Source organism: Stenotrophomonas sp. YJH_SMC_33 (assembly GCF_059372295.1).
On record NZ_JCAFVJ010000004.1, the window covers coordinates 109,643 to 165,651 of the forward strand.

The 56,009-nt window shown below is 66.4% G+C and carries 53 protein-coding genes (2 of these 53 running past the window's edge); 14 read left to right on the forward strand and 39 right to left on the reverse strand.

The window, feature by feature from the left end; translation table 11 throughout:
• Positions 1-618 carry the 5' portion of a DNA ligase D gene (gene ligD / locus AC5P9W_RS08830; protein ID WP_456115617.1) on the reverse strand. It extends 1,932 nt beyond the left edge of the window, so only the first 618 of its 2,550 coding nucleotides appear in the window; the start codon lies at positions 616-618; its stop codon lies beyond the left edge, outside the window.
• Between the two features lie 13 nt (positions 619-631).
• Positions 632-808, reverse strand: a complete 177-nt coding sequence (locus AC5P9W_RS08835) for a DUF3606 domain-containing protein (protein WP_456115616.1) — start codon at positions 806-808, stop codon at positions 632-634.
• A gap of 247 nt (positions 809-1,055) precedes the next feature.
• Between AC5P9W_RS08835 and AC5P9W_RS08840 the strand changes: the two genes are divergently transcribed.
• On the forward strand, positions 1,056-1,553 hold the full coding sequence (locus AC5P9W_RS08840; RefSeq protein ID WP_456115615.1) for a YciE/YciF ferroxidase family protein: 498 nt from the start codon (positions 1,056-1,058) through the stop codon (positions 1,551-1,553).
• A 39-nt stretch (positions 1,554-1,592) separates the two neighbouring features.
• Here AC5P9W_RS08840 and AC5P9W_RS08845 read toward each other — a convergent pair whose 3' ends face one another.
• Genes AC5P9W_RS08845 through AC5P9W_RS08855 form a run of 3 tightly spaced genes read right to left on the reverse strand, consistent with a single transcriptional unit; the run spans position 1,593 to position 3,551 of the window.
• Positions 1,593-2,327, reverse strand: coding sequence for a DNA-formamidopyrimidine glycosylase family protein (locus tag AC5P9W_RS08845; protein WP_456115614.1), 735 nt, complete (start codon positions 2,325-2,327; stop codon positions 1,593-1,595).
• Positions 2,320-3,087: a DUF72 domain-containing protein gene (locus AC5P9W_RS08850; RefSeq protein ID WP_456115613.1), complete on the reverse strand. Its 768-nt coding sequence runs from the start codon at positions 3,085-3,087 to the stop codon at positions 2,320-2,322. The genes AC5P9W_RS08845 and AC5P9W_RS08850 overlap by 8 nt, the downstream gene beginning before the upstream one ends.
• On the reverse strand, positions 3,084-3,551 hold the full coding sequence (locus AC5P9W_RS08855) for a BLUF domain-containing protein (RefSeq protein ID WP_227852901.1): 468 nt from the start codon (positions 3,549-3,551) through the stop codon (positions 3,084-3,086). The genes AC5P9W_RS08850 and AC5P9W_RS08855 overlap by 4 nt, the downstream gene beginning before the upstream one ends.
• A 303-nt stretch (positions 3,552-3,854) precedes the next feature.
• Here AC5P9W_RS08855 and AC5P9W_RS08860 point away from each other — a divergent pair, with 303 nt between their 5' ends.
• On the forward strand, positions 3,855-4,178 hold the full coding sequence (locus AC5P9W_RS08860; protein WP_058982980.1) for a KGG domain-containing protein: 324 nt from the start codon (positions 3,855-3,857) through the stop codon (positions 4,176-4,178).
• A 121-nt stretch (positions 4,179-4,299) separates the two neighbouring features.
• Here the strand turns inward: AC5P9W_RS08860 and AC5P9W_RS08865 are convergent, their stop codons facing one another.
• The 3 genes from AC5P9W_RS08865 to AC5P9W_RS08875 all read right to left on the reverse strand — a co-directional run bounded on the left by AC5P9W_RS08865 (position 4,300) and on the right by AC5P9W_RS08875 (position 6,342).
• Positions 4,300-5,208 carry a manganese catalase family protein gene (locus tag AC5P9W_RS08865; RefSeq protein ID WP_111101958.1) on the reverse strand — a complete coding sequence of 303 codons (909 nt, stop codon included), beginning with the start codon at positions 5,206-5,208 and terminating at the stop codon, positions 4,300-4,302.
• Positions 5,209-5,247: 39 nt separating this feature from the next.
• Positions 5,248-5,769: a ferritin-like domain-containing protein gene (locus tag AC5P9W_RS08870; protein WP_111098445.1), complete on the reverse strand. Its 522-nt coding sequence runs from the start codon at positions 5,767-5,769 to the stop codon at positions 5,248-5,250.
• A gap of 156 nt (positions 5,770-5,925) precedes the next feature.
• Positions 5,926-6,342, reverse strand: coding sequence for a hypothetical protein (locus tag AC5P9W_RS08875; protein WP_227844341.1), 417 nt, complete (start codon positions 6,340-6,342; stop codon positions 5,926-5,928).
• A 132-nt stretch (positions 6,343-6,474) separates the two neighbouring features.
• Between AC5P9W_RS08875 and AC5P9W_RS08880 the strand changes: the two genes are divergently transcribed.
• A complete protein-coding gene (locus AC5P9W_RS08880; protein WP_111101957.1) occupies positions 6,475-6,867 on the forward strand; it encodes a response regulator in 393 nt (130 codons plus the stop codon).
• Positions 6,868-6,880: 13 nt separating this feature from the next.
• On the opposite strand, the gene AC5P9W_RS08885 is transcribed toward AC5P9W_RS08880, so the two are convergent.
• The 3 genes from AC5P9W_RS08885 to AC5P9W_RS08895 form a co-directional block, all read right to left on the reverse strand.
• Entirely contained in the window at positions 6,881-7,279 is a 399-nt protein-coding gene (locus AC5P9W_RS08885; protein ID WP_111098447.1) for a BLUF domain-containing protein, read from the reverse strand.
• A 282-nt stretch (positions 7,280-7,561) separates the two neighbouring features.
• Complete coding sequence (locus AC5P9W_RS08890) at positions 7,562-8,059, reverse strand: hypothetical protein (RefSeq protein ID WP_111101956.1); 498 nt, start codon at positions 8,057-8,059, stop codon at positions 7,562-7,564.
• A 10-nt stretch (positions 8,060-8,069) separates the two neighbouring features.
• Positions 8,070-9,233, reverse strand: coding sequence for a zinc-dependent alcohol dehydrogenase (locus AC5P9W_RS08895; RefSeq protein ID WP_111101955.1), 1,164 nt, complete (start codon positions 9,231-9,233; stop codon positions 8,070-8,072).
• Positions 9,234-9,382: 149 nt separating this feature from the next.
• Here AC5P9W_RS08895 and AC5P9W_RS08900 point away from each other — a divergent pair, with 149 nt between their 5' ends.
• The 3 genes from AC5P9W_RS08900 to AC5P9W_RS08910 all read left to right on the forward strand — a co-directional run bounded on the left by AC5P9W_RS08900 (position 9,383) and on the right by AC5P9W_RS08910 (position 10,863).
• Positions 9,383-9,571, forward strand: coding sequence for a hypothetical protein (locus AC5P9W_RS08900; RefSeq protein ID WP_019337695.1), 189 nt, complete (start codon positions 9,383-9,385; stop codon positions 9,569-9,571).
• Positions 9,572-9,669: 98 nt separating this feature from the next.
• Positions 9,670-10,308 carry a DUF6766 family protein gene (locus AC5P9W_RS08905; RefSeq protein ID WP_021202411.1) on the forward strand — a complete coding sequence of 213 codons (639 nt, stop codon included), beginning with the start codon at positions 9,670-9,672 and terminating at the stop codon, positions 10,306-10,308.
• A 3-nt stretch (positions 10,309-10,311) separates the two neighbouring features.
• Positions 10,312-10,863 (forward strand): cysteine hydrolase family protein, encoded by a 552-nt coding sequence (locus tag AC5P9W_RS08910; protein ID WP_021202410.1) that lies wholly within the window; start codon positions 10,312-10,314, stop codon positions 10,861-10,863.
• Between the two features lie 25 nt (positions 10,864-10,888).
• Here AC5P9W_RS08910 and AC5P9W_RS08915 read toward each other — a convergent pair whose 3' ends face one another.
• The 9 genes from AC5P9W_RS08915 to AC5P9W_RS08955 all read right to left on the reverse strand — a co-directional run bounded on the left by AC5P9W_RS08915 (position 10,889) and on the right by AC5P9W_RS08955 (position 24,073).
• Entirely contained in the window at positions 10,889-11,122 is a 234-nt protein-coding gene (locus AC5P9W_RS08915) for a metallothionein (protein WP_155029555.1), read from the reverse strand.
• A gap of 260 nt (positions 11,123-11,382) precedes the next feature.
• A complete protein-coding gene (locus tag AC5P9W_RS08920; RefSeq protein ID WP_111101980.1) occupies positions 11,383-11,832 on the reverse strand; it encodes a BLUF domain-containing protein in 450 nt (149 codons plus the stop codon).
• A 210-nt stretch (positions 11,833-12,042) separates the two neighbouring features.
• Positions 12,043-12,888 (reverse strand): aldose epimerase family protein, encoded by an 846-nt coding sequence (locus tag AC5P9W_RS08925; protein ID WP_495219077.1) that lies wholly within the window; start codon positions 12,886-12,888, stop codon positions 12,043-12,045.
• Positions 12,878-13,915, reverse strand: coding sequence for a glycoside hydrolase family 43 protein (locus AC5P9W_RS08930; protein ID WP_021202407.1), 1,038 nt, complete (start codon positions 13,913-13,915; stop codon positions 12,878-12,880). The genes AC5P9W_RS08925 and AC5P9W_RS08930 overlap by 11 nt, the downstream gene beginning before the upstream one ends.
• Positions 13,916-13,931: 16 nt before the next feature.
• Positions 13,932-15,416: an MFS transporter gene (locus AC5P9W_RS08935; RefSeq protein WP_456115489.1), complete on the reverse strand. Its 1,485-nt coding sequence runs from the start codon at positions 15,414-15,416 to the stop codon at positions 13,932-13,934.
• 59 nt (positions 15,417-15,475) lie between these two features.
• Positions 15,476-18,169 (reverse strand): glycoside hydrolase family 3 protein, encoded by a 2,694-nt coding sequence (locus tag AC5P9W_RS08940; RefSeq protein ID WP_456115488.1) that lies wholly within the window; start codon positions 18,167-18,169, stop codon positions 15,476-15,478.
• Positions 18,166-19,860 carry a glycoside hydrolase family 43 protein gene (locus AC5P9W_RS08945; protein ID WP_456115487.1) on the reverse strand — a complete coding sequence of 565 codons (1,695 nt, stop codon included), beginning with the start codon at positions 19,858-19,860 and terminating at the stop codon, positions 18,166-18,168. The genes AC5P9W_RS08940 and AC5P9W_RS08945 overlap by 4 nt, the downstream gene beginning before the upstream one ends.
• A gap of 53 nt (positions 19,861-19,913) precedes the next feature.
• Positions 19,914-21,866 (reverse strand): sialate O-acetylesterase, encoded by a 1,953-nt coding sequence (locus AC5P9W_RS08950; protein ID WP_456115493.1) that lies wholly within the window; start codon positions 21,864-21,866, stop codon positions 19,914-19,916.
• Positions 21,867-21,898: 32 nt separating this feature from the next.
• Positions 21,899-24,073, reverse strand: coding sequence for an alpha-glucuronidase family glycosyl hydrolase (locus tag AC5P9W_RS08955; protein WP_277817662.1), 2,175 nt, complete (start codon positions 24,071-24,073; stop codon positions 21,899-21,901).
• Positions 24,074-24,165: 92 nt separating this feature from the next.
• On the opposite strand from AC5P9W_RS08955, the gene AC5P9W_RS08960 reads away from it, so the two are divergent.
• Positions 24,166-25,224 carry a LacI family DNA-binding transcriptional regulator gene (locus tag AC5P9W_RS08960; RefSeq protein WP_021202401.1) on the forward strand — a complete coding sequence of 353 codons (1,059 nt, stop codon included), beginning with the start codon at positions 24,166-24,168 and terminating at the stop codon, positions 25,222-25,224.
• Positions 25,225-25,232: 8 nt separating this feature from the next.
• Here AC5P9W_RS08960 and AC5P9W_RS08965 read toward each other — a convergent pair whose 3' ends face one another.
• The 8 genes from AC5P9W_RS08965 to AC5P9W_RS09000 all read right to left on the reverse strand — a co-directional run bounded on the left by AC5P9W_RS08965 (position 25,233) and on the right by AC5P9W_RS09000 (position 38,852).
• Positions 25,233-27,791 carry a glycoside hydrolase family 3 protein gene (locus tag AC5P9W_RS08965; RefSeq protein WP_495219081.1) on the reverse strand — a complete coding sequence of 853 codons (2,559 nt, stop codon included), beginning with the start codon at positions 27,789-27,791 and terminating at the stop codon, positions 25,233-25,235.
• Positions 27,788-29,197: a sugar porter family MFS transporter gene (locus AC5P9W_RS08970; RefSeq protein WP_134734831.1), complete on the reverse strand. Its 1,410-nt coding sequence runs from the start codon at positions 29,195-29,197 to the stop codon at positions 27,788-27,790. The genes AC5P9W_RS08965 and AC5P9W_RS08970 overlap by 4 nt, the downstream gene beginning before the upstream one ends.
• Before the next feature lie 31 nt (positions 29,198-29,228).
• Entirely contained in the window at positions 29,229-30,563 is a 1,335-nt protein-coding gene (xylA, locus tag AC5P9W_RS08975; protein WP_495219083.1) for a xylose isomerase, read from the reverse strand.
• Positions 30,564-30,606: 43 nt separating this feature from the next.
• Positions 30,607-32,100 (reverse strand): xylulokinase, encoded by a 1,494-nt coding sequence (gene xylB / locus AC5P9W_RS08980; protein WP_495219085.1) that lies wholly within the window; start codon positions 32,098-32,100, stop codon positions 30,607-30,609.
• A 165-nt stretch (positions 32,101-32,265) separates the two neighbouring features.
• Positions 32,266-33,795 carry a tryptophan halogenase family protein gene (locus AC5P9W_RS08985; RefSeq protein ID WP_111098458.1) on the reverse strand — a complete coding sequence of 510 codons (1,530 nt, stop codon included), beginning with the start codon at positions 33,793-33,795 and terminating at the stop codon, positions 32,266-32,268.
• A gap of 14 nt (positions 33,796-33,809) precedes the next feature.
• Positions 33,810-34,832 (reverse strand): cupin-like domain-containing protein, encoded by a 1,023-nt coding sequence (locus tag AC5P9W_RS08990; RefSeq protein ID WP_111101946.1) that lies wholly within the window; start codon positions 34,830-34,832, stop codon positions 33,810-33,812.
• A gap of 3 nt (positions 34,833-34,835) precedes the next feature.
• A complete protein-coding gene (locus AC5P9W_RS08995; protein WP_188249891.1) occupies positions 34,836-35,594 on the reverse strand; it encodes a SapC family protein in 759 nt (252 codons plus the stop codon).
• 129 nt (positions 35,595-35,723) lie between these two features.
• Positions 35,724-38,852: a TonB-dependent receptor gene (locus tag AC5P9W_RS09000; RefSeq protein WP_031269491.1), complete on the reverse strand. Its 3,129-nt coding sequence runs from the start codon at positions 38,850-38,852 to the stop codon at positions 35,724-35,726.
• A gap of 421 nt (positions 38,853-39,273) precedes the next feature.
• Between AC5P9W_RS09000 and AC5P9W_RS09005 the strand changes: the two genes are divergently transcribed.
• A complete protein-coding gene (locus AC5P9W_RS09005) occupies positions 39,274-39,834 on the forward strand; it encodes a fasciclin domain-containing protein (protein ID WP_111101944.1) in 561 nt (186 codons plus the stop codon).
• A 96-nt stretch (positions 39,835-39,930) separates the two neighbouring features.
• Here the strand turns inward: AC5P9W_RS09005 and AC5P9W_RS09010 are convergent, their stop codons facing one another.
• Positions 39,931-40,143: a hypothetical protein gene (locus tag AC5P9W_RS09010; protein WP_010485683.1), complete on the reverse strand. Its 213-nt coding sequence runs from the start codon at positions 40,141-40,143 to the stop codon at positions 39,931-39,933.
• Positions 40,144-40,249: 106 nt separating this feature from the next.
• Positions 40,250-41,431 carry a serine hydrolase domain-containing protein gene (locus AC5P9W_RS09015; RefSeq protein WP_188249963.1) on the reverse strand — a complete coding sequence of 394 codons (1,182 nt, stop codon included), beginning with the start codon at positions 41,429-41,431 and terminating at the stop codon, positions 40,250-40,252.
• Between the two features lie 294 nt (positions 41,432-41,725).
• Here AC5P9W_RS09015 and AC5P9W_RS09020 point away from each other — a divergent pair, with 294 nt between their 5' ends.
• Positions 41,726-42,973, forward strand: a complete 1,248-nt coding sequence (locus AC5P9W_RS09020) for an arsenic transporter (protein WP_188249889.1) — start codon at positions 41,726-41,728, stop codon at positions 42,971-42,973.
• Positions 42,974-42,998: 25 nt separating this feature from the next.
• On the opposite strand, the gene AC5P9W_RS09025 is transcribed toward AC5P9W_RS09020, so the two are convergent.
• The 5 genes from AC5P9W_RS09025 to AC5P9W_RS09045 form a co-directional block, all read right to left on the reverse strand.
• Positions 42,999-44,432, reverse strand: coding sequence for an OprO/OprP family phosphate-selective porin (locus AC5P9W_RS09025; protein WP_197575026.1), 1,434 nt, complete (start codon positions 44,430-44,432; stop codon positions 42,999-43,001).
• 134 nt (positions 44,433-44,566) lie between these two features.
• The gene (locus AC5P9W_RS09030; protein ID WP_005409726.1) at positions 44,567-45,343 is read right to left on the reverse strand and encodes an ABC transporter permease; all 777 of its coding nucleotides are present in this window, start codon (positions 45,341-45,343) and stop codon (positions 44,567-44,569) included.
• On the reverse strand, positions 45,327-46,160 hold the full coding sequence (locus AC5P9W_RS09035) for an ABC transporter ATP-binding protein (RefSeq protein ID WP_014647218.1): 834 nt from the start codon (positions 46,158-46,160) through the stop codon (positions 45,327-45,329). The genes AC5P9W_RS09030 and AC5P9W_RS09035 overlap by 17 nt, the downstream gene beginning before the upstream one ends.
• A 13-nt stretch (positions 46,161-46,173) precedes the next feature.
• On the reverse strand, positions 46,174-47,232 hold the full coding sequence (locus AC5P9W_RS09040) for an ABC transporter substrate-binding protein (RefSeq protein ID WP_111098466.1): 1,059 nt from the start codon (positions 47,230-47,232) through the stop codon (positions 46,174-46,176).
• A gap of 75 nt (positions 47,233-47,307) precedes the next feature.
• Positions 47,308-48,429 carry a 4-oxalomesaconate tautomerase gene (locus tag AC5P9W_RS09045; protein ID WP_021202386.1) on the reverse strand — a complete coding sequence of 374 codons (1,122 nt, stop codon included), beginning with the start codon at positions 48,427-48,429 and terminating at the stop codon, positions 47,308-47,310.
• A 109-nt stretch (positions 48,430-48,538) separates the two neighbouring features.
• Here AC5P9W_RS09045 and AC5P9W_RS09050 point away from each other — a divergent pair, with 109 nt between their 5' ends.
• Entirely contained in the window at positions 48,539-49,441 is a 903-nt protein-coding gene (locus tag AC5P9W_RS09050; RefSeq protein ID WP_010485668.1) for a LysR family transcriptional regulator, read from the forward strand.
• Positions 49,442-49,502: 61 nt separating this feature from the next.
• Here the strand turns inward: AC5P9W_RS09050 and AC5P9W_RS09055 are convergent, their stop codons facing one another.
• Positions 49,503-49,883 carry a hypothetical protein gene (locus tag AC5P9W_RS09055; RefSeq protein ID WP_019337724.1) on the reverse strand — a complete coding sequence of 127 codons (381 nt, stop codon included), beginning with the start codon at positions 49,881-49,883 and terminating at the stop codon, positions 49,503-49,505.
• A gap of 108 nt (positions 49,884-49,991) precedes the next feature.
• A complete protein-coding gene (locus AC5P9W_RS09060; protein WP_021202385.1) occupies positions 49,992-50,519 on the reverse strand; it encodes a DUF6622 family protein in 528 nt (175 codons plus the stop codon).
• A gap of 234 nt (positions 50,520-50,753) precedes the next feature.
• Here AC5P9W_RS09060 and AC5P9W_RS09065 point away from each other — a divergent pair, with 234 nt between their 5' ends.
• Positions 50,754-51,905, forward strand: coding sequence for a serine hydrolase domain-containing protein (locus AC5P9W_RS09065; protein ID WP_495219088.1), 1,152 nt, complete (start codon positions 50,754-50,756; stop codon positions 51,903-51,905).
• A 6-nt stretch (positions 51,906-51,911) separates the two neighbouring features.
• Here the strand turns inward: AC5P9W_RS09065 and AC5P9W_RS09070 are convergent, their stop codons facing one another.
• Entirely contained in the window at positions 51,912-52,784 is an 873-nt protein-coding gene (locus AC5P9W_RS09070; protein ID WP_021202383.1) for a methylenetetrahydrofolate reductase, read from the reverse strand.
• Positions 52,784-53,698: a LysR family transcriptional regulator gene (locus AC5P9W_RS09075; protein WP_021202382.1), complete on the reverse strand. Its 915-nt coding sequence runs from the start codon at positions 53,696-53,698 to the stop codon at positions 52,784-52,786. The genes AC5P9W_RS09070 and AC5P9W_RS09075 overlap by 1 nt, the downstream gene beginning before the upstream one ends.
• A 75-nt stretch (positions 53,699-53,773) precedes the next feature.
• On the opposite strand from AC5P9W_RS09075, the gene msuE reads away from it, so the two are divergent.
• The 3 genes in view from msuE to AC5P9W_RS09090 are tightly spaced (at most 56 nt apart) and all read left to right on the forward strand, a layout consistent with a single transcriptional unit that may run on beyond the window.
• Positions 53,774-54,361: an FMN reductase gene (gene msuE / locus AC5P9W_RS09080; protein WP_021202381.1), complete on the forward strand. Its 588-nt coding sequence runs from the start codon at positions 53,774-53,776 to the stop codon at positions 54,359-54,361.
• A gap of 56 nt (positions 54,362-54,417) precedes the next feature.
• Positions 54,418-55,395, forward strand: coding sequence for a DUF1852 domain-containing protein (locus AC5P9W_RS09085; RefSeq protein ID WP_021202380.1), 978 nt, complete (start codon positions 54,418-54,420; stop codon positions 55,393-55,395).
• Between the two features lie 42 nt (positions 55,396-55,437).
• Positions 55,438-56,009 carry the 5' portion of a methionine synthase gene (locus tag AC5P9W_RS09090; RefSeq protein ID WP_495219090.1) on the forward strand. Its footprint extends 457 nt past the window's final position, so only the first 572 of its 1,029 coding nucleotides appear in the window; its start codon is at positions 55,438-55,440; its stop codon lies off the right edge, out of view.

The following is a 56,009-nucleotide window of genomic DNA, read 5'->3' on the forward strand; positions in this document are numbered from 1 at the left end:
CCAGTTCGTTCGTCGGATGCGCTTGACGGGTACCGCGGTGAGCCGCTTCTTCGCGCTCTTGCCGGCCCCGGCCCGCTTCAGATCCTCCGCTGGCGCTTCAGCGACATCCGCCAGCAGATCGTCTGCCTCGATGTCGCCGGCGAATTCGTCGTCATCCTTGAACAGCAGCCACTGCGGTTGGCGCGCCGGCTTCCCGGAGCGGACCAGATGCCATCCGCCCTTCAGTTTGGCGCCGAACAGTTCGAAGCGCAGATGGCCCTTGGCGAGCTGGGCTTCCGGGTCGCCCTGCGTCGCCCACACGCCATGGTCGAACTGGGCCACATGGCCACCGCCGTACTGGCCTTTGGGGATTTCGCCTTCGAAGGCCGCATAGTCGACAGGATGATCTTCCACCTCCACCGCCATGCGCTTGACCTTCGGGTCGTAACTGGGCCCCTTGGGCACGGCCCAACTCTTCAGCGCGTCCCCTACCTGAAGGCGGAAGTCATAGTGCCTCCGGCTGGCATGGTGCAGCTGCACCACGAAAATGGCGCGTTGCCCTTTCGGCAGCGCCTTGCCCGGCTCGGGCTCCTTGGTCTTGTCAAAACTGCGCTTGCGGCGGTACTCGACCAGAGACATGGGCAACTCCGCGCTATTTTCCCAGATGCTTGCGGACAGCAACGGCGGTGGGTCCTACCGCCGCCACAGCAGCACGAAGTTCCTCGGCGGACACGCCCAGCGTGGTGGTCCAGTACTGCAGCTCGTAATCTTCGTTGACGTTAATGCGATCCCGGTCCGGGCGACCGGTCTTCTGCTTGTCATTGCTCATGGGCGTCTCCACGCGTGGTCGGGCGTGAAGTGACCGTACCGGCCGGTACATGGGCACGAGGCGATGCCATTGTGAAGCCATGGCGAAGGCCTGGCGGCACCGGCGCCAATTCGAGTGGCGGATCCCGCATCGTGAAGAGCACGCGCACGGTTCGCGTGGACCTTCACATGCCGCCTTCACCTGGCACCTGCCTGATCGCAACCGGGAAGACCCTACGCTGATCGCTCCACTCACTGCGGAGCCCAGTATGGCTATCAAGACGGCGGAAGACCTGTTCATCCACGAACTCTCGGATATCTACAGCGCCGAGAAGCAGCTGACCAAGGCCCTCCCACGCCTGGCCCGTGCGGCCGAGAATCCGGACCTGGCCACGGCGTTTGAGACGCACCTGGAAGAGACCCAGGGCCAGATCGAACGCATCGACCAGGTTGTCGAGATCCTGGGCATTCGCCTGAAGCGCATCAAGTGCGCGGCGATGGAGGGCCTGGTGGAGGAAGGCAAGGAAGTGATCGACAGCATCGACAAGGGCCCGGTGCGGGATGCTGCGCTGATCGGCGGCGCGCAGAAGGTCGAGCATTACGAGATTGCGTCCTACGGGACCATTGCCGCGCTGGCCAAGCAGCTGGGCTACAAGGACGCCCTGCCGCTGCTGCTGGAGACGCTTGAGGAAGAGAAGGCCACCGACGAAAAGCTGACCCTGCTGGCCAAGAGCGGCGGCAACGCCAAGGCCGCGCAGGCCGCCTGATCGGCGCGCCTTGGAACCCGGCTGCCACGGACGGCGGCCTCAGTGCCCGTAGAGCACCTGATCATTGGGGCAGAAGAACGTGCGCCGCCGCGTGGTCCCCATGTAGAGCTTGCTGATTGGGCCACCGCACAGGGGACAGACCTTCTTCGTGTGCACCTGCCAATGCTTTTTCAGCTCGAAGCGCCGCTTCCATTCCAGGAAGTCGAAGCTGTAGGCGCGCGCCTGTTCGATCAGCGCGGTAAGCTTGCGTGGCGGCAGGTCGCCCAAGCGGGTGGCGGGGTGCACGCCTGTACGGAACAGCACCTCGTTCTTGATGATGTTGCCCACGCCGGCAAAGACCGTCTGGTCCAGAAGCGCATCGCAGACCATGACGTCCGGCATTGCCTTCAGCTTGCGCCGTGCCAGCTTCGGATCCCAGGCATCGTTCATCACGTCCGCGCGCCAGTCGTAGACGTCGTCCAACGGCTCGTCGATCAGCCGCGCGGAACACGCATAGAAGTTCAGCTCGCCATTGTCGAACAGCAGGGATACACGCGCCGGGGTTGGCTTCCGTTCGTCGATGCGCCAGCTGCCGAACATCATCAGATGGATGCGCAGTGTGTGGCGGCTGAATTCCAGCAGGAAGTGCTTGCCCCAACTGCGGACCGCCTTGACCCTTCGGCCCTGCAGCGGCGACAGGTCGATGCGGCTGTTTCCGGAGACGGTGCGGACCACGTGCCCTTTGAAATGGCTAGTGGCTTCGCGCAGCAGTACGATGGAAGGACCTTCAGGCATGGGCGTTCTCCTGCAGCAGCGCCTGCAGGCGCAGTGCGTTGCCGGTGGCATGGCCCAGTGCTGTATTGTCCAGTACGAACCAGGCCGGCCGTTGCGCATCAGCTTCGCGCCGCAGCCCTTGCGCCAGTTCCGCCAGGGCCTGTTCGCTGTACGCACTGCGATAGATCTGCGGCTGGCCGTGCCAGCGCCAGTAGCTCCACGCTCGATCACCGCCGGGAACCGCTGCCGCCGGCACACGTGCCGGATCTGCGGCTACCCGTGCAACACCATGCGCGCTCAGCAGCGCATCCGCGTCCGCCGTGAACCAACTCGGATGCCGCGGCTCGCACGCTACATCGGCCTGCGTGCGCGCGCGCAGGCCCCGCAGGAAGGCTTCGGCCGTGGCCGTGTCGTACACCAGGCTGGGCGGCAGCTGCAGCAGCAACGGACCGAGCTTTCCACCCAGCTCCAGCACGCCCTCAAGGAACTGTTCGAGCGGCTGTATTGCATCGCGCAGCCGACGCTCATGGCTGATCTCGCGCGGGAGTTTCACCGCAAACCGGAAGCCCTCCGGAACGCTCGCCGCCCATCGCGCGTAAGTCCTGGGCTGGTGCGGTCGATAGAAGGAAGAGTTGATCTCCACCATCGACAGGCGTGTGGCATAGCGCTGCAGTAGGCTGTCGCCCGCGCCGAACGCTTCCTGATCCGCCCGCGGCAGCGACCATCCCGCACAACCGACGCGTGGTGGGCCGGACGCAACCGGGGCGGCTGTGGCCTTCATCGTGCCAGCTGCCCGTCTGGTTCGATGATGCCACCCGCGCTTGCTTCCGTCTGCGATTGCGAAACCGACAGTAGTTGATCCAGGGCACTGGTGCCCGACTGCAGCGCCGACGCGCTGCGCACGAATCCGGTCCAGTCGGAAATGGCGATCTTTCCCAGCGCGAGCTCATCTACCCGCACGCTGCGCATCCGCCAGCGCGGAAACTGTCGGCGACCCACCCTGCCCCGGTTCAGTTCGACGATTCCGCTGTGGCTGCTTGCAGCCAGAATGCGCGTGTACACCGCCTTGACCCCTGCCTCCGGGCCTTCCAGGTACTGCAGGAAGCGCGAGCCATCGAACAGCAATGTGCCGGTGACATCGGCGGACTCGTTGAACTGCACCGCCTCCGCCACGAGTTGCTGCAGCCGATGTTCCGTCAGGTTGCGGGAGGCTTCACTTACATAGGCAATCGCTCTGAAGGGCATGGCACCACCGGTTGTTGCAGACCGCTCTACCTTAGCCACACCGATCGTACGCGCGGTGAGACCGGTGTGGAGGCTGCGTCGAACTGTGGCGTGTACCTTCCGCATCGCGTTGACGCACGGTTGGGCCGCGGAACGTGTGTCTGCCACTGTGCGCACGCGTGCAGGGATGTTCGTGGAGGCCGGATGAGGAATCAGAGCCTTCCGGATGACGCGACGTTGGCGGTCGTGCCACCGCCGTCTAGCGCCGGATCTGGAAGATGGTCGCTGCCGCCAATGAGGCGGCTGAACCCAAGGAGACTTTCCATGGCCAACCAGAACCAGAACCAGGGCACCAGCAACCGCGGTTTCGCTTCGATGGACGAGGACAAGCAGCGCGAGATCGCCGCCAAGGGTGGACGTGCCGCGCACGAGTCAGGCAACGCCCATGAATTCAGCTCGGAAGAAGCACGCGAAGCCGGCCGCAAGGGCGGCGAAGCAGTGAGCCAGGACCGCCAGCACATGGCTGACATCGGCCGCGAAGGCGGCCAGAACAGTCGCGGTGGTGGCAACCAGGGCGGCAACCAGGGCGGCGGGCAGCAACAGCAGGAACGCGGCGGCGGCAACAACCGCGGTGGCCAGCAGCGCTGATCGGCGCTGAAACCCGTTGCATCCCTTCGTGGGCGGACGTGATGTCCGCCCACTTTTGTACGCCCCACGCGGCTCAGGGGCGTTGCAACCGGAGCGCCGCGAACGGGCGCCCCGGCTTCTTTCACGGCTCGCGTGGCGGCAGGTCCAGTGCACCTGCACCCGGGCCTGCCCCCAGCTCGGCCCCGGTGGCCGGCCGCGCTTCCGGGTCGGAGAGCGTGCGCAGGGTCATGGCCTGCACCGCCGCTTGTTCGCGCGGGTCCAGGTCCACCGTGCCGCCGCCGTCGCCACCATCCACAGCGGCCTGTGCGTCGCGGTCGCTGACCCGCTCCCAGAGCTCGCCGCTGTTCCAGCTGCCCTGCAGATCGTCGGCGCCGCCACCCTGCGACATGTCCATGTACAGGTCGGTGAACGCCGGATCCCCCGGCAGCTTGCCCGGTGGGAAGTTGGGCTGGATGCTGTGCAGCGCTTTCTCGAACGACTTCATGTGCGCGATCTCGCGGGTCATCAGGAAGCGCAGCGCATCCTTGATGCCCGGGTCGTCGGTAACGTTGATCAGGCGCTCATACACCAGCTTGGCGCGCGCTTCGGCCGCGATGTTCGAGCGCAGGTCGGCGGTGGGGTCGCCGATCGAGTCGATGTAGGCGGCTGTCCACGGCACCCCGCTGGAATTGACCAGCGCGGGGCCGCCGCCGTACAGGATCTGTTCGGTGTGGCTGGTGCTGTTCTGGCCCAGCAGCCGCATGTCCTCGGCCTCGGCAAGCCCTTCGGACTGGATCGCCTTGGGCCCGCGGTTGAGCATGGCGATGATGGTGCCGATGATCTCCAGATGACTGATCTCCTCGGTGGCGATGTCCATCAACAGGTCCTTGCGCCCGGGATCGCATTCGCCAAGTCCCTGGGTGAAGTAGCGCATCGCGGCGGCCAACTCGCCCTGTGGGCCGCCGAACTGTTCAAGCATGAGGCTGGCGAGCTGCGGGTTGGATTCGCGGACGCGCACGGTATACATCAGTTTCTTGTGATGAAAGAACATGAGGGCTTCTCCGGTGGCTGGTGTGGGCTGGCTTAGGAGTCAACGCTTGGCTTGGGCGCCGGGCGTTTCGTCACGGTTGAGGAACGCTCCGACCAGCCCGTCCTGGTGGTCCTCCAGCCAGCGCGCCATGGCAACCTCTTCCTGCAGGATCTGGCCGCACACCGCCGCAATGTCGGGCGCGCCGGCGCGCTCGGCAGCGATCACCAGCGCCCTGTACGTGGCGATCTCGGTGTTCTCGAAGCCAAATGAAAGGCCCACGCTCTTGACCACCTCGTCCTCCATCAGCGTGTTGCCGGCGGCGTGGATGGCGGCGGTCATGCTCGCGAACAATCCCTTCGCGGTGGGCACGCTTCCTCCCAGCGCCTCAATGCACTGCCGCAGTGAGGCAGCCTGCCCCTGCGTCTCCTGGACGTGCTGGCTGATGCGTGCGGCAAGCTGGGGATAGTTCTCGATCCGCGAAGCCATGGCCTTCATCATGGTCTCCGCTTCCTGTTCCATGGCGTAGGCGTCCTGCAGCCACTTCAGCAGGCGCTCGCTTCGGGCGGTGTTCTGGTCTGCCATCTCGATCTCCGGTGCGGGGCGACATGCCTCCGGAGACCATCGTGGAGCGAGCGCAATCACCGCGTTGTCGGGCGATGTGAGCCGCCGCAGGTTGGCGTTGCACGCGGCGCTGATGCAGCGATAACATCCGCACCCCGGACTGGACCCGGGGCGCCCTCAGGTCGCCAGGGCGCTCGATGCGACCGCGCCCGCCCTGGGGCCCCGGGGGCGGGTGTTCGAAGCGCCCCCGCCGTCCGCCGCCATCACGGCCTGCATCACGCGGTGTTGAGCGCGGTGCCCACCCCCGTCCACGCCCACGACATAGACAAATCGGCCATCAAATTTGGCCTGTGCGCCTTCAAGGGCATCGTCGGCCTGCAATGCCCGCTTCAGCGACTTCATCCATGTCCGTTCAGGCGTACGGTCCAGTTCCACGACAATGGCGGCGCCGCCACAATCGAGCGGCATGCACTCGATACGCAGCACGCCTGGAGAGGCCGCTTCGTTTCCGGATAGAGGCATGACAGAAACTCCGATACAGGGGTCGGCGGCAGTATCCACAGCGCATGCCAAGAAGCCGTCAACGAGATCCATAAGGCCCTCCACGCCTCCTCCACGAGGTTGGTCACGCGCGCAAGGCTTCGCGCCGGACTGACAATGTGCACGCAGGATCTTGATGCAGCACAGCAGAAACTCGTGTTCCCAGGACAACACAGGCATGTACGCATGCAATCCGCAATGAGCCAGCGCAGGTGCAACCTGCTGCTGGTGGAAGACCAACTCGACCTGGCCACACTCATGGAGCACGCCCTTGAGGACGTCGGTGATCAGGTGACGCATGCCTACAGCGTGTTCGACGCTCTCGGGCTGCTGGACACCCAGCGATTCGACGGCGCCGTGCTCGATGTCGAACTTCGCGACGGTGTGGTCTTTCCCGTCGCTGATCGCCTGGCAGAACTCGGCATCCCCTACCTGTTCGTCACTGCGGTCTACGACCAGCTGGTGCCGCAGCGCCACCGGCGCGCAGCCTTCGTTGCCAAACCGTTCCATGTGAGTCAATTGCAGGACACGGTTCGGCGCGTGCTGGGCGATACCTGCGCGCAGCCGCCCCCGCATTGAATCCATGCAACCGTCACCCCAGGTGCGGGGCTACCACCAGGCCCAGCTGGCGCAGCGCGCCACCACGGGAGAGGCCATCCCAGTTGCCGTGCGCGACGCTGCGGATCTCGGAGGCCTCAACCCACAGCAACCGCATCGACCAATAGGGAAAGAACCTGCCGGAAACCCTGCCGCGGCCCAGTTCGATCAGCTCGCGATGGCTGCGGGCACTGAGAATGCGGCTGTACACCACGTTGATGCTGTCTTCCGGCCCCTCGATGTACTGCAGGAAGCGGAGCCCGTCATAAAGAAGCACACCCGTAACGCCGGCTTCAAGGTTGAAGCGGGCGGCGGCCCTGGCGAGGTCATCCACATGGTCCATGGAAAGCCCCGATGTCGCCTCACTTGCGTAGGCGACTGCACGGAGGGGCACATTCGTTCCTTCTGGCGCAGGAAATTTCCTGCACTTCAATGATCGCCGCGCTGATGTAGGCAGAGATGAGGTGTTCAATCGCCGCGCTACCAGTGCCCTCCCCCGAGCTGCACGCTGCGATAACGCGTCGGCAGGCGGGAGCTTCTGCGCTCCCGGCCGAGCGGTTCAGCGCCAACAGCGATCACGGCTGTTGATGGTAATGGGCGCAGGCGCCGGCGGCCACATCACTCGGCTGGAAGCGTGGCGTGCCTATGAATACCCTGTGCGGTGATCCTCACCCGGTCAGCGCGGGCGCCTCGCTCTCGCCCTCACGCACTGGAGAAGCTCCCACAGCCAAGGCAGCACCACCAGGCCAGACGCCGGCAGCAGGACCCACCACCAGATCCCGGGTGCTGCCGGTTCCACACTGAGCGACCATCGAGGATGGGCCTGCCAGGCCACCCAGGCCAACAGGACCCACGGCGCGGCATCCAGCACACTGTGCACATGCTGCTCCGCCGGACTGATGCGTCTGCGGCCGTCTGCGCTGACGGTGTCCAGATAGCCGGCGATTGCGTGAGCAATGACCAGAAGCGCCAGGAGCGTGACCAGCGACAACGTGTTTTCCAGCAGCAGCCACGCCAGCACGCCGCTGCCGATCAGAAGCAGCTGCACCGCATGCAACAGGCTTTCGCGCATCGCGGAGGTGTGTGGAAGGTCGGTCCGGCGGTGAAAATGGAAGTCCAGCGAACCGGCCACCAACCACAGTGCGTACACACAGCCCACGACAATCGCACTCATGGCGCCACGCTCACGGTGTCAGAACGATCTTGCGGCAGTCGTCATCCTTGGCATCAAACATCGCATAGCCCTGCGCTGCATCGGCCAGGCGCATCCGGTGCGAGATGATGTCACCCGGGTCCAGCTTTCCTTCCAAGATGGCGCCGAGCAGCTCCGGCATCAGTCCCTGCACGTGGGTCTGCCCCATCTTGAACGTCAAGCCCTTGTCGAACGCGTCACCCAGCAGGAAACCGTGGATGAAGCCGGCATAGACACCAGGGATGCTGACAACGCCGCCGCGGCGGGCCGCGGCGATGCACTGCCGGATCGCCACCCCGCTGCTGCCTTCCAGTTTCACGGCGGTCAGCGCTGACTCCAGCGCACTCCCTTCGGCCTCGAAGCCTACGGCCTCGATGCAGGCGTCTGCGCCCCGCCCGCTGGTCTGGGTCAGGATGTAATCGGCCGGGTCCTCGATCTCCCTGAAGTCGATGGGGGTCACCCCGTAGGCGCGACGCGCGTAGTCAAGGCGGTAGCGAAGATGGTCCACCATGAAGATGGTCTCGGCCCCCAGCAGCCGGCAGCAGGCTGCGCTCATCAGCCCCACCGGCCCGGCACCGAAGATGGCCACCGTCGAGCCGGGCTTGACCCCAGCGTTCAGCGCGGCCTGGTAGCCGGTGGGCAGGATGTCCGAAAGGAACAGAACCTGCTCGTCGGCCACGCCTTCCGGGATGCGCAGCGGGCCTACATTCGCCTTCGGCACGCGTACGAATTCGGCCTGCCCGCCGGCCACGCCGCCATACAGATGGCTGTAGCCGAACAATGCGGCCGGAGGCAGTATGCCCTTCTGGTTCAGTGCGGCGCCCTTGCCCGGATTGGTGGTCTCGCAGGCGGCATACTCGGCCAGCCGGCAGTGGAAGCACTCGCCACAGGCAATCACAAACGGGATCACCACGCGATCACCGGGTTTCACCTGGGTCACGCCGCTGCCGACCTCTTCCACCACGCCCATGAATTCGTGGCCCAGCACATCGCCATCGTGCAGGTCAGGAATCTTGCCCCGGTACAGGTGCAGGTCCGAACCACAGATGGCGGTGGCGGTCACCCTCAGGATCAGATCATCCTCGGCCGCCAGCACCGGGTCCGGCACGGTCTCGACGCGCACATCCCTGCGGCCGTGATAGGTCAATGCCTGCATCGCGGTTCTCCAGAAAGATCGGAACATCAGCATCGCAGGGCAGTCCCCCTGCTGCGGTGACATCCGGGTGTGCGCGGCGTTCATTCCGCGGCGTCGTGGCGTTAACCCGGCGCGGTGCAGGCTTCAGGTTCTCGCCGCAGGAGCTGCTCATGAACGACAAGTTGCCTTTCAATCCAACCACGGACGTGGACGATCAGTCGAAGGCCCACACGCCGGACAAGCGTCGCAATGACCAGGCCAGGTGGAAGGACCACGACATGCCCGACGATGGGGACGGCCCCAAGGCGGTACCTGAAGACTACGAGCGGCCGGATCCTGACCCGACAGGCAAGCGTTGAGCCCGCCTCACATCCTCGATGCGCAGTGATCACGAGCCCTGCCCTCTTGCCCGCGCATGCTTCCGCACGGTCTCTGGAACAGCTGATCGAGGTGTTGCATGTGGAAACGCAACGGTCTCTCGCTGGTGCTGCTTGCACTCACCGTCGTGTTCATCGTTGGGCAGGCAGTTGCGGGGCACCATGTCCACAACCAGGAGTTGACGCAGCACGGGCGCGCGCCGATCGATCTATGGCACTACCTGGCGACCGGCCACTTCGTCAGCGCCACATTCGAGAACTGGGAGAGCGAATTCCTGCAGATGGGCATGTATGTTCTCCTGACCGTCACCCTTCGCCAGCGTGGCTCGGCTGAATCGCGGCCGTTGGATCCTGCACAGGAGCAGAGCCGCGTCGAGCCAGGACCTACGCCCTGGCCGGTGAGGCGTGGCGGCGTCTGGAAGGTGCTGTACGGTCATTCGCTTGCAATCGCCTTCGGGCTGTTGTTCCTGTTGAGCTTCACGCTGCATGCGTTGGGAAGCTGGCGAGCCGAGCAGGCCGAGCAGCTGCTGCGGGGCCTGCCCGCACCCGGCTTCCTGCAGCACCTGGCCAGCAGCACATTCTGGTTTGAATCGATGCAGAACTGGCAGAGCGAATTTCTCGCCGTGCTGTCCCTGGTTGTACTGACGATCTTCCTGCGCCAGAAGGATTCACCGCAGTCCAAGCCGGTCGAGGCCCCGCACGCACAGACAGGTGATTGAGCCATGGGACAGGATCCATCGACGGCCTTGCTGATCATCGACATGTTCAGCCGTTTCGACTTCCCCGGCGCGCAGGATCTTGCGCCCGTTGCGGAGCGGGCGGCCAGACAGATCCGGCGTTTGAGAGACCACTTCGATGACCGCAGGTGGCCGGTCATCTATGCCAATGACAATTTCTCCGACTGGAAGCGTGACTTCCGACAACAGGTTGCGCAGTGCAGGCGGGACGGGGGCGCAGCCGGGCGGATAGCCGACCTGCTCTCGCCCCTGCCCGATCACTACTTTGTACTCAAGCCCAAGCACTCGGCGTTCCTCGCCACCCCGCTGCCGGTCCTGCTGGCCAAGTTGGGCGTGCGCCGACTTTGGCTCAGCGGGATGACAGCCGATTCGTGTGTGCTGGCAACCGCGTTGGACGCCAACGCCAGGGAGTTCGACGTCGTCCTGGCAAGGGAGGCCGTGGCGGGGATGCCGTCACAGAAACAGCGGGCAATGGCGCTGCTCGCCGATTCAGGAGCAGCGCGGGTGGCACGAATTGCTTCTCTGGTGCCGGCATGACCAGCGGGATGGAGCAGCATTCGGTTCAAGCCCGGTCTGCGACACCCTTTACACCGGCATGACCGGCGCAATGTGCGCAGCAGAAAATCCGGCCATTTCCCTCGACACCGTGTCCGATGACGGCGCAATCGCAGTGGGCGCAGCGCGGGGCGAACGCATGGATCGCGCATTCGAACGAATCGAACGTGCCGCTACGCCCGCCTTGCTGTACGGTGAAGCTCTTGTCGTAGTCGTTGCCGCAGACATCACAGGTAGCCATCGGGCACCTCCTGCTCTGGAAGGAGCCTGCAGTGTGGCCATCACGGATGTCGGCGGCAGTGAAAGCACCGTGTCACGACTGTGCAGGATCTTCACGCGGAGAGCGGCATGGCACCTGCCCTGCATCGTCCGTCCGGACCCGTCCAATGAACCGGCACGCCAGCATGATCTGCACGATGCAGTGAGCGCGGGCAGTGCGGGTTGACTGGAACTGCAGGAGATGACTGCTCGCCCGTAGCGTACGTTGGCAATCCCCTTGCGTTATGCGGCAAGGGCGTACGGCTCCACCAGTCCCACCAGCAGATCCATTGCTGATTGCCCACCGGCCGACGTATCGCCACGCTGCACGAAGCCGATCCAGTCCGCGTGGGCCAGCGACTTCAACTGCCCGGGATCTACCGGAAGCCAGCGCATCGGCCAGAACGGCAGGCGCCGGTTGCCCACCCTGCCCCGCTGCAGCTCCACCAGCCCTGCGTGGCTGGTTGCGCCCAGCACACGCGCGTACGCCACCCGCAACCCGTCCTCCGGTCCCTCCATGTACTGGAGAAACCGCCCGCCATCGAAGAGAAGCACGCCGGTAACGCCGGCGTCCCGGTTGAAACGTGCGGCGTCGTCGACCAGCTGGTCCAGCCTGTTGCCCTCCTTGCGCCCGTTGTCGCCCACAACAGTGGGGCTGGCTTCGCTGACGTATACCACTGCCCTGATAGGCATCGGTTGCTCCTGTGACGAATCCCCCCAGATTCCGATGGCCTCACCGTAGCCCATCCGAGGACCTGGGAAGTTCCCATCGTGTGTATTCCGTGATCCGATCGCCACTATCCGACCAGCGGTGCACCTTTCCTCGGCGTGTTCAGGATCCGCAGCCGGTCGTCCTCCTGTGCCGGCACCGCAGGTTCGGGGAGACGCATGCCAGTGCCAGGCTCACGCCCTGTCCGCTGCCCACGCCAGGTCGAACGTCAACGCGAGGCGCTGGCCGGGCTCCAGCCGGTGCGGCGCCAGCGTGAAGCCGTCCGGCGGACCGCTCTGGGGCTCCACACAGGTGGCGTGCGGCGTGCCGTCGTAGACCACCCAATGGTCGTGGTCCGAGCGCAGCCGCAGGCGCTGGCCTCCGCGTATCAGCGTGATGTCGCTGTCGGCGATGAAGCAGTCATCCCAGGGACCGGTAGTGGGAGCCACACAGGGCAGCGTGGCAATACCTTCCCCGTCCCGCGGGTACATCGCACGAGGCGTGAACAGCAGCCCGTCAGGCTTCCGGAACCAGGGATGCCAGCCCAGCACCGCCGGCATCGCCTGCTCGCCGGCCTGGACCGAAAGGCGCATCTGCAGGGCGTGAGCCTCCAGCTGCAGGCCCAGCATGGCGATGCCACCGAAGGGCCAGTAGCCGTCGTGCGGCAACGCCAGCGCCAACCTGGCTGCCGCCGCATCCAGCCGGTCGATCTGCCACGGTCGCGAGAAGCCCAACCCATGAATGGCATGCCCGTCGAAGTTGAGCGGCAGCCGATGCGGCCTGCCATCAAAGCGGAACGTTCCATGGCGGATGCGCCCGGCCCAGGGCACCATCGGGTAGCAGCCCCAGGCGATCGCAGCCGCCCCGCCCGCCTGCGCATCCACCAGCCACTCCACGCCCTGGTAACGCAGGTGCGCCACGCGCCCGCCCGCCCCTGCGGCGAGCGCAACCTCCAGTTCGCCGCATCTCAGCCAGTGCAGTTCACCGGCCGGCAGCGGGGCCAGCGCATCATCCACCGGCAGCATGCGCTCAGGCCCCATACGGATTGATCGTGCGGATGCTTCCGTCCGGCTCCATGTGCAGCGGTGTGCACTTGGCCGAGCGCAGGTGGGTGATGCCGCCGGACATCAGTGCATCGTGATAGAACAGGTACCACTGCCCTTCGAACTGGCAGATGGAGTGGTGGGTGGTCCAACCGACCACGGGGGTGAGGATCACGCCAGCGTAGGTGAACGGGCCATACGGGCTGTCGCCGATGGCGTAGCACAGCTGGTGGGTGTTGCCAGTGGAGTACGACAGATAGTAGCGACCCTGGTACCTGTGCAGCCACGGGCCTTCGAAGAAGCGGCGCGCATGGTCGTCCGCACGCAGCGGCTGGCCATGCTCATCCAGGATCTGCACTTCGCGGGTGGGTTCGGCCAGCTCGGTCATGCACGCGTCCAGGCGGCCCACGCGCGGCCCCAGGGCCGGCGCGCTGCCCTCGGGTTCCTCGTGGGCCTCGCTGTACTGGTTGTCACGATACTTCTGCAGCTGCCCGCCCCAGATGCCGCCGAAGTACAGGTAGTGGCTGCCATCCTCGTCTTCGAACACGGCAGGGTCGATCGAGTACGCGCCCTTGATCGGCTCCGGCTGGGGCACGAACGGGCCCTCCGGCCGCGTGCCGATCGCCGCGCCGATGCGGAACCGGCCCTCGGCGTCCTTGGCCGGGAAGTACAGGTAGTAGCGGCCATCGCGGCAGGCGGCATCGGGGGCCCACATCTGTTTCCGCGCCCAGGGCACGTCGCGCACGTGCAGCGCCATGCCGCAATCCACGGCCGTGCTGTCGGGCGTATCCATCTTCAGCACATGATAATCCTGCATGCCGAAGTGGCCACCTTCGTCGTCGAACGGCTGGCCACCGTCGATGTCGTGCGACGGATAGATGTACAGGCGCCCCTCGAACACGTGCGCCGAAGGGTCGGCGGTGTAGATGTGGGTCACCAGCGGTTGCGAAATGGCGTGTGCGGTGAGCTGCGCAAGACGGGCTTCGCTGGCCTGGCCGTCTTCGCCGGCATGGAGGTCGATCATGGTTGTCATCTTGGCCTTACGCGGAAGCGTCGGCGGAACGGCGACGCAGGTGGAGGTCCTGCTCGATGCGGGTCTCGGTGCGCTTGTCGATCCTGTAGAAGAACAGCAGCGCCACGGCGAGCAGGAAAGGAAGGGAGCAGTAGACGCTTACGGTCAAGCGGATGCCCTGCACCACGCCCTCAGGCTGCTGCGCCAGTCCTGCCTGGTAGCCGTAGTGCGCAAGGATGGCCGCGACCAGCGCGCCTCCGACGCTGAGGCCGATCTTCAGCCCGCACAACATCGCCGAGAAGATGATCGCGGTCGCCCGCCGATGGTTCTTCCACTCCGAGTAGTCCGCGACGTCGGCGATCATCGCCCACAGCAACGGGATGGTGATGCCATAGCAGAAGCCATGCAGCATGAAGGCAGCGAAGGCCACCGCCACGCCCGTGGGTGGAAACAGGTAGAAGGCAAGCAGGAACAGGGTCGAGACAAACAGGGCGCCACCGAAGACGTCGCGCTTGCCGAAGCGATCCGCCAGCCGTCGTGATGCGCCGATGCCCAGGATCATGCAGAGGATGCCGCACGCGTTGAACAGGCTGAACGCCGAGGTGGCCGCGTCCTTCGGCCAGGTGAACGCCGCGAAGCCGGCGCTGGCCAGGGCAGCATTCAAGGCGCTGATCAGGCCGTTGAAGCCTGAGCCGTCCAGGAAGCCGGCCAGCGCGGCTTCACTCATGTAGTACTGGAAGTAATAGATGTAGGTGCCGCCCTTCAGGGCCAGGTTGATGAATACCAGCACGGTCAGGGCCAGCATCACCTGCCACGGGCGGTTGTGCAGCAGGTCCGACAGGTCCTGCAGTACGCCCCCGGTCTGCTCGCGCGTCGGCACGATGCGTTCGCGAGTGGTGGCGAACGTGATCAGGAAGAACACCGTCCCGATGATGGCGAATGCGGTCATGACCTGCTCGAAGCCGCGCACCTGGTCGCCATCGCCCAGGATCAGCACCAGCGGCATCAGCAGCACCTGGATGATGAACTGCGCGACCATCACAGCCACGAAGCGGTAGGCCGAGAGGCTGTTGCGCTGGGCCATGCTGCCGGTCAGCACGCCGCTCAGCGCCGAGTACGGCAGGTTGTTCGCGGCGTAGACGCAGACCAGCAGCGCGTAGGTGGCCAGTGCATAGATCACTTTTCCGCGCTCGCCCAGGTCCGGGGTGCTGAACGCCAGCAGCGACAGCACGCCGAACGGAATGGCTGTCCACAGGATCCATGGGCGGAAGCGGCCCCAGCGTGTGGATGTGCGGTCCGCCGCGATGCCGATCAACGGCGTGAACACGAACGCACCCAGCAGGCCCACCACGAAGATGATCGTGGCCGCGGTGGCAGCCGGCAGGCGGTAGACGTCGGTGTAGAAGAACGCCAGGTAGGTGATCAGGGTCTGGAAGATCAGGTTGGCGGCGAGATCGCCCAGGCTGTAGCCGAGCTTCTCGCGTACCGATAGCGCGTGTTCAGTGCTTGCCATGCAGCGGACGTCCTTGAAAAGGAATCTGGTCGAAGCGGAATCGATGCCGGCGGGGATGATCAGTCAAGCGCGGGCACCACGGTGAACCTGCCCTGCGCACGTATATCGGCACTGGACGCCCCCACCCTGACCTCATAGGCACCGGGCTGCACCGCGTACGCCGCGCGCGCTTCGTCATAGTGGCGCAGGGCCTGCGCCGCCTCCAGGGTGAACGTCACCGTGCGGCGTTCGCCCGGGGCCAGCTGGACGCGCTGGAAGCCACGCAGTTCCTGCACGGCGTCGCCGCTGCCAGCGTGCTCGCGCCGCACGTACAGCTGCACCACTTCGTCACCGCTGCGGGTGCCCGCGTTGGTCACATCCAGCGCCACGCCCAGGCGGCCGTCGGCGCGGAGGCTGTCTGCATCGAGGCGAAGCGTTCCATAGTCGAATCGGGTATACGACAGACCGTGACCGAACGGATACAGGGGCGTGCCGCGGAAGTAGCGATAGGTGCGGCCCTCCATGGCGTAGTCGTCGAATGCCGGCATCGCTTCGCCGGCCTTGTAGAACATGACCGGCAAACGGCCGGCGGGATTGACGTCGCCAAACAGCGCCTGACCGACTGCGGTGCCGCCGCGTTGCCCGGGGTACCAGCTCATCAGGATCGCTGGCAGATGCGCCTGCGCCCAGTCCACGGCGATGGCCGAGCCACCGGTAAGCACCATCACCACCGGCTTGCCGGTGCCGTGCAGGGCCTCCAGCAGGGTGCGCTGCGGCGCGGGCAGCCGCAGGTCGGTACGGTCGCCACCGGCAAAGCCCGGGTAGTTGACCGTCATCTCTTCGCCTTCGACATCGCCGGTGAGTCCACCAACGAACACCACCACATCGGCATCGCGTGCGGCATCGAGCGCTTCATCGAACGGTGCCTTGGCGCCGGGCATGCGCCAGCCCAGGCGCACGCCGGCATCGCGCTGGTCGTCGTAGTACTCCAGCTTCAGCTCATAAGCACGCCCGGCCTGCAGGTCGAGTTCGACACCCTCGGCATGCAGGCGATCCGTGTTCACCCAGTGATCGATCACGCGCTTGCCGTCCAGATACAGGCGGTAGCCATCATCGCCGGCCACCTCCAGCCGGTAGCGACCGGACACGGGGGGCAGCAGCTGGCCGCTCCAGCGGATGCTGAAGCGGTCGTTGGGAATCCCCTGCCCCGGTGCCGCTTCGCCGCGTGCCAGCAGGTTGTCGGTCGGCGAGCCGCGGTCCCAGCGGAAGCCGATCTGCGCGTCGGTACGCACCAGGGCCGGAGTGCCGGACAGGTCGGGCGTGCGGAAGTACTCACCGCGCAGGCCGCGCTCGGGCGACTCCGCCGAGGGCCGCAGGTAGGTCGGCTCGATCAGCGGTGTGGCGCCGGGATCGTCGCGGCCCTCCACCAGGTCGACGCCGCGGGCATAACGCACTTCAACGCCCTTGGCCGCCTCGCGTACGCCCTGCAGGATCGTCACCGGCGCCGCCGGTGTGCCGAAGTAGTTGCCGAGCAGTGCCATGGTGTCGTCGGCAGTGGGTCCGACCACGGCAATGCGCTTGATGTCGCGCGACAGTGGAAGGATGCCGTCGTTCTTCAGCAGCACCAGCGATGCCTGCGCGGCCTTGAGGGCCAGCGCATCATGGGCCGGCGCCTGGTTCACCGAGGCCGGAATGCGCGCCCAGCGCACCCGCTCCGGCGGATCGAACATGCCCAGGCGCATCCGTGCGGTGAACAGGCGGGTCACCGCATCGTCGATCTCCGCCTCGCTGATCAGCCCTTGGCGCACTGCGGCAGGCAACGTTGCGTACTCCTGGCCGCATTCCAGCTCGGTGCCGTTCCTCACCGCCAGCGCCGCAGCGGCTTCGCGCGTGGTGACGATACGGTGGTGCTTCCAGATATCGACGATGGCCCAGCAGTCCGAGACCACGTAGCCCTTGAAACCCCAGTCGCGTCGAAGCACATCGTGCAGCAGGAAACGGCTGGCACTGGCGGACTCGCCGTACACGCGGTTGTAGGCGCCCATGACCGCATCCACTTCGCCCTCCTTCACCAGCGCCTCGAACGCCGGCAGGTAGGTGTCATACAGGTCGCGCCGGCTGGGCCGTGCATCGAAGTGATGGCGGTCGGCCTCCGGTCCGCTGTGCACGGCCAGATGCTTGGCGGTGGCGTCCAGCTTGCGGTAGACGGGGTCGTCGCCCTGCAGGCCGCGTACGAAGGCCACGCCCATGCGCGCGGTGAGGTAGGGATCCTCGCCGTAGGTCTCCTGTCCGCGCCCCCAGCGCGGGTCGCGGAAGATGTTGACGTTCGGCGACCAGAAGGTCAGGCCCTGGTAACGGCCATGCGCGCCTTCGCGGAGGAACTGGTGGTGCTTTGCGCGGGCCTCGTCGCTGATGGTCGTGGCCACCTGCCCCATCAACGGTACATCGAAGGTCGCGGCCAGGCCGATTGCCTGCGGAAACACCGTGGCCTGCCCTGCCCGTGCGACGCCGTGCAGTCCCTCGTTCCACCAGTCGTAGGCGGGTACCCCCAGCCGTTCGATCGCCGGCGCGGCGTTCTGCATCTGCGCGGCCTTCTCTTCCAGCGTCATCTGCGCGACGAGTGCCGCGGCCCGTTGCTCGAAGCTGGCCGAAACGTCCAGCCAGGGCCGCGGCGCAGCCGCGGACGCGGCGGCCGCCACACAGGTCAGTACGAACAGGGCGATCCCACCGCGCCAGGTATGGCGGCGGGCCTTGGACGAAATCGACAGCCTCATTTGCTTCTCCCGTTGCGCTCGTCGCGCGCGAAAGGACCCAGCAGTGCGCCCACGAAGCCGCCTGCCCGGTCCGTACTCAGGACGGTGCCGTCCACCTCGCCTGCGAGCAGTTGCCAGCCCTGCCCATCGCCAGTGTCGAACGAGAACGCATAGTTGCCCTCGTTGCCGGCAATCTTCAGGCGCAGTGCTGCAGGCACCGGTACTTCACGGCTGGCCAGCGTCCGCGTGCTGCGGCCACCGTCGCGCGCTTCGAGGAAGAGCGAGAGGCGCCCCCCGCCAAGGTCCCGAACGCCAAGGAAGTACCAGTACGCCTCGCTCTGGAACGCCGCCAGACCGGCGGCAACTCCGGAAGCTGGCGGGGTCATCGCGGTGCTCGCCTCGAAGCGCAGATGCTGCTGGCGCCGGCCGAGAAACGCCGGATTGCGCAGCGTGTCCAGATCCTCGGCGAGCGGGTGCACGGCCAGCATGCCGGGGCGCTTGTGCAGGTCTGCCCAGGCATGCCTGGGCACGCGCACGCGCAGCCACTGGCGATCGAGCGCTGGGCCATCAAAATTGTCGCGCGCTACGAAATTGCCGGTCGACGGGGCCTGGGATGCCTCGCCCTGCATCCATGACGGCGCCTTGGCCACGTAGGGAATGGCCTGGTCGGTCGGCAGGATCTGCGGCCAGCCATCCTGCCAGCGCACCGGCAACAGGTAGGTCTCGCGCCCGGTGTTGTAGTGGCGCTTCTGATAGTTGCGGCTGGCCAGGAACACCGCCCACCACGAGCCATCCGGGCCTTCGACCAGGTCGGCGTGGCCGGCATTGGTGATCGGAAGCGGACGGTCGTCCGGGAGTTCGCGCTGGGTCAGGATCGGATTGCCCGCATAGGGAACGTAGGGCCCCCACACCGCGCGGCTGCGCAGCACCACCTGCGAGTGCTGCGGCCCGGTGCCTCCTTCAGCGTCAGACAGGTAATACCATCCCTCCCGCTTGTAGATGTGCGGTCCCTCGATCCAGATCGGATTCTTCGCCGGCTCCACGCCTCCATCAACCAGTACCCGGCGGGGCCCGACCGGCTTGAACGCCGCCAGATCGATCTGCTGCATCCAGATGGCGCGGTGCCCGTCATAGCGCGGCGGACCGGGCGGTGCATCGTTGTTGATCAGGTACACCTTGCCGTCGTCATCAAAAAACAGTGATGGATCGATGCCATCGATGCCGGGCAGCCAGTGCGGATCGGACCACGGCCCGGCCGGGTCGCGCGCGGTGGCGATGAAGTTGCCACCGCTGTCGGTCGCGGTGGTGACGACGTAGAAGGTGCCGTCATGGTATTCGATGGTGGGCGCGAAGATGCCGCGCGAGACGCTCAGTCCGTCGAAATCCAGCTGCGTGGGGCGGTCAATCACATTGCCGATCTGCTTCCAGTGCACCAGGTCGCCACTTTCGAACACCGGAATGCCCGGGAAGTAGGTGAAGCTGGAATTGACCAGATAGAACCGGCCGTTCGCGCGCACGATGCTGGGATCGGCATGGAAGCCGGCCAGGACGGGATTGCGGTAGTGGCCGGCCGGCAGCGGCACTTCAAACGCCTGGTCATCGCCGCGGTACTCGAACCAGTCGAAGTACACCGGCGGCGCGTCCGGCGGCGCGCTGGACCGGGCGGCTGCGGCCGACAGCAGGAACAACGCCCCCAGCAGGCGGCGCGCCATCGACCTCAGGCCGGCCCTGTCGGGGGCCAGATGGAACTTCGTGGACAGCGTCATCATCGTCGGGCCTCGGCTTCGGCAATGGGAAGTTCGAACGGGCCGGCCGGTGCCCCGCTGCGATCGCGCAGCGTGCACACCGGGCCATCGGCCCAGCAGTAGCGGACGTGCGTTGCGTGCGTCGATCGTGGGCCGCGCAGCAGGATCCGGCGCCCATCCAGTTCGGCGTCGCCGTAGTCGCAGTGGCCGGTATCACCCCTGGTCTCGCACAGTTCAAAGCCAATCGGTCGCAGCGCACCGGTTGCGGTGAGCGCGCCTTCGACATCCTCGAACGCGATTGACACGCCCGCGGGCGTCCGCACGGCCGTGACCGCCCGCGGACCTGACGGTGCCAGATCCTGCTCGCCGTACACCACGTGGCGGGCCACGCGCGCCAGGCGGCGCCCGAGCTCCTGCTTGTTCGGCGGGTGGATGTCGTAGGCATCGCCGATGTCGATGGCAATGGCGAGTCCGCTCCGCTCATCCTCGGCGGCGACGCGTCGCTGCGCCTCGCGCACCTGCGCCCAACCGCTGTCGGCAGGCGCAACCGGCGGCTGGCCATGGTTGGCCAGCTGCACGAGCAGCAGTGGCGTGCGTGCACCGAACTGACGCCGCCAATCGTCGCGCAGCGCACGCAACCGCGCCGCGTATGCCGCGCCATCACCGGTGTTCGATTCACCCTGGTACCACAGCATGCCGCGCAGCCCGAAACCGCCGAGCGGTGCGATCATTCCGTTGTACAGCGTCGACAGCCCGGTGGCCGCCTGCCAAGGGGCAAATGGCGGCGCCTGTTGGCCCGGCGCAACCCGATACATCCACGGTCCCTGCAGTGGCACCCGCTCGCCGGTATCGAACTGCAGGCCGTGTGCCGTTGAAGGACCGGCCAGGCCGCCTTCGCCGTAGGTGTCCAGCACGTTGACCGCAATGCTGTTGGATCCTGCCTTCAGCAGGCCATGTGGCAACGGGTAGCGCCTCTCGCCGGCGCCGTACTGGCTGCCGACGGCGACCCCGTTCACCCAGGTCACGTCCACCTCGTCGGCCGATGCCAGCTCCAGGGTCGCGCCGCGTGCGGCCTGTTCAGCGCTCAGCATCACCTGCGTGCGATACCAGACCATGCCGTTGTAGTCGGCAAGTGCGGGCTCGTTCCACCGCTCCCATGCGCCCAGTGTGGCCGGTGCGCGGGACCATCCGCGGTCATCGGCATCCGCGCGCCATGGTGCGTCACCTGACAGTGCGCCCTCGCGTGAGGCCCACCAGTGCTGCCAGTAGCGACCCCAGCGTGCATGTGCCTCCTGCGGGTCGTGGGCAGACTGAGCAAGGATGTCCAGGGGCTCGTCCATGCCGCCCTGCCCGCGCAGCGCGCCCGCGCTGGTCCAGGCCTCGATCCGGGACCCACCCCACGCCGCCTGGATCAAGCCCATCGGCACGGCAGCCGTGCGCTGCAGCTCGCGCGCGAAATAGAAACAGGCTGCGGAGAAGTCGCGCACCCTGTCGGGGGTTGCCGTTGTCCATGCAGGGTCGCCCTTGAAGCTCTCCTGTGCCTGCGCGGCCCCCTCCTGCGGCACGGTGAACAGCCGGATCCGTGGCATCGTGGCTGCGGCAATCTCGCTGGCTGCGTTGAGCGAGCGCCACACCGGCAGTTCCATGTTCGACTGGCCCGAGCACAGCCACACGTCGCCGACCAGCACGTCGCGCGCCGTTTGCCGGCGCGTTCCGTCGTTTACCTCCAGCGTGTAGGGACCGCCAGCGGCGACCGGGTACAGCATCGCCTGCCAGCGGCCTGCGGCGTCCGCCCGGCTGCTCACCGCCTGCCCCGCAAACGTCACGGAAACCGGCTGCCCAGGGCTTGCGTGTCCCCAGACGGCAATGGGCCGGTCACGCTGCAGGACGGCGTGATCCCTGAACAGCGGATGCAGCAGTCCCGTCGTCTCCCGCGCCGCGGCCGGCATCGCCACTACTGCCGCAGCCATCATCAACAGCACACACCCGACCGCTCCGAACCTGCTCATCGGCCATCCCCCGGTGCGAACGGAAACTGCAATGCCTGGTAGTACGACAATGGCTGCGGCGGTGGCCGTTCGCCGGCGGGCAATGGCCGTCCGCTGAGCGACTGGAAGTACGCCACGCTGGCGTCACGCCACCATTGCGCTTCGTCGTGCTGGATCTGCAGGAACGCAGCAACGTGCCGATGCCGCTGCGGATCGATCCGGTCGCTCAGGCCGGCCCAGGTGTCCTGCATCGACCGCACCTGGCGCACACCCCGCGAATAGCGCCCGACCAGCTCATCCCAGAGCGTCCTGCCCGAGCGCATGCGGTGATCCCACGGCACATGATGGAACCACAGCAGCAGCGACTCGGGCACCCGCTCGGGGTCGCCATAGACCTCGGCGACCTGCGGGGCGTACTGGCCCACGGCGTTGCTTCCGCCGGCGCTGCGGTCAAAACCGATGCCCTGGCTGTCTGCGCGGTGGTAGTACACCGACGTCCAGTCCGCACGCGGGCCTCCGTCCACCCAAGGGCCGGGGCCGTAGTGATGGCCGCGTGCCATCAGGTGGTGCAGGCCCAGCGGCGTCATGTAGTCCACTGCCGCCTCGCGCGAGTCCATCATCATCCGCACGATCGGGCCGGTCACCTGCGGGTCGGGCGAGAACGTCAACGCTGCCCAGTCTTCGGCAATCGCGCGCGCGGATTCCTGCGGGTTCCAGGCCAGTCGGCCGAAGGCGTACCAGTTGGCCTGATCGAAGTGCGAGCCACTCCAGGTGCGGTCCACGCCGATGTTGGCGACGCCGGCGATACCGGTCAGCGCATGACCCTCCAGCGAGCCATCGACGACGCGGGAGACCGTGGAGCCTTCGCCGCGTGCATGGGTGTCGGCCTGCAGCACTTCCTCGTAGAGCGTTCCCAGGTAGACCAGGTGCGTCGCAAAACCCAGGTATTCCTTGGTGATCTGCAGTTCCATCATCAGCGGCGTGCGCGGCATCGCGCCGAACAAGGGGTGGAACGGCTCGCGCGGCTGGAAGTCGATGGCGCCGTTCTTCACCTGCACGATCACGTTGGGGCGGAAGGCGCCGTCCAGCCCGACAAACTCGCTGTATGCCTGCTTGGCGCGATCTTCGGGAACCTCGTGCGAGTACACGAAGGCCCGCCACATCACCACACCGTTGTAGGGCGCCAGCGCGTCGGCCAGCAGGTTGGCGCCCTCGGCATGGGAACGACCGTAATCCTGCGGGCCGGGTTGCCCTTCGGAGTTCGCCTTGACCAGGAAGCCGCCGAAATCCGGAATGCGCGCATGGATCTCATCGACCTTGTCGCGCCACCAGCGCCGCACGCCGGGATCCAACGGGTCAGCCGTCGCCAGGCCGCCGAGCTCGATGGGCGCACTGAAGCGTGCGCTCAGGTAGACCCGGATGCCATAGGGGCGGAACAGGTCGGCCAGCGCGGCGGCTTTGGCCAGATAGGCCGGCGACAGGCTCAGCGCACTGGCGTTGACGTTGTTGAGGACGGTGCCGTTGATGCCGAGCGAGGCGTTGGCACGGGCGTAGTCGGTGTAGCGCGGGTCACGCCACTGCGGCAACGTCTGCCAGTCCCAGAGGGAGCTGCCTGCATAGCCACGCTCGACGTAACGATCCAGGTTGTCCCAATGGTCGAGCACACGCAGTGCGACCCGCGGCGACTCCCGCACGTCCAGCCCCTGCAGCGGCATGCCACGCTGCAACAGGCGCAGCAGATGGAACGTGCCATACAGCACGCCGACATCCCGGCGTGCCGCCACCAGCAGTACATCGCGCCCCTCGATCCGGACCCGCCGGATCAGGAAGCCCTCGTCGCCCAGCGAGGCAACCTCGTTGCCGAACGCGGCGACCAGCGCCGAAGACTGCGGCGTACCCAGCACCAGGGCATGGTCAGTACTGATTGCCGTTCGCATTGGCGGCGCCGTTCCCAGCAATCCAGGGAGGCTGCGCGCAAGCTCGTCGCGGGTAGCGCGCTGCATCGGCGTGCAATCCGGGGCCACCACTTCGGCCAATTGCCGCCGGTAATCGGCAGCGACCGTTGCGGCAACCGGCTGGTAGCGCATCCACAGCCCGTAGCCATCCTCCGCCCGCGCCACGCCAGCACAGGCCAGCAGCACGACCACGGCCCACAGGCGCGTGCCGACAGCACGCAACAAGGGCGTTAACATGCGCCTTTGTAGACTACGTCCGGGCCCGGGGCAGCGCATCATCGTCCTTCGCACCCCCGCGGCAGCGCCACCAAGAACAAAGGGATCGTGCATTGGACAAGCCGAAGAAATCGGTTCGCCGCAGAACCGCAGGCGTGACGATCGACGAGGTTGCGGCCCTTGCCGGCGTTTCGCCGATGACCGTGTCGCGGGTGATCAACCAGGGCAAGGTGCGCGACGTCACCCGCGAGCGCGTGCTGCGCGCCGTGCGTGAGCTGGGCTATACGCCCAATCTTGCCGCCAGTTCGCTGGCCGCCGCACAGCACACGCGCATTGCGCTGATCTACACAAACCCCAGCGGCGCCTACCTGCGCGAACTGCTGGTGGGCCTGCTGCGCGTCGCCTCCAGTTCCGCCATCCAGCTGGTCATCGACTATTGGGACAACCTGGATGCCGAATCCGAACGCAGGGCGGCGCGCGCGCTCGCCGGACGCGTCGACGGGGTGATCCTGCCGCCGCCGCTCTGCGAATCGCAGGCCGCCGTAAGCGAACTGGTCAAGGCTGGCATTCCAGTGGTGGCCATCGCATCGGGTCGCCTGAGCGAAGCCCTGTCCTGCGTCCGCATCGACGATTTCAGTGCGGGCAGGGAAATGACCGAGCACCTGCTCCGGCAGGGACACACCCGCATCGGCTTCATCCGAGGGCGCGATGACCTGAGCGCAAGTGCGCTCCGCTACGACGGCTTCGTCACCGCCCTGCGCGAGGCCGGGCTGGCGGTGGACCCCGGCCTGGTCCAGCACGGTGACTACACCTACCGGTCCGGCCTGGCTGCCGCCGAAAAGCTGTTGTCCCAGCGCCGGCCACCGACCGCGATTTTCGCCAGCAACGACGACATGGGCGCCGCCGCGATCTCCGTCGCCCATCGGCGCGGGCTGGAAGTGCCGCGCGACCTGTCGGTCGTGGGTTTCGATGACACCTCGGCCGCCACCACCGTGTGGCCGGAACTGACCACGATCCACCAGCCCATCGCCTCGATGGCCAACGCGGCCGTCGACATCCTGCTGCGCACCATCCGCCGTCCGGCGGCGGACACAACGGTGCTGCGCGATCATGTGATGCCGCATCGGCTGATCGCACGCGGTTCGGTCGCCGCGCCGCCCCGGCGGCGGTAGCGCAGGCATCATGCTCCGCATCCGAGGGTGACGTCGGCTTCGTTCAGCGCACCCAGCGCGACGCGTGACACGGAGATCGTCATCGCATCGCCCGTCACCACCGACCACGGCCGGTCGATCGCGTCCAGCTTGGCGCCCGCCTTGGCCAGGCACTTCAGCGGCACGCCAACACGCTTCCACTGGCCTTGTGGAAGCGCCGCCAACGCCGGCCCGATGGCGACGCGCGCCGAGCAGCCCGCACTGCAGCCCACCGACAGCCACGCCTCACCCTTCGGGGCTGCGTCCACCCGCAGCGTGGTCAGCAGCATCAGGTCGCCGTTCGATTCACGCCGCAGGTCCAACGCCGTGTGCGACTGCAGTGCCGCGGCGGCTTCGCCATTGCCCGACCAGGCCAGGCGTCGCCCATCCTCCTGCGCCAGATGATCCACGCCGGTGATCTTCAGCCGATCATCGGGCAATGCGTCCGGCACGCGGGTCACGGTCAGGCCCTGGCCAGCAGCATCCTCGATCCGCAGCGCCATGCCAGGACCCGCGTCACCGCGCGCGAAGAACACGCCCGTCGCGCCCTCGTTGCCGGTCACGCCCGATGCCTCCGGCAGCGCGGCCAGGTCGCCGTTGTCGGCGTAGGTCAGGCCGAAGCCGAACGCAAACAATGGATCGTAGTCCTTCTGGCCCACGTTGTTGGCGTACTGGGTGGCAGTGCGCGGCCAGCTGAAACTGAGCTTGCCCTTGAAATCGTACTGCACGCGGCCATCGCTTCCGCGCAGCAGCACATCGGCAATCCCGGCGCCTTCCGAACCCGGCAGCCACGCAGCCACGAAAGCATCGGCGGCATTGATTTCCCGGTTCACCCAGAGCGGCCGCCCGCTCAGGAAAACCGCAACAACCGGTATGCCGTCGGCCTTGAGCCGCTTGAGCAGCGCCAGGTCCGTTTCGTTGCCGGGCTTGTAGGCCAGCGTCGGCCGGTCTCCCTGGAACTCGGCATAGGGGTCTTCGCCAAACACCACCACCGCCACATCGGGCTTCACTGCATAGCGACCGTCAACGGCAAGCACGGCTTCACCACCGGCCGCGCTGGCCTGGCGCGCGATGCCCTCGTAGATCGTGTCCGCATTGGGGAAGTCCCTGCGGCTGGTGCCGGTGCCCTGCCAGTTGAGCGTCCAGCCGCCCGCCTGCTTGCCGACATCGTTGGCACCGTCGCCGGCCACGAGGATCCGCTGCTTCGGAGACAGCGGCAGGAGGTGGTCCTGGTTTTTCAACAGGACCAGCGATTCGCGCACGGCCTGCCGGGCGACCGCGCGATGTTCCGGCGCGCCGATCAGTGCGAACTGCCCGCCGACGGCCCGCGTGGATGGCCTGCCGGCCTCGAACAGCCCAAGGCGGAACTTGACCCGCAGGATCCGGCGCACCGCATCGTCCAGGCGTTGCGGCGTGATCCGCCCATCCTTCACCGCAGCCAGCGTCGTGTCGTAGAAACCCTTCCAGCTGTCCGAGGCCATCGCCATGTCCAGGCCCGCGATGATGGTGGCCGGGCAGTCTGTGGTGGTGCAGCCCTTGACCTGTCCATGACCATTCCAGTCACCCACCACGAAGCCACCGAAGTTCATGCGGCCCTTGAGTACATCGGTAAGGTAGTGCCGGTGCCCATGCATCTTTTCACCGTTGACGCTGTTGAACGACGCCATCGCGGTCTGCGCGCCGGCGGCGATTGCCGGCGGATATCCGGCGGCGTGGATGCGCACCAGATCTGACTCGCTGATGCGGGTGTCGCCCTGGTCCTTGCCGTCAGTGGTGCCACCGTCGCCGAGGAAATGCTTCACCGAGGCGATCACATGGCGGCCATCGAGGAACTCCGGGGTTCCCACCCTGCCCTGCAGCCCCTCCACCATGGCGGCGGCATAGCTGGCCACCACGTCCGGCGATTCGGAGTAGCCTTCGTAGGTGCGTCCCCAGCGATCATCCTGGGGTACGGCAACGGTCGGCGCGAACGTCCATTCCATGCCGGTGACACGGGTCTCCAGCGCGGTGATGCCACCGATCTGCCGCAGCAGCGCCGGATTGCGCGTGGCGCCCAGCCCGATGTTGTGCGGGAACAACGTGGCGCCAATGATGTTGCTCTGCCCGTGCACGGCATCGATGCCGAACAGCAGCGGAATGGCCTTGCCGCCTTTCGAGGTGTCCATCGAGGCGTCGTAGAAGGCGTCGGCCAGCGCCAGCCATTCGGCCGGCGACGCGTCATAGCGGCCACCGGGATCGGAGTTGCCCCCGGCCAGGATCGAGCCGAGCCGGTAGCGGCGCACGTCGTCGGGGGTGACGCTGGCGATGTCGCCCTGCACCAGCTGGCCGACCTTTTCCTCCACCGTCATGCCGGCCATCAGGTCGGTGATGCGCTTCTCCAGTGCCGGATCCGCGGCCAGCGGCCAGGCGACCTTCGGCCAGGGATCATTGTCGGTAGCTGCGGCGGCGGCAGCCCGGTCCTGGCCGCGGCAGCCGAGCAATCCCAGCATCAGTGCGGCGACCAACGCGCCGCTGCGGATTACCAAGGCCTGCGATGTCATGGCGCTCATCCTTCCATCTGCTCCAGTTCCTTGCCCTTGGTCTCGTGCACATGCCGGACCACGAAAATCACCGAGATCACGGCAGCCACCAGGTAGATGCCGTAGGTGGCTGCCAGCCCTGCCGCGGCCAGCAGCATCGGGAACGTCACCGTGACCACGAAGTTGGAGGTCCATTGCGCTGCGCCAGCGACCGCAAGTGCGGAACCGCGGATCTGGTTCGGGAACATCTCGCCCAGCATCACCCACATCACCGGCCCCCAGGACAGATTGAAGAACACCACGTAGGCATTGGCCGCCACCAGCGCCAGCGTGCCCATGCGACCGGGCAGCTGCAGGTGCCCGTCCGCCAGCGAACCGCTGGCAAAGGCCACCACCACCAGTGCAAGCGACAGCGACATCCCTGCCGAGCCGAACCACAGCAGGGGCTTGCGGCCGATCCGGTCAATCAGCAGTACCGTGACAACGCAGGCACCGATGCTCAGCGCGCCGGACAGCACGTTGATCAGCAGCGCGTCGTTTTCGGAAAAGCCGACCGCCTGCCACAGCACGGCGCCGTAATAGAACACCACGTTGATGCCGACCAACTGCTGGAAGCAGGCCAGCCCGACGCCGACCCAGACAATCGGGCGGATCCGCCCGGTCGCCCGGCTCTTCAGGTCGGACAGTCGAGGGCGATGATGGTCGTTGGACAACGAGGCATCGATCTCCTCGAGCGTGGCGCGGGCCTTGTCGCTGCCCAGCAGCCGGGTCAGCACCCGCAGTGCATCGTCCTTGCGCCGCTTCACCACCAGGTAGCGCGGGCTCTCAGGAATGGTCAGCAACAGCAGCAGGAACAGCAGCGATGGCGCGGCCTGCATCCAGAACATCCAGCGCCAGGCGGCCTGCCCGCCCCACAGCGGTTCGGTCGACGCGCCCGCTGCGGCCGCCAGCAGGTAGTTGGACAGGAAGGCAGCGGTGAGGCCGGTGATGATCGCGATCTGCTGCACGGTAGCCAGGCGGCCGCGATAGCGGGCCGGAGCGACCTCGGCAATGTAGGCCGGCGAGATCACGCTGGCCGCGCCGACCGCGAATCCACCCACCACCCGCGCGACAATGAACCAGCCCGACGACACCGCCGCCCCGGCACCGAGTGCCGACAGCAGGAACATCACTGCCGACAGGATCAGCACGTTGCGACGGCCCAAGCGGTCGGCCAGCCGGCCTGCACTGAACGCGCCCACCGCACAGCCCAGCAGCATCGACGCGATCTCGAACCCCTGCATCCACTCACCGGACCGGAACGCCTGGTGCAGGCCATCCTGGGTACCGTTGATCACGCCGCTGTCGAAGCCGAACAGAAAACCGCCAATCGTCGCCACCACGCTGATCAGTACGATCAGCCGCGTGTTCTCACCGCTGCCTGCTGCCTGGTTCATCCCCGTCCCCTTGAGTGCGCCGTTGCCGCGCTCAGCGCAGCAGGTACTGGTTGAGCAGGTTTTCGTAACGCTCCTGCTTGCCGCTGGCCTGGCGCGGTTCGCCGAGGCGGGCGGCCAGTGCCGCCAGGTCCGGCAGGCTGAGCGTGCCACGCTCGAACTCCTGGCCGGCGCCACTGTCGAAACTTGCGTAGCGCTCCTTGCGCCATTGCTCCCAGGGAGACTCGGTCAGCAGTGCATGGGCAACCTCCAGGCCGCGTGCGAACGCGTCCATGCCACCAATGTGGGCAATGAACAGATCCTCCAGGTCGGTCGACTCACGGCGCACCTTCGCATCGAAGTTCAACCCGCCCTCCAGCCCACCCTGGCGCAGCACGACCAGCATCGCGCCCACGGTGTCGTACAGATCGCTGGGGAACTGGTCGGTGTCCCAGCCGTTCTGCGCGTTGCCGCGGTTGGCATCGATGCTGCCGAGCAGGCCATGATCGGACGCGACCTGCAGGTCGTGCTCGAAGGTATGGCCGGACAACGTGGCGTGGTTGGCCTCGATGTTGAGCTTGAAGTCCTTGTCCAGCCCGTGTTCCTTCAGGAAGCCCACCACCGTGGCACTGTCGAAGTCGTACTGGTGCTTCATCGGCTCCATCGGCTTGGGCTCGATCAGGAAGTTGCCCTTCAGGCCGATGCTGCGGCCATAGTCGCGGGCCATGGTCAGGAAGCGTGCGAAGTGCTCGATCTCGCGCTTCATCTGCGTATTGGCCAGCGACGCATAGCCCTCGCGCCCGCCCCAGAACACGTAGTGCTCGCCACCGAGTTCGACCGTGGCCTCCAGGGCGGCCTTGACCTGCACCGCGGCGCGGGCCACCACGGCGAAATCGGGATTGGTCGATGCACCGTTCATGTAGCGCGGGTGCGAGAACAGGTTCGCCGTGCCCCACAGCAGCTTGACGCCGGTGGCCTCCTGGCGCGCCTTGGCCAGGCCCACCATGTGCGTGAGGTTCTTCTGGTACTGGCCGATATCATCGGCATCCGGCGCCAGGTCGATATCGTGGAAGCACCAGTACGGCACGCCCAGCTTGATGAAGAACTCGAACGCCGCGTCCACCTTTGCTTCGGCCGTGGCCAGCGGCGAGCCCGCCTCCCACGGGAACTGCCGGGTACCCGGGCCGAACGGATCGTGCCCGGCATTGCAGAAGGTATGCCAGTAGCACACGGCAAAGCGCAGATGCTCCTGCATGGTCTTGCCACCGATGACCCGGTTTGCATCGTAGACCTTGAAGGCAAGCGGATTGTCCGAGCCCTTGCCCTCGAACGGAATGCGGCCGATGCCGGGGAAGTATTCCTTGGCGCCGATGAAGGGCTGCGTGCTCATGGTGCGTGCTCCTGTCGTTGTACGGGGTGGCGTGGAGGAGCCATCAGCCGCGCTGCAGCGGCGTGATGGCATCAAGATGACTGAGGAAGCGTGCGTAGGCCCGTGCATAGGCATCGCTGCGGTCCGGATCCGGGCGCGCGGAGAGCGTGGGATCGACGGTGACGTGCCGTGCGGTGATGTCGCTGATCGAAGTGGCGTTGCCCTGCGCCCTGCCGAGCGACCACAGCGCCTGTAGCGCCGCTCCAAACGCCGCGCCTTCGGCCTGCACCGGGACCTCCACGGGCAGGCCGAACACATCGGCCACCAGTTGACGCCAGGCAGCGCTGTTGCTGCCACCGCCGGTGAGCACGATGCGATCAAACTGCATGCCCGCGCGGACGAAGGCGTCGTAGCCGTACCTCAGGCTGTAGGTCGCGCCCTCCATGGCGGCGCGGTAGAGGTGCGCCGGAGTGAAGTTGGCGGTGTCCAGGCCGGCCAGCACACCCTTGCCGAGCGGCAGGTCCGGCGTACGCTCGCCATTGAGGAAGGGCAGCATCACCAGCCCGCCTGCTCCCGGTGGCGTCGCGCGCAGGTGCGCATCGCCGTCGCGAGTGCTGAAGCCGAAGGCACGGGCCACCTGTTCGGTCGCCACGGTGCAGTTCATGGTGCAGATCAGCGGCAGCCATCCTCCCGTGGACGAGCAGAACGCGGCCCAGGCGCCGTTCGCGTCGATCACCGGCGCGCTGGAATAGGCAAACAGCGTTCCAGACGTTCCCAGGCTCATCGCCAGGCGGCCTTCGGTGACGCAGCCAGTGCCGATCGCGGCCATCATGTTGTCGCCGCCGCCAACGGCCACCTTCACCGCCGCTGCAAGCCCGAGCGCGGCCGCGGCCTTCGGCGCGATATCAAACAGGGCGTCGGGTGCGGCGATCGGCGGCAGGCAGGCGGCAAGATCACGATCAGGATCGGTGGCGCGCAGCAGTTCCTGCGACCAGGTGCGTGTGCGCACGTCCAGCCAGCCGGTTCCGGACGCATCGCCAAGCTCGCAGAACCGCTGCCCGGTCAACACGAAATTCAGGTAGTCGTGTGGCAGCAGGATGGTCGCCAGCCGCGCATAGGCGTCGGCACGGTGGATCCGGGTCCAGGGCAGCTTGGACGCTGTGTAGCCGGCCAGGATCGGGTTGCCCGCCAGCGCGATGGTCCGTTGGAATCCGCCCACGGCGTCCATGATCTGGATGCATTCGGCCGAGGTGCTGGTGTCGCACCACAGCTTGGCCGGCGCCAGTACCTCGCCAGCATCATCAACCGGCACGAACCCATGCTGCTGCCCCGATACCGCCAGTGCGACGATGCGAGCGCGCAGCGAGGGGTCGATCCTGGCAAAGCAGTCGCGCAGGGCCGACACCCAGTCGGGAGGCGCCTGTTCACGGCTGCCGTCGGCACCGCTGTCCAGCGTGAGCGGCGCGCTGGTGACGGCGGCCACCGCTTGCGCCTGCGGGTCGTAGACCAGCACCTTCAGGCTCTGCGTCCCTGCATCGATCCCTGCAACCAGACCCATCGAAACCGCCTCCGATCAACAAAAAGGTAGCGCTAACATTCCGTGGACTCAAAAAGGGGGCGTGCTGTCCGGCCCCCTCGTTGCCACCGCATGCGTCATCGCCTGCGGTGTTCCCGCACTGTAACCAGCTGCAGCAGAAAAAGCGTGCTGCAACGCAAAACCCTGCTATGCGTTTGCTGCCGTCGAACGCCACACGTCAACGCCGGACCTGCAGTACTGCGCGATGAACTCCGCCTGGGTCGGCATCCGCGCCGCGGCGTGATGCACGGGCTGTTGGATGCCCTTCAACAGGGTGCGCAGATCGGCGTCACTCACCGCCCGCGCCAGCGGATGCGGCGGGCCTGGCGGAATGCCCTGCCCGAGCAGCACGCTGGTCCAGGACTCGATGCGGAACAGCTCGCCGGGGTCCTGCCAGGCGTGCGCACGCTCGCGCCACGCCTGCAACCGCTGCTGCAGCGATCCGGGCACGCTCATCTCGCGACACGCCTTCCACATCGGTTCGGTGCGCTGCGTTGCGTGATAGTGCAGGATGATGAAGTCGCGCACGTGCTCCATTTCCTGGCGGCTGACATCGTTGTACAACTGCACCAGCGACGCACGGATGCCGTCGAACGGGAACAACTGGATCAGGCGCACCACCGCGCTGATCGTCAGATGGATGCTGGTCGACTCCAGCGGTTCGATGAAACCGCTGGCCAGCCCGAGCGACACCACGTTGCTGTTCCAGGCCTTCAGCCGGCGCCCGCTGCGGAACGGCACGTTCCATGGGTCGCGCAAAGGTGGAGCCCCTGCATCGCGCAGCAGTTTCGCGGCGGCCTCGTCATCAGACAGATGGCGGCTGTCATACACCAGCCCACAGCCAACGCGGTGCTGCAGCGCGATGTGCCAGCGCCACCCCGCCTCGTGGGCGATCGCCCGGGTATAGGGCACCGGCGGCGCCACCGCTTCGGTCTGCACCGCCACGGCCCGGTCGCACGGAAGCCATTCGTGCCAGTCCTCGTAGCCGGTGCCCAGCGCCTGCTCGATCAGCAGGCCACGGAACCCCGTGCAGTCGATGAACAGATCGCCCTCGATCACCTGGCCGTCGTCCAGTACCAGCGCCTGAACCGAGCCGTCGTGCGCGTGCTGCCTGACCTGGGCGATCCTGCCTTCGATCCGGCGCAGGCCGTTGGCCTCGGCCCTGCGGCGCAGGAACCGCGCATACAGGCTGGCATCGAAGTGATACGCATAGCTGGCCTGCGGCTGGGTGTGCAGCGAGAAGCGGTCGCCGCGCGACGCGATGCTCTCCAGGCAGAAGTCGCCCAGGTCCGAGGGCATGCCGCGGCGCAGGCTGTCCAGCCAGAAGTGATGGAAGGGAGCCGCCCAGGTGCCATGGCCGATGGTGCCGAACGGATGGAAGAAGCGATCCCCCGGCAGCCGCCAGTTCTCGAACGAGATCGACAGCTTGAAGGTGCCGGCCACCGCGCGCAGGAACTCCTGCTCGTCAATCTGCAGGAAGCGATGAAAGGTGCGGATCGGCGGCACGGTGGACTCACCGACGCCGACCGTGCCGATCTGCTCGGACTCGACCAGCGTGATCTGCAGCTGGTCACGGAACTGATGCGCCAGCGCGCAGCCGGCCAGCCATCCCGCTGTACCGCCACCGGCAATGACCACCTTGCGGATGCGCCCTGCAGGCGTGCTCTCGGTATCCAACGCGGTGCCCTCTCTCAACGGTTGAGCCTGCCCAGCAGCATCGCGCGCATGCGGCGGGCGCGCTGCTCGTCGAACGGTGCCAGATCTCCGCGCGCGGGGTCAGGCAGGTGCTGCCCCGCGCGCTCGCCGGGGCCGAATACGTAGTAACGGAAGAGCCCTTCCCAGGCCTGCTTCTCACGCGCTGGCAGGTCGCGCACGGACCACATCGCGTGCTGCAGCGCCGCCAGCGGCGACCCCAGCCAGGCCGGCGAGCTTCGCCACCAGTAGTTCACCAGCACGTTGAACGGCTCCAGGCTGCGTACATGGTGCCACCACATGCTGGGAATGAAGATCGCATCGCCGGGTCCAAGTACCGCGCTGCGTGCATGTGCCAGTGCCTCGCGGAAACGTGGATGCCGATCGAAGTCGGGGCGCTCGAAGTCCACCACGCTGACCACCTGTCCGCCCGGCGTGGGATCGAGCGGGCCCGGATAGAGGTTGTCGATCTGGGCGGGCGGGAACAGCGTGAACTCGCGCTGCCCCACCGCGCAGCAGGCGAGGTTGTCGGGTGTGTCGAAATGGCACGAGGCCGTCACCCGGTTGCCGATCCAGATGCTGGCGGTGGCGTCGATGCCCTGCTTCGCCAGCCCGGCGTCGTTGGCCTGCGCGAATGCCGGCAGCAGTGCACGCTCGATCGGCAGCGAGGCCACGTAATAGGTTGGCGGCCGAGGCGCATGCAGCGTCGTGGCGATCTCTTCCAGCACCTGGGCCAGACCGCCACGCCGCACTTCGAAGTTCAGCCGGGTGAAGTCCGCGCTGTAGAACGGGCGGCCCGCGATCTCGGGACCGCCGAACGAGTACTGGATGGGCGCACCCGCATCGACGCTGCACAGGTACACCATCGCGTCGTGCACGCCGCCCAGTCCGGCCTGGACCAGTGGCCAACCGCTGGCGATGCCGCGCAGTACGACCGGCTCACCGGCGTCCACCAGGTCAGCCAATGGCAACGCGGCAGGATCGATGCCTTCCAGGATCCGCATCGGCAGGCTGGCGTGCACCGGTCAGTTCCTGACCGCCTGCGCGGTGCCGTCCTGGACGCGGAGGCGGCGCTGCTTCTCGGCGATCAGGCGGCGCATGTTATGCAGCGAGGCTAGCATCAGGTACGCACCTTCCAGGTAACCTGCGCGGTTCAACGCAGCCAGGCGCGAACTGTCCAGCGCCGCCAGGCGCTCGCGGTCGACGCCGTGCAATCCGCTCACGCTCACCCGGTGATGCGACGCGAGCTGCACATCAAGCGTGACCGGCTGGATGAGCCCGCAGTCGTCGAGCATCGCGAACATTGCGGCCGCGTACGCGCTGCCCTCGTGGATGCCGCGCAGCACGCCGGCGATGTGGTCCAGGTAGGGCGTGTTGCCGCCCTGCGGCAGGAACACCGGCTCACCGGCGCCGGCGGTGACGCGCGGATGGTCCAGGTCCACGTGCATCACCGCATCCTGGGTGAGCAGGCCATCCACGTAGTGCTCCTGGAACCCGATCAGGAACGGCCCTTTGGCGGCCGCACCAGGCAGGTAGGAGGCATTCCAGCGCCCGTCCTGCAGGAACAGGTTCTCGTGTTGTTCGAAACCCAGCAGGGCCACGGACTGCCACGCTTCTGACCCGGTTTCCCTGCGCAGGAAGATCGGATACTCACGCTGCAGTTCAGCGAACTCGCTGGGATAGGCCGGCACCATGCCCACCGCATCGCCGAACTGCGGCCCGAATCCGGTGGCGACCGTCAGGTCCCGATGCGCGATGTTGTTGAGCATTTCGTAGCGGGCCATCAGGGTATCCAGTCCAATGCGGGTTGCTGGCCGGCAGGGTAGCGCAGGCGCGACAGGTGCGGCGACACCGTCCCGGCACGGCACCGCTGGCGGGCAGCGGTGCCGTGCCGGACGCATCGGCAACCAGGTTCAGAACTTGTAGCGGACGCCCAGCATGTAGCGCGGGCTCTGGTCTGCCAGCTTGACGATCATCTGCGACGTGCGCGAGCGCCACCGCACATCCTCACCGGTCAGGTTGATCGCCTCCAGGCTGAAGGACCAGTGGTCATCGAGCGCGTAGTTGACGCTGAGATCCCACTGCTCGTACGGCTCCACATAGTACGGATTGCGGCTGGAGCCCTGGTTGGCCAGGATCAGGTACTGATCGCGCCAGTTCCATGCCAGTCGCACCGACCATCCGTACTTCTCGTACATCAGCATGGCGTTGGCGGTGTCGCTCAGGCCGGTGAGCGAGAATTGGTCGATACCCGGATCGCCGCCGTTGTTGTAGCCGACATCACCTTTCACCACCGTGTAGTTGGCCAGTACGCCGAACCCGGTGTCACCGAAGAAGTACTGCCCGCCCAGCTCCCAGCCGTGCAACTTGGACTTGTTCTGGTTGATCGGGCGATTGACGTTGAACTGGTACAGCGGATCGTTGGCCTGCCCATACAGATCGTAGGCCGCTTCGGTAGCCAGAACCTGCGCATCGGTTCCGTTGTAGGCGCCCAGGCCAGCAGGATTGTTGCGCAGCAACGCCAGTGCGGTGAACAGCGAGGTGTCGTTGGCCGAGCAGGCGGCCGCATTGGCCGGCCCGACCTGGGCGACGCAGGCGCCGCTGGTCAGGAAGTCCAACGCCGCCCGTGCATCCGGCCCGGAGGTGGGGTCGGTGAGGCCGTACAGGCTTTCCTGGACGACGGTGTTGCCGATGAAGTTGCTGACCGACTTGTTCCAGTAGGTCAATGACACATAGCTGGCATCGGCGAAGTACCACTCCAGCCCCAGGTCGAGGTTGTCCGATTCCAGCGGCTTCAGGCTCGGGTTCTGGGAATTGCCGCTGGCGCGCGAGGAGGGATCGATCAGCACCGAGCCGAACGGCTGCTGGGCCCCGGGTCCCGCATAGAGATTGCCGTACGGCGCGCGGGCGATGCTCTTGCCGAACGAAACGCGTCCCTTCAGCTCCTCGGTGAGGTCGATGCTGAAATCAAGGTTGGGCAGGATGTAGCTGTACCGCGCCTTCTCCGTGAAGGGCTGCTGCTCATCGGACAGCACGATGCGGAAATCGTTGTTGGCCTGCCACTCGATGGATTCGGGAACGGCAATGACCGAGGTCGACACCACGTCGGTGGTTTCATAGCGCACGCCCAGGCGGGTGTTGGTGCGCATGCCGCCCAGCTCCCCGTCCAGTTCCACCTGGAAGTACGCCGCCTTGGTCTTCTCTTCCACGAAGTTGTCGGCCGCGCGTTGCGGGTTCACGCCCAGGCCGACGCCGTACTCGCCCGATGCCCATTGCGCGAGCTGTCCGGCATTGCCGCGCCAGGCCGGCCAGCTGTTGGCACTGTAGTCGTCGAACAGGCCCACGATGCTGACCGGCTGCAGCAGGTCCATCAGGCCCGCGGCGGTATCCCGGTCCACGTTGGCCACGCCCCAGTCACCCAGGGTGGAGTAGGCCTCGGCGGCCTGGATGCGGTGGGTGGTGGACTTGTTGGTGTCCACGCCGAACTGGAAGCGGCCGTGGTCGAAGTTCCATTCGCCATCGACGCGCGCCTGCTTGATCTCGCTGATCTGGGTCTGCGCGTTGACGCGCAGCACCTGCGTGCCAACCTCGCCTTCCTGGAAGCCCGGGTTGACCACGCCATTGGTCCCGGCGACCGCATCGGCGGTGCTGGGATACCAGACCTGGGTGCCAACCGGCAGGCCATTGTTGAAGTTCAATTCCTGCACCCAGGAGCCGCCACAATGCGGGCCACGGGTGCAGTTGTTGGTGCCGGCGATGCTCATGAAGATCGAACCACCGCCGGTCAGCGGATCATTCGGGCGGCTCTCGTTCTTCGAGTTGTGCGCATCGAAGCTGAGCTTGAAGCGGTCGCTGACATTCCAGACGGCGTTGAAGCCCAGCGAGCCCAGCTTGTACTCCTGCATGCTGCGCTGCTGTTCCAGGCCGAAATCCTTGGTGCCGGCGATTTCACGGATGTAGACCGGCGTCGCGACGGCGCCACTGGTGTCGAACTCGACGTTGGTGTAGTTGCTGTTCTGCAGCCACATGCCCTGCTCACCACGATTCTCGGTGATTTCGTTGGTCGAGTAGGTGTAATCCACGGTCAGGGTCAGGCTGTCCGTCGGTGCGAACTGCAGCACGGCCTGGCCGTTGACGCGTTCGCGTTCGAATTCGGAGAACGCGTAGCGCAGGTCGTTGGGCCGCGCGTAAAGCTGGCCGACGGCCGGGGCATTGACCACGGTCGGGTTGCCCGGCATCGACCCTGTCCACGGCTGCACGTTCCAGTAGTTCTCCGTGGCCTGCACCGAGCCACCCTTGCGCTTCTGCTGGCTCGCGCTGAGGCTGACGCCAAAGGTCTTTTCCGGATTGCTGTAGCTGAAGATGCCCGACAGCTCCGGTGTCAGGTCATTATCGAACGGCTGGCTCTGGTCGGAGACCAGCTTCGCCCCGGCGTTGGCCACGATGCCGGCGTGATCGAGCGGGCGCGAGGTCAGGATATTGATCGTCGCGCCGATGCCACCGCTGGGCACCTGTGCCTGGCTGGTCTTGTAGACCTCGATGCCATTGATGGCCTCGGCGGCCAGCTGCGCGAAATTGAAGGCGCGGGTGCCGCCGTCGACACCGCCGATGGCGACCTGTCCAGAGGCACCGAATGCATCGGCACCCGGCATCTGCCGACCGTTGAGCGTGACCATGTTGAACTGGGGGCCGAAGCCACGCGCGGTCACCTGCGCACCCTCGCCGTCACGGCGCTCGATGGAGATGCCGGTGATGCGCTGCAACGATTCGGCAAGATTGGTATCGGGGAACTTGCCGATGTCCTCGGCGCTGATGGCGTCGACCACGCCCGCCGAGTCGCGCTTGATGTCCATGGCCTGGCTCAGGCTGTTGCGTATGCCCGTGACCTGCACTGCATCGAGCTGGGTGGGCTGCGACTGGCTCTGCGGCTGCTGCCCGGTCGCCGGTGCTGCGTCCTGCGCAAAGGCAGGATTGATGACCAGGGCGCCACCCACGAAGGTGAACATGGCCCGGGACCGGAACTTCGCCAATGCGCGGCTCATGAGCCGGACCTCGGGGCCAGGGTGCCGCGGAAACTGCAAGTGCTCATGAAAGTCCCCTCTGACATACGATCGAATGGATGTACCGCCCCCTCCCAGGGGCACGCACGGGCGTGGCCCGCATTCCAAACCGAACAGCACGGGTGCTCGGGCACACCGCGACTTACACTTGCTTTTCAAGCCTGCCAGGACAAACACGCGGCAAAGAAGGCAGCCCCTGGACCTTGGATCCCCGTCCGACTGGTAGCGCTACCATCGCGTTGCAGCGGAGAGTAATCACCCCGGTTCGCGCTTGTCACCATGCAGCGCAGCAAACCAGCAGCGCGCGGCACAGCTCATGACCCGGCTGCTGCTGCATCCGGTCAGGCGCACCCGACGTAGGAAGGATGCCCGCACTTGCGGGTCATCCAGAAAGGAACGCACCGTGAACGCTCTTCAGCGCATCGCCGCCGCAGTCGGCTTCGCCCTACTCGTTTCGTCCGGCTCCTCAGTTTTCGCCGCCAACGCCGTCATCGTGGGCGGGGCAGAGATGTACCCCACCAGGACCATCGTCGAGAACGCCGTCAATTCCAAGGATCACACCACCCTCGTTGCAGCGGTCAAAGCAGCCGGCCTGGTCGACACCCTCAACGGCGCCGGGCCCTTCACTGTTTTCGCGCCCACCAATGCGGCCTTCGACAAATTGCCTGCAGGCACTGTCGATACGCTGGTGAAGCCGGAAAACAAGGCACAGTTGACCCGGATCCTGACCTACCACGTCGTCCCGGGCAGCTACAGTTCGGCGCAGCTTCTGGCCGATGCCCGCAAGCACGGCGGCAAGGCCACCCTCAAGACCGTGCAGGGTGAGCCTCTCACCGTGGCGCTCCACGATGGCAAGCTCTGGATCATCGACGCAAAGGGTGGCAAGGCAGGCATCAGCACTGCAGATGTCAGCCAGTCCAACGGCGTCATCCACGTGGTCGACACCGTGCTGATGCCCAAGTAGGCGTCCTCATGCAACGGGCATCCGGCGCGATGCCCGTTGCCCGGGCCGGTCATGCCGCCGTCAACATGCGGATGCGCGGCCGGCATGGCGTAGTGGCTACCACACCGGTCCCAGCAGCTTCGTCACTTCGGCCTCCAGTTTCTGCGCGGCCTCGTCCTGGGAGGCGACCTTGATGCACAACCCCGACTGTGCCGGTCCCGGCACCAGCTGGTAGCGGTTGATGGTGCCGCCACCTTCACCGTCCAGCGCTACCCGCGCCACTACCGTTCGGCCATTGGCGTGGAAGGTCCAGTCCTGATAATCAAACATGCTTCAGTACGTGTGCGGCCAAGATGTCATCCCACTTTAGGCGGCATGCCAGTGAAGAACGCTCCAGGAAGATGTTCAGCGCGTGTGGACATGATGACGACAGGGCCTATTGCAGTGTCCGCGCCAACTGCAGGACATCGGCGAAGAAGGAGGGATAGTCGTCCTGTGGAGCGTTGTGACTCTCGCGCCGGTGGATCAGGCGCACTGCGACGACACGCTGTTCCGGAACGATCATCAGGTATTGGCCCAGGTAGCCGTTGGCGGCAAAGCCGACGACCGGCCCCCGTGTGATGTCGTAGAGATCGGCAAGCTTCAGCCCTCGCGCGGAGATCTGGCTGCCGTAGCGCTGGGACCAGTCCGCGCCCAGTTGATCGGCGAGGAAGGCGACCAGCGTGCTGCGGCTTTCGAATACTCGCCCTGCGCTGGCCTGCAGTGCGCGCTGTACGTCGTCGTCCACGCCCCTTTTCACCAGCAGATCCCGTAGCCGGGGCTTGAGCTGGTAGCGTTCCCAGGCCGGTATCCGCCACCACAGCAGCCCAACATCTGGCGCACGGGCGCTTTCGGTCGTCATCAACGCGACCGACTGCTCACTCAGGAGACGTTTGCCATCCGGCGCCACGCCTCCGTCCAGCAACAGTTGCCCGATGGCGGCAAGATCGGCCGCGCGCAGGGACAGCCCGGCCATGCCCAGCGGGGTGCCTGCCTCATCCTTCATCCAGGTGTAGTGGGCAATGCCCAGGGGCTTGAACAGGCGCGCGTCCAGATAGGCATCCAGCGGCTCGCCTGCCAGGCGCTCGACAATACCGGGCAGCAGGTTGGTGGCCTTGTTGTTGTAGGAGAACACGGCACCCGGGGCATCGCTCAGCTCGGCGGCCAGTGCCAGCCTGACCAGGTCCGGGGCCCCTTCCAGCTCTTCGCCCGCGTTCGCCACGTTCTGCAGGCCCGAGGTATGGTCCAGCAGCATGCGCACGGTAATGGCGCGCTTCCTGCCCTGCTTCCATTCGGGATAGATCTGGCTGACCGGCGTATCGATCGAAGCCAGCTTTCCTTCGTCCAGCAGCAACGCAATGGCCAGCGCGACGACCGACTTGGTGGCCGACATCAGGTGAACGGATTCCTGCCCGGCGGCGGGCTTCAGCTCAAGCAGCGTCTCCCGGTCGTGCATCACCAGGACCGCATCGGAATGCGCGGCGCGCGCGTTGCGCTCGATCGCGGCAAGGGCTTCGGCACGCGTCGCCGCTTGGGTGGGCCCGGCGATGCCGAACACCAGGGCCAGGGCGCAGGACAACCAGCAGGATCTTGGCATCGCAATCTCGTCCAATGAGTGTGTGTGCAGCTTGCCTACATGTGTAGTCACACTGCAGTGCCTGAAGTCATGCCGTGCTTGAGTGCTGAAGGTGGGCTGGCGCCGCCCCGGCCCACCTGCAGCGCGGTCGACTGCAGCGGTCGCCATGCCGCGCCGCACGGTATGATGCGGCGACCCCGGAACCTGCGATGATTGCAGCGGCCGCCCATCCGCTGATCGCGCGCGCCAGGCCCCCCTGCGCCGGGGTCGCTGAAGGTGCCGCTGAAGCCCCACTCCATGCTCGCCCCCCAAGCCCCCCTCGTGATCTGGGCAGCGGTCGCCGTTGCCACCATCGGCCTGCTCTTCCGTCCTTTCCGCATCCCCGAATATGTGTGGGCGTTGGGCGCTGCCGCCCTGTTGCCGTTGCTGGGCGCGGTGTCGCTGCACACCGCATGGGGCGCGGTGACCGAAGGCCGCGACGTCTACCTCTTCCTGGTCGGCATGATGATGCTGGCCGAACTGGCGCGGCGCGAAGGCCTGTTCGATTGGGTGGCGTTGTACGCGGTCCGGCATGCGGGCGGATCGGGGCGACGCCTGTTCGACCTGGTATTCCTGGTCGGCACGCTGGTGACGGTGTTCCTGTCCAACGATGCAACGGCCGTGGTGTTGACCCCGGCGGTCTACGCCGCCTGCAAGGCGGCGCGCGCCAATCCCCTGCCCTACCTGTTCGTCTGTGCATTCATTGCCAATGCGGCCAGCTTCGTGCTGCCCATTTCCAATCCGGCCAACCTGGTGGTGTACGGCCAGCACATGCCGCCGCTGCTGCAGTGGCTGGCGCAGTTCGCGCTGCCGTCGGCAGCGGCGATCGGTGCCACCTACCTGGTCCTGCGCTGGGTGCACCGGCGCGAGATCGCCCAGCCGCTGGTTGCCGCGCCGGCACATCGCCCGTTGACCGACGGCGGCCGGCTGAGCGCACTGGGCGTGCTGTTCACCGGCACCGTGTTGCTGGTCACGTCCGCCTTGAACGGGCCATTGGGCCTGACCACGTTCTGCGCGGGCACGCTGAGTGTGGCGGTGGTGGCGATCCGCCAGCGGCGCAGCCCGCTGCCACTGCTGCGCCACGTGTCCTGGGGCGTGCTGCCGCTGGTGGCGGGACTGTTCGTGCTGGTGGAAGCGGTGGCACAGACCGGTGTCATCCAGAGCGCGGCCAGCGCACTGCAGGCCGTGGCGCAGGCATCTCCCCGCCAGGCCAGCTGGCTGGCCGGTGGCGCGGCCGCGCTGCTGAGCAACGTAGCCAACAATCTGCCGGTCGGCCTGGCCGCCGGTTCGCTGGGCCAGATGGCCGACCTGCCCGCGCAGACCCGTGCCGCATTGCTGGTCGGCGTGGATCTGGGACCCAACCTGTCGGTCACCGGTTCGCTGGCGACGATGCTGTGGCTGGTGGCGCTGCGCCGCGAGGGCGAGCATGTCAGCGCGCTCGACTTCCTGCGCGTCGGCGCGCTGGTGATGCCGCCTGCACTCATCGCTGCGTTGTTGCTGCTGTGACCAGAATGCAGGCGGCGGCCCGGCCCTAGAAGGCCAACTGCAGACGGGTATTGAAGGTGGTGCCTTCATCCCTGCCCGCAGCACTGCCGCTGCGGTGGCGGGTCTGCCAGCGCACGGCTTCGAACATCACCCGGCTGAAATCGTTGAGGTACCAGTTCGCGCCCAGTGTCCACGCGTGGCCGGTACCACCACTGGGCAGTTCGGCATAGTCCACGTCCTCATAGCGGCCCTTCAGCTCCCACGCGCCACTGCCGCCGCGCGTCACCGGATCGGCCACCTTTACCTTGCCCCACGTGCCGGCCTTGCCCGAGTAGGACGGCAGCGCGCCCGCCAGGAACCAGCCAGCGGAGATCGCCCACGCCTCGTGGTCGCGATCATAGCGCCCGCCGGCATCGGCCCCGCGCAGGCTTCGCGTACCCCACTCGCCGGTTGCCCACGCTGGGCCGAGAAAGCCGGCCAGTTCCGCACCGTAGGCGGTGCTGCGCTCGGCGCCCACCAGCGTGCCCGGTGTGATCCTGACCAGATCGTTGAAATGCCCCGCGATGGCCGAACTGCGCACCACGCCGGTGGCCCCGGTGGGAATCTTCTCGTGGAAGGCCCATGCGCCCAGATGCACCGTGGCGTCGGCAGTGTCCAGCGGATTCCAGTGGACGCGGGTGGCCCAGGTCTGGCTGTCGTTGTCGGTGCCGGCGTTGTTGAGGTCGTTGCCGGCTACCGACAGGCTGGCATGCCAGCCCTTTCCATACACCCGCTCGGTGAGCCCGACACCGAACAGGCCGCGCTGCGGCAGCATCAGCGTGCCGACCACGTTGCGGTCCTGGAACGGCGTGTTGGACGTGCTGCTGGAGCCGTCGATACCCCGGTCGTTGAGGCGGTTGCCCACGGTCAGGTCGGCCGGCAGCCCGAACAGGCGGTGGTCCACGGTGGCGTAGACCGACTTCCACGCCACCGCGTTGTCGGCGAAGTCACCTTCCACCGCCCAGCCGAGGATACCGTAGCGGCCTTCGGCGCCCAGCCGCACCGAGCGGATCTCGGTACCGGAGATATTGCGGTCACTCACTGAGGATCCGTCGGTGCTGGATGCGTCGACGAACAGGCGTCCGCGCGGACGGAACGCCACGGCGCCATCGGCACTGCTGAACTCCGGCGCACCCTTGGCCCAGGAGACCTTCGGCAGTCTGGACTGGCTGGTTTCCAGTGCGGCCACCCGCGTTTCCAGCGCAGGCGGGGGCGGCGTTGACGGTGCGCCCGCACTGCCCTGCCCGCCCTCCACGGCACGCAGGCGCGCCTCCAACTGCTGGATCTGCAGTGCCTGCTGCTGCACCAGGCGTGACAGCTCAGCCTGGCTCAGCGGCGCGGGCAGCGAGGACGGGGACTGTGCGTCGGCATGGCCACTGGCCAACAGCAGGCCGAGCGCGACCGGCAGCGCTGCCAGCGGCAGCACGGTGGAAGGGTTCATGGGCTCTCTCTCCGGCCAGCCGGCCCCCTGGCCCGGCGCTGGCCTGTTGCGGTGGTGCGGGGGAAGATCGGGGGAGGAAGCGCACGCCGCCGGATCGGTCCGGCGGCGCGGCGGGCCGGCTCAGCGCGGCCGGTTCAGCTGGTGGCCTGTGCCTGCGCGTTGGGACGCCAGGTGATCAGCTTGTTCTCGACCACGTCCAGCAGCGCGTCGATGACCAGCACGAAGGCGGCCAGGATGATGATGCCGGCGAACACGCCCACGGCATTGAAGTTGCCCTCGGCCTGCGCGATCAGGTAACCCAGGCCCGCCGAGGCCCCGAGGTACTCACCGATGATCGCGCCGACCACCGCGAAGCCCACCGAGGTGCGCAGCGAAGACAGGATCCAGCTCGCCGCTGCGGGGAAGTAGACATGGCGCAGCAGGTCGCTGCGGCTCGCCCCCAGGATGCGGGCATTGGCCAGCACCACCGGATTCACCTCGCGCACGCCCTGCATGGCATTGAAGAACGTGGTGAAGAACACCAGCGTGACCGCCAGCGCCACCTTCGACCACAGCCCCAGGCCCAGCCACAGCACGAAAATCGGCGCCAGCACCACGCGCGGAATCGCGTTGAAGCCCTTGATGAAGGGATCGAGGATGCGTGCCGAGCGGCGGCTCAGGCCGAGCCAGACGCCGCCGGCCACACCCAGGCCGGTGCCGATGATGTAGCCCAGCGCGGTTTCGGTCAGCGTGATGTAGACATGCTGATAGAACGAGGTATCGGACAGCCAGGTCCAGGCCTGCTGCACGATCGCTGTTGGCGAAGGGAAGAAGAACGGATCGATCACGCCCAGCGCGATGCCACCTTCCCAGCCGCCGAACACGGCGACCACCAGCGCGAGCTGGATGAATTTGTCAGTCTTGGCGTGCATAGCTCTTCTCCACTTCGCCGCGCAGGCAGGCCCAGATATCGCGGTACAGGTCGGTGAAACGGTCATCCAGCTTGATTTCGGCCACGTTCCTCGGCCGTTCCAGATCCACATCGAAACTGCGCACCACGCGGCTGGCCGGGCCGGAGGACAGCACCACCACGCGGTCGCCCAGGGCGATGGCTTCTTCCAGGTCGTGGGTGATCAGGATCACCGAGCGGCGATCCTCCTGCCACAACCGCAGCAGCTCGTTCTGCATGAGGTGGCGGGTGTGGATGTCCAGCGCCGAGAAGGGTTCATCCATCAGGATCACCTTCGGCTCGACGATCAACGCCTGGGCCATCTGCACGCGCTTGCGCTGGCCACCGGACAGCTGGTGCGGGTAGCGATGCTCGAAGCCGGCCAGGCCGACCTTGGCCAGCCAAGCGTTGGCCTTGGCCTTGCGTTCGGCCTCGGGCACACCACGGAAGCGCAGGCCGAGTTCAACATTCTGGTACGCGGTCTTCCACGGCAGCAGCGCGTCCTGCTGGAACAGGTAGCCGACCGACTCCTGCACGCCGCTGACGGCACGGCCATCGATGCTGACCTGGCCCGACGACGGCTTCAGCAGGCCCGCCACGGAATTGAGGATGGTGCTCTTGCCGCAGCCGGTCGGCCCGACGATGGCAAGGAACTCGCCGTCACCCACCTGGATGTCGACATCGCGTACGGCGGTGAATTCGCCGAAGGACATGGTCACCTTGTTGATGGCGACCATGGTCTGTGCAGGCTCCAGCTGCGGCGCGCCATTGAACTGGCGCACGGTGGCATTGAGGGCCATGGGTTACCTCCGCTTACGGTTGGGCAGCCGGCGCCGCAGCGTTGGCACGCTCGACGAAGGCATTGGTGTAGGTCCGGGACAGATCGATATCGGCCTTGGCGACATCCGTGTTGAACTCACGCAGCACCTTCAGCGGTGTTTCCAGATCGGCAGGCGTGAAGTGACCGTCCCGGGTGAAGATCGCGCGCGCGTTCTCCACTGCGCGGGCATAGGTGGCGCGGTCACCGGAGACGTAGCTGTCCGGCAGCGCAGCGACGATGTCTTCAGCACTGTTGTCGGCGATGAACTTCAAGGCCATCTGCTCGGCGCGGGCGATCTTCTCGGCCGCTTCGGGGCGCTTGTCCAGGAAGCTCTGGTTGGCGTACATCACCGAGGTCGGGTACAGGCCGCCATAGACCTGGCGGGCGCCGTCGTCGCTGCGCGCGTCGAGGAGGATCCTGCCGACCTTGCGCTCGGTGATCAGGGTGGCGGCGGGATCATAGTTGACCAGCAGGTCGATCTTGCCCTGCTCCAGCGCGGCCACTGCTGCGGCGCCCGAGCCGACCCCGATCAATGAGATGCTGTCGGCCGGAATGTCGTGCTGGGCGAGGAAGTGACGGACGAAGAAGTCGGACGAGGAGCCCGGTGCGGTGATCCCGACCTTCTGGCCCTTGATGGTCTCCGGGCGCGCCGGATCGAAGGTGGCATCCTCGCGGCCGGCCATCACCAGGCCGGAGTTGCGCGAGAGCAGTACGAAGGCCACCACGTCCTTGCCCTTGGCCTGCATCTGGATGGTGTGGTCGTAGAAGCCGACGGCTACGTCGGTGGAATTGGCCACCAGCGCCTGCAGCACCTTGGAGCCGCCCTGGGCGAAGTTCTCGGTCTTCACCTGCAGGCCGACGTCCTTGAAGTAGCCCTTGGCGTCGGCAATGAAGAACGGCAGGTTGTTGAGGTTGTAGGAGCCGACGCTGATGCGCACCGGTGCGTTGTCGCTGCTGCCGGCGGCCGCGCCTTCCACGCGCCCGCTGTTGCTGCATCCGGCCGCGGCCAGCCCGGCCACGCACAGCGCGGCCATCAAGAACTGCTTGTACATCATCCCTCCCAGGAGTGAAGCATCTACGTTGTAATGGCGGGCATGCGCGTCTACGCAGGCCCGTCCGGGTTCAGATCATGCCGCTGACGTCCATTGGCGGGCTTGGGTGGCACTGGCCGTGGCGGGCGCGGGCGAAGTCGCGTACACGCGCCCCTCGAACAAGCGGCGTGCGGTGCGGACCACGCTGGCAATCACCGGCGAATCGCCCGAGCTGCGACTGAGGCCCACCTCCAGCGCCCCACTCGGATGTTCGAGGGTAATGCTGCCGGGAACGGACCGGCATCCGACCAAAGTGTGGGCCAGCGTGCCCGGCGTGACGGCGGCGGTGGCCAGGCCGACCGCGCCGGTAATGGCCAGTGCGGTGTGGCATTGGTGCGGCATGAAATAGCGCACCTGCAGATCGCCGCCCTGCTGCGCCGCCGACAGCAGCACCGGCTTGGGAATGACCTTGTTGCCGGCGTCGGCGATGCCCATGCGGGCGCCCGCCTCGATGCGCAGCGCTTCCAGCCGGCGCATGAACGCCGCGTCCGCGTTCAGTTCGGCGGGCGAGGCATCACCGCGCACGCCCAGGTCTTCGGCACGCACCAGCATCATCGGCATGGCGCAGTCCACCAGGCTGGCCGGCACGCCATTGATGGTTTCCTGCGCATGCCCGCTGGGCAGCAGCTTGCCGGTGCGGGCGCCTGCCGCATCAAGGAAGGACAGCCTGACCGGCGCGGCTGAGCCCGGCGCGCCGGCAATGCGCGTATCACCGCGGTAGGCCACATTGCCGCCCGGCGTTTCCACCGTGGCGATGATCAACTTGCCGGTGTTGACGTTGTGGATGCGCACTTCGGTCTGCGGATCCTGCGCCTGCACCAGCCCACGCTCGATGGCATACGGGCCTACGGCCGCCAGCATGTTGCCGCAGTTGGGCGAGGTATCCACCACTTGCTGCTCGACCCGTACCTGGGCGAACAGGTAGTCGACATCGGCGTCCGGGTGGCTGGAGCGGTCGATGATCGCCACCTTGCTGGTCAGCGCGTTGCCACCGCCGATGCCGTCGATCTGCAGCGGATGTCCCGAGCCCATCACTTCCAGCAGCAGGCGATCGCGTTCGGCGGTGTCCGCCGGCAGGTCGCTGGCCAGGAAGAACGGGCCCTTGGAGGTGCCGCCGCGCATGAGCACGCAGGGAATGCTGAGCAGATCGTTGGACATACGTGTGCTAGATTGATGCGTATAGGGGATGAATGACCCCTCTGTGATTCGATACTGGCATGACCCCAATTGATCTGTGAATTGCTGTTTTTTGGATGATTGATACCTGATGAGCATCAATTGCGAAATCCTCGATCTGCGTGCGTTCCTGCTGGTGTCGGAGACACGCAGCTTTCATCGGGCCGCGGAAATCCTTCACGTCTCCCAGCCCGCACTCAGCCGCCGGATCCAGAAACTGGAGCAGGCGGTGGGCTCGCCGCTGCTGGAGCGCACCACGCGCAGCGTCAGTACCACCGCTGTCGGCGAGAACCTGCTGCCACTGGTGCGCCGCATGCTGGAGGAATTCGATGGATCACTGTTCTCGCTGCGCGGCCGCGAAGACACCCGCGGCGCGACAGTGACCATCGCCTGCCTGCCGACGGCGGCGTTCTACTTCCTGCCCAGCGTGATGGCGCGTTTCCATGAAGCGCACCCGAACGTGCGCTTCCGCATCCTGGATATCCCGGCCACGGAGGGTCTGCAGGCAGTGGAACGTGGCGAAGTCGAGTTCGGCATCAACTTCATGGGCGCCAACGATCCGAATCTCGACTTCGACGTGCTGGCTGAGGACCCCTTCGTCCTCGCCTGCCGGCGCGATCATCCGCTGGCGCGCAAGCGCAAGGTGGAATGGGCCGACTTGGCCGAGCACCAGTTGATCACCGTGCATCGCACCAGCGGCAACCGGACGCTGCTGGACGGCGCGCTGGCGCGAGAGAACCTCAAGTTGAGCTGGCACTACGAAGTGACCCACCTGTCGACGTCACTGGGCATGGTCGAGGCGGGCATCGGCGTGTCGGTGCTGCCGAAGATGGCCACGCCAGATGGGGATCACCCCACCCTGGTGACGCGCGCGATCGGCAACCCGGTGGTGTCACGCACGATCGGCATCGTCCGCCGCCGCGGCGCCCTGCTCTCGCCCACGGCGGAGCGATTCCTGCAGATGCTGATGAGCCAGTGGCGTGGGGAGGCGTGAGCAGCCCCGCAGTTCACGCACCCATCCGTTCCGGCACACGGGGCGCTGACGGGGCCGCCCTTCATGACGAGGCCGCGAAGATCGACGCAATACCTGCAAGCGATCCCACGGCCACCCATGAGAGCGTGGCGAACGCAGTCAGCAGTACCTTCCGGTGGACGGCCTGCGCTTCGTTCTGGGCCTCCGACCGTCGCGCATAGGGCCTGGAGAAACCCAGCAGTTCGCCGGTGACAGTCAACACCCCCATCAGGATCAGTGCGGTCACGCAGAAGCCGAACATGGAGCCTATGAAGGCCAAATGGCGGGTGTCGCCGATAGCCGGCTGAGTCCCGGCCAGGGCTTCCACAAGTTGCCCCGTCCACCGTGCGGGCAGCCAAGCCAGGGCTGCGACAATGCCGAAGTGACTGGCCACGTTGATCCAGAACCAGGATGTGGTCTTCATGACGTCAGCGTTTCCGGTGTTGGCCAGTGGCGGGCATCGTGACGCCTGCGCCAGCCCCGCGCAACGCTGCATGGGGAAGCCGGCCAGCGGCCGGCACTACCAGGTCAATCAGCCTGCGGTTTCCAGCCCCTTGCCTGCCGCATCCATCCGCAACGAGGCCAGGTACCGGCAGTACTTGCCGACGAAGATGCCAGTGAACCCGCCCGTCAGCAGCAGGTAGGCGGCACTGAAGCCGGCACTGGCGGACAGCGACGGCGACACCGCAAACGCGACTTCGAAGCCGTACTTCACCAGGAAGGTGACCAGCAGCAGCGGCAGCAGGCTGAAGTCCGCGCTGCGCCAGAGCTTGCCGGTGCTGCGATCCAGCGTCAGCTTCAATCGATTCAGCAGCAGCCAGGCAAGTGCCGCGCCCGTGGCTATGCCGGCAAGCCACTCGCTCCAGGCGGCCAGCGACGCGCCGAAGCGATGACTGATCGACCACGCGCCCCAGACGGCGAACAGCGCGGGCACGATCGCCAGTTTGTGCAGCGAGGTTTCTGCAGGCTTCATGGCGGCGATGCCACGGGTGACCAGGAAGGCCAGGAGCAGCCAGACCCAGATCGGCGTCTGCGAGGCGAGTTGCTGGAGCATGTTCATGAGCGGTCCCCTTGATGAGTGGTGGCTGAGTGGTGGCGAGGTGCCCTCGCATTGGCGCTCACTATTCGCTTCCGCCCGGGTTGCAGCCAGTGACAGCTGTCAGCCATCGCGGATGACCCGCCGGCATGCTGCGCGTCCCCGGCAGCTGTCGGGGTGGATTCACCCGGTGCACCCTGCGCGGGCCGGCCCTCAGTCCGCGCTACCATCACCACGACGCCGCTGCGAGCCACGTGCATGTACCACGACCCTGTTCGACGTCGCCTGTGTGCGGCGCTGCTGGCCACTGGCTTCGGCCTGTCAGCACCATCGGCGCTGGCGAGCCGGGCGACGTTGGCGGGATGCGGTTCGCTGACCGCATTGCTGCAGGCCGAACGGCAGCCTGGCATGGCGGCCGTTCTGGTTGATCACGGGCGCATTGCCGCGCTGTGCACGACCGGGCGGCTCGATGACACCCGGCCTGCACCGATTGATCGCCATACCGTGTTCGAACTGGGGTCGATCACCAAGCTGTTCACGGCCCTGCTGATTTTCCGGCTCCAGCAGCGGCATCTGCTCGACGTCACCGCGCCCATCGGCCAGTACATGGAAGGGTTGCCTTCCGCATGGGCATCCACTTCGCTGCTGCAGCTGCTGAGCCATACCTCAGGCATTCCCAACTATCTGAATGAAGAAAATTTCCTGCGGTTGATGCCGACGAATCCAGCCCCCCGTGAATTGCTCGCAGAGGTGGCCGAGCGGCCGCTGGCGTTTGCGCCCGGTGCGCGGCACGCCTATTCCAATACGAACTACATCCTGCTCGGCCTGGCCATAGAGCATGCAACCGGCATGGACTACTGGCGGGTTCTGCAGGAGGAGATACTGTCGCCGCTGGGCATGCGCGATGCGGGACCGCGTCGTGCAGGCGATCGGCGCCGGGTTGCCCAGGGGCATCTGTTCCAGGATGGCCACTGGCGCGCACCACCGCCCACTGCTCCGGGCTCGGCATGGGCCGCCGGCGGCCTGCTCGCCAGCATCGACGACATGGCGCGCTTTGCTGTGGCGCTGGACCAGCATCGACTGTTGCCCGAGGCGGCCCTGAAGCGGATGTGGTGCGACACACTCCTCGCCAATGGCAGCAAGGCGGGCTGGGGGGCCGGCAGGGAAGTTTCCGATGGCGGAAAGGTAGTCGGCCATGGCGGCGGGACCGCAGGCTTTACCGGGTATCTCCGGCACCGTCCCACCGATCGAAGAACGCTCGTCGTACTGATCAATCGCGCCGGAGACATCAACCCGCAGGGCATTGCAGAGCGCCTCGACCTGGGCATGAGTCGCTGCAATGGGAGGCTTTCCAGGCCGGCGCCTTCGCTGGATCAAGCCGGCACCCGGACAACGCGATCCATGCCATGACGCAGATCATCGGCGCTGGCTGATGGAAATGCGCCGCCGGTACTGCGCCACCCACTCCAGCGACGGCGCAACACCGCCGAACGGGAAGAAATGCGGGCTGACCTGGCCATGGGCGCGGGTCAGCCCCTTCACCAGGCGATCGACGAACACCTCCGGCCCTGCCGTGCCGAGCAGGCGGCCGATCGAGATGCCGTACTTGGCGAGCATCGATGCACTGGCGCCTACGCCGCACATCGCGGCGTAGCGCAGCAGGCGAGAGACGCTGGCCGGGCCCGGCACGCCGACCAGCACCGGAACGCTGATGCCGCGCGCGCGCAGTGCATCCAGCCAGGCCAGCACGGCATCGGCATCGAAGGCGAACTGGGTGACGATCACAGGCGCCATGCGGCGCGCTTCGATGGCCTGGCACTTGCGTTCGAGTACCTGCCAGCGAGCGTCGCCGCTCATCGCCGGATGGCCTTCCGGATGCCCGCCGATACCTACGACCTTGATGCCGAAACGCTCAAGACGCCCGGTCTCGATGATCGAAGCACTGTCGGCAAACGGCCCGGCAGGCGTCGCGAGGTCACCGGCGATCAGCAGGCAGCGCTCCACCCCGGCTTCGCTGGTGGCGCGCTCCAGGAAGCGTTCAAGCGCTGTGCGTGACCCGATGCGCCGCGCGGAGAGATGCGGCATCGGCTCGAATCCGAGCGCGCGCACGGTGCGCACGGCGGCCAGGCGGGCGTCGTCATCCTCGCTGGCCAGCCAGGGAATGGAGATGACCGTACCGCGCGGGATCCGATCCGCCTCGGCGCGCAGCGCGGGCATGGCCTTCGCGCTGACTTCCAGTGAAAAGGCGTTGATGAAGGCTTCCGCGTGCGCTGAGGTACCGGCCGGCATCAGCGCGCCTCGCGTGCATTGCCGGCAAGCGGCGAGCTGTTGCGGGCCAGTTCGATGAAGGCCTGCAGGTAGTCGATACCGGTATCGGCCTCGCGCGCGCCCAGGTAGATCTGCTTGGGGATGCCCTTGGCGCCCAGGCGCACGGGCACCACGTCCATGCGCGTGGCGTACTCCTCCACCAGCCAGCGCGGCATGGCAGCCACGCCGCGGCCGCTGGCCACCATCTGCATCATGATGTCGGTGGTTTCGATGGCCTTGTGGCGCCGCGGCGTGATGCCGGCCGGCAGCAGGAACTGGTTGTAGATGTCCAGGCGCTCGAACGGCACCGGATAACTGATCAGCACTTCCTGGCCGAGCTGGCGCGGCTTTACGTGGTCCACCTTGGCCAGGGCATGGTTCCCGGCCACCACCAGCACCTGTTCGTAGTCGAACACGGGAATGAACTTCAGGCCCGGCTTCAGCAGCGGGTCGGGGGTAACCAGCAGGTCGATCTCGTAGCCGAACAATGCGCCGATACCGCCGAACTGGAACTTCTGCTTGACGTCCACATCCACGTCCGGCCATGCCGCCAGGTAGGGCGAGACAATCTTCAGCAGCCACTGGTAGCAGGGATGGCACTCCATGCCGATGCGCAGCGCGCCACGCTCGCCCTGCGCGAACTGGCGCAGGCGCTCCTCGGCCAAGTCCAGCTGCGGAAGCACCCGGTTGGCCACTGCCAGCAGGTACTGTCCGGCCTGGGTCAGCCGCAGGCTGCGACCCTCACGCAGCCAGACCTCGGTACCCAGCTGCTGCTCCAGCTTCTTCATGCTGTGGCTGAGCGCCGACTGGGTCAGGTTGAGCACGCCGGCGGCGGCGGTGAGCGAGCCCTGCTGCTCGACCTGCTGCACGATGCTGAGGTGGATGCGCTCCAGCATGACGATGAATCTCACTCATGGATAGGTGAAGTAATACCATTTTACGTCATGGAAAGGCATGACTAGGATCGGGTCATGCCTTCATCCCACCGCCCTCTCCGTATCGTCGCCGTGTCCGGCGGACTGCAGCGCCCCTCGCGGGCCACCCTCCTGGCCGAGCATCTGCTGGGCGTGATCGGCAACGACGTCCATTGCGAACACCATCTGATCGAGCTCGGCGAGCTCGCCCCGCAGCTGGCCGGCGCCCTGTGGCGCTCACAATTGCCCGAGGCTGTCGAGCGCCAGCTGCTTGCCGTCGAGCAGGCCGATGTCCTCGTGGTGAGCACGCCGGTCTATCGCGGCTCGTACACCGGGCTGTTCAAGCATTTCTTCGACTTCATCCACCAGGATGCGCTGGTCGACACCCCCATCCTGCTGGCCGCGACCGGCGGCAGCGAGCGCCATGCGCTGGTGATCGATCACCAGCTGCGGCCGCTCTTCAGCTTCTTCCAGGCCCGCACCCTGCCGCTGGGCGTCTATGCCACCGACCGCGATTTCGCCGACGGCCGCGTGCGCAACGAACCGCTGATCGAGCGCGCTCGACTGGCGGTCCACCGAGCCATGCCACTGCTGGCCCTGGCCCGCCATCCCGTCGCCGCCCTCGAGGCTGCCGCAGCACCCTGAATGCCGGATGCCCTCGCCCGCATCCGGATGTCACCCCGCATCACGGAACGCCGCCCATGACGAACGACACCTTCACCTTCAGCATCACGCGCATCCCCTTCAACGAGGACTACCAGCCCGCCGAGGGCACGCGCATCACCACCAATTTCGCCAATCTGGCGCGCGGCGCTTCCCGGCGGGAAAACCTGCGCAACACCCTCAGCATGATCAACAACCGCTTCAACGACCTGGCGCACTGGGACAACCCGAGCGCCGATCGTTATGCCGTCGAGCTGGACATCATCTCGGTGGAGATGCACATCGACGGCGCCGACGGCAACGATCCGTTTCCGTTGATCGAGGTGCTGCAACCGACCATCGTCGACACGCGGACCGGCGCGCGTACCGAAGGCATCGTCGGCAACAATTTCTCGTCCTACGTGCGTGACTATGATTTCAGCGTGGTGCTGCCGGCCAGCAACGAGGGCAAGGCCACCTTCGGTCTTCCGGAAGGCTTTGGCGACCTGCATGGCAAGCTGTTCAAGCACTTCCTGGGATCGGGCGCCTACCGCGCCAGCTTCCGCAAGGGGCCGGTGATCTGCATCAGCGTCTCCAGCAGCAGGACCTACCACCGCACCGAGAATCATCACCCCATCCTGGGCGTGGAGTACCGGCAGGGCGAGTTCTCCGCCACCGACCACTACTTCGACAAGATGGGCCTGCAGGTACGTTACTTCATGCCGCCGGGCAGCGTCGCGCCGCTGGCGTTCTACTTCCAGGGCGACCTGCTGGGCGACTACTCGAACCTGGAGCTGATCGGCACCATCAGCACGATGGAAGCGTTCCAGAAGATCTACCGCCCGGAGATCTACAACGCCAATTCCGTGGCCGGCAAGGTCTACCAGCCCAGCCTGAAGCACCAGGATTACTCGTCCACCCGCATCGTCTACGACCGCGAAGAGCGCAGCCAGCTGGCGGTCAAGCAGGGCCGGTTCACCGAAGAGCACTTCATCAAGCCGTACCGCGCCGTGCTTGAGCAGTGGGCTGCGCGCTGATCCATCGATTTCCCCTTCGCATTCCAGGACAACCCGACACCGATGAAGAAACTGCTCCCCACCTCCACCGCCGGCAGCCTGCCAAAGCCGTCCTGGCTGGCAGAACCCGAAAAGCTCTGGTCGCCCTGGAAGCTGCAGGACGAAGGCCTGGCTGAAGGCAAGCAGGATGCGCTGCGCCTGTCGCTGCAGGAACAGCAACACGCGGGCATCGACATCGTCAGCGACGGTGAGCAGACCCGGCAGCACTTCGTCACTACCTTCATCGAGCATCTCAGCGGCGTTGACTTCGAAAAGCGCGAAACCGTGCGCATCCGTAACCGCTACGATGCCAGCGTGCCCACCGTGGTCGGCGCCGTGAGCCGTCCGAAGCCGGTGTTCGTGGAGGATGCGAAGTTCCTGCGCCGCCAGACTGCGCAGCCGATCAAGTGGGCGCTGCCCGGCCCGATGACGATGATCGACACGCTGTACGACGCCCACTACAGGAACCGGGAAAAGCTGGCCTGGGAGTTCGCGAAGATCCTCAACGAGGAAGCGAAGGAGCTGGAAGCGGCCGGCGTGGACATCATCCAGTTCGATGAGCCGGCCTTCAATGTGTTCTTCGACGAAGTGAACGA

Bases quoted from the DNA above. Each gene is read 5' to 3' on its own strand.
- AC5P9W_RS08835 (WP_456115616.1), bottom strand. From the start codon at position 808: ATGAGCAATGACAAGCAGAAGACCGGTCGCCCGGACCGGGATCGCATT.
- AC5P9W_RS08840 (WP_456115615.1), top strand. From the start codon at position 1,056: ATGGCTATCAAGACGGCGGAAGACCTGTTCATCCACGAACTCTCGGAT.
- AC5P9W_RS08845 (WP_456115614.1), bottom strand. From the start codon at position 2,327: ATGCCTGAAGGTCCTTCCATCGTACTGCTGCGCGAAGCCACTAGCCAT.
- AC5P9W_RS08850 (WP_456115613.1), bottom strand. From the start codon at position 3,087: ATGAAGGCCACAGCCGCCCCGGTTGCGTCCGGCCCACCACGCGTCGGT.
- AC5P9W_RS08855 (WP_227852901.1), bottom strand. From the start codon at position 3,551: ATGCCCTTCAGAGCGATTGCCTATGTAAGTGAAGCCTCCCGCAACCTG.
- AC5P9W_RS08860 (WP_058982980.1), top strand. From the start codon at position 3,855: ATGGCCAACCAGAACCAGAACCAGGGCACCAGCAACCGCGGTTTCGCT.
- AC5P9W_RS08865 (WP_111101958.1), bottom strand. From the start codon at position 5,208: ATGTTCTTTCATCACAAGAAACTGATGTATACCGTGCGCGTCCGCGAA.
- AC5P9W_RS08870 (WP_111098445.1), bottom strand. From the start codon at position 5,769: ATGGCAGACCAGAACACCGCCCGAAGCGAGCGCCTGCTGAAGTGGCTG.
- AC5P9W_RS08875 (WP_227844341.1), bottom strand. From the start codon at position 6,342: ATGGATCTCGTTGACGGCTTCTTGGCATGCGCTGTGGATACTGCCGCC.
- AC5P9W_RS08880 (WP_111101957.1), top strand. From the start codon at position 6,475: ATGCAATCCGCAATGAGCCAGCGCAGGTGCAACCTGCTGCTGGTGGAA.
- AC5P9W_RS08890 (WP_111101956.1), bottom strand. From the start codon at position 8,059: ATGAGTGCGATTGTCGTGGGCTGTGTGTACGCACTGTGGTTGGTGGCC.
- AC5P9W_RS08895 (WP_111101955.1), bottom strand. From the start codon at position 9,233: ATGCAGGCATTGACCTATCACGGCCGCAGGGATGTGCGCGTCGAGACC.
- AC5P9W_RS08900 (WP_019337695.1), top strand. From the start codon at position 9,383: ATGAACGACAAGTTGCCTTTCAATCCAACCACGGACGTGGACGATCAG.
- AC5P9W_RS08905 (WP_021202411.1), top strand. From the start codon at position 9,670: ATGTGGAAACGCAACGGTCTCTCGCTGGTGCTGCTTGCACTCACCGTC.
- AC5P9W_RS08910 (WP_021202410.1), top strand. From the start codon at position 10,312: ATGGGACAGGATCCATCGACGGCCTTGCTGATCATCGACATGTTCAGC.
- AC5P9W_RS08915 (WP_155029555.1), bottom strand. From the start codon at position 11,122: ATGGCTACCTGTGATGTCTGCGGCAACGACTACGACAAGAGCTTCACC.
- AC5P9W_RS08920 (WP_111101980.1), bottom strand. From the start codon at position 11,832: ATGCCTATCAGGGCAGTGGTATACGTCAGCGAAGCCAGCCCCACTGTT.
- AC5P9W_RS08925 (WP_495219077.1), bottom strand. From the start codon at position 12,888: ATGGGGCCTGAGCGCATGCTGCCGGTGGATGATGCGCTGGCCCCGCTG.
- AC5P9W_RS08930 (WP_021202407.1), bottom strand. From the start codon at position 13,915: ATGATCGACCTCCATGCCGGCGAAGACGGCCAGGCCAGCGAAGCCCGT.
- AC5P9W_RS08935 (WP_456115489.1), bottom strand. From the start codon at position 15,416: ATGGCAAGCACTGAACACGCGCTATCGGTACGCGAGAAGCTCGGCTAC.
- AC5P9W_RS08940 (WP_456115488.1), bottom strand. From the start codon at position 18,169: ATGAGGCTGTCGATTTCGTCCAAGGCCCGCCGCCATACCTGGCGCGGT.
- AC5P9W_RS08945 (WP_456115487.1), bottom strand. From the start codon at position 19,860: ATGGCGCGCCGCCTGCTGGGGGCGTTGTTCCTGCTGTCGGCCGCAGCC.
- AC5P9W_RS08950 (WP_456115493.1), bottom strand. From the start codon at position 21,866: ATGATGGCTGCGGCAGTAGTGGCGATGCCGGCCGCGGCGCGGGAGACG.
- AC5P9W_RS08955 (WP_277817662.1), bottom strand. From the start codon at position 24,073: ATGTTAACGCCCTTGTTGCGTGCTGTCGGCACGCGCCTGTGGGCCGTG.
- AC5P9W_RS08965 (WP_495219081.1), bottom strand. From the start codon at position 27,791: ATGAGCGCCATGACATCGCAGGCCTTGGTAATCCGCAGCGGCGCGTTG.
- AC5P9W_RS08970 (WP_134734831.1), bottom strand. From the start codon at position 29,197: ATGAACCAGGCAGCAGGCAGCGGTGAGAACACGCGGCTGATCGTACTG.
- xylA (WP_495219083.1), bottom strand. From the start codon at position 30,563: ATGAGCACGCAGCCCTTCATCGGCGCCAAGGAATACTTCCCCGGCATC.
- xylB (WP_495219085.1), bottom strand. From the start codon at position 32,100: ATGGGTCTGGTTGCAGGGATCGATGCAGGGACGCAGAGCCTGAAGGTG.
- AC5P9W_RS08995 (WP_188249891.1), bottom strand. From the start codon at position 35,594: ATGGCCCGCTACGAAATGCTCAACAACATCGCGCATCGGGACCTGACG.
- AC5P9W_RS09000 (WP_031269491.1), bottom strand. From the start codon at position 38,852: ATGAGCCGCGCATTGGCGAAGTTCCGGTCCCGGGCCATGTTCACCTTC.
- AC5P9W_RS09010 (WP_010485683.1), bottom strand. From the start codon at position 40,143: ATGTTTGATTATCAGGACTGGACCTTCCACGCCAATGGCCGAACGGTA.
- AC5P9W_RS09020 (WP_188249889.1), top strand. From the start codon at position 41,726: ATGCTCGCCCCCCAAGCCCCCCTCGTGATCTGGGCAGCGGTCGCCGTT.
- AC5P9W_RS09025 (WP_197575026.1), bottom strand. From the start codon at position 44,432: ATGAACCCTTCCACCGTGCTGCCGCTGGCAGCGCTGCCGGTCGCGCTC.
- AC5P9W_RS09030 (WP_005409726.1), bottom strand. From the start codon at position 45,343: ATGCACGCCAAGACTGACAAATTCATCCAGCTCGCGCTGGTGGTCGCC.
- AC5P9W_RS09035 (WP_014647218.1), bottom strand. From the start codon at position 46,160: ATGGCCCTCAATGCCACCGTGCGCCAGTTCAATGGCGCGCCGCAGCTG.
- AC5P9W_RS09040 (WP_111098466.1), bottom strand. From the start codon at position 47,232: ATGTACAAGCAGTTCTTGATGGCCGCGCTGTGCGTGGCCGGGCTGGCC.
- AC5P9W_RS09045 (WP_021202386.1), bottom strand. From the start codon at position 48,429: ATGTCCAACGATCTGCTCAGCATTCCCTGCGTGCTCATGCGCGGCGGC.
- AC5P9W_RS09050 (WP_010485668.1), top strand. From the start codon at position 48,539: ATGAGCATCAATTGCGAAATCCTCGATCTGCGTGCGTTCCTGCTGGTG.
- AC5P9W_RS09055 (WP_019337724.1), bottom strand. From the start codon at position 49,883: ATGAAGACCACATCCTGGTTCTGGATCAACGTGGCCAGTCACTTCGGC.
- AC5P9W_RS09060 (WP_021202385.1), bottom strand. From the start codon at position 50,519: ATGAACATGCTCCAGCAACTCGCCTCGCAGACGCCGATCTGGGTCTGG.
- AC5P9W_RS09065 (WP_495219088.1), top strand. From the start codon at position 50,754: ATGTACCACGACCCTGTTCGACGTCGCCTGTGTGCGGCGCTGCTGGCC.
- AC5P9W_RS09070 (WP_021202383.1), bottom strand. From the start codon at position 52,784: ATGCCGGCCGGTACCTCAGCGCACGCGGAAGCCTTCATCAACGCCTTT.
- AC5P9W_RS09075 (WP_021202382.1), bottom strand. From the start codon at position 53,698: ATGCTGGAGCGCATCCACCTCAGCATCGTGCAGCAGGTCGAGCAGCAG.
- msuE (WP_021202381.1), top strand. From the start codon at position 53,774: ATGCCTTCATCCCACCGCCCTCTCCGTATCGTCGCCGTGTCCGGCGGA.
- AC5P9W_RS09085 (WP_021202380.1), top strand. From the start codon at position 54,418: ATGACGAACGACACCTTCACCTTCAGCATCACGCGCATCCCCTTCAAC.